Origin of the sequence: Azospirillum tabaci (assembly GCF_014596085.1) — a bacterium.
In the GTDB taxonomy this organism is placed as follows: domain Bacteria; phylum Pseudomonadota; class Alphaproteobacteria; order Azospirillales; family Azospirillaceae; genus Azospirillum; species Azospirillum tabaci.
In genome coordinates this window covers 1-56,770 of record NZ_JACCJY010000005.1, presented here as the reverse complement: position 1 = coordinate 56,770, position 56,770 = coordinate 1, and the positions used below count along the sequence as shown (strand labels likewise).

Annotated in this window: 50 protein-coding genes and 4 tRNA genes (1 of these 54 cut by a window edge); 11 read left to right on the top strand and 43 right to left on the bottom strand. The window is 67.7% G+C overall.

What is annotated here, in order from left to right; all coding sequences use genetic code 11:
• From rplB to H0B54_RS08245, 22 genes are all read right to left on the bottom strand, one after another.
• On the bottom strand, positions 1 to 373 hold the 5' portion of the coding sequence (gene rplB / locus H0B54_RS08350; protein WP_188259947.1) for a 50S ribosomal protein L2. It extends 455 nt beyond the left edge of the window; the window shows 373 of its 828 coding nt (coding positions 1–373); the start codon lies at positions 371 to 373; its stop codon lies beyond the left edge, outside the window.
• Positions 374 to 389: 16 nt separating this feature from the next.
• Entirely contained in the window at positions 390 to 707 is a 318-nt protein-coding gene (locus H0B54_RS08345; RefSeq protein WP_094303029.1) for a 50S ribosomal protein L23, read from the bottom strand.
• Complete coding sequence (gene rplD / locus H0B54_RS08340; protein ID WP_188259946.1) at positions 704 to 1,324, bottom strand: 50S ribosomal protein L4; 621 nt, start codon at positions 1,322 to 1,324, stop codon at positions 704 to 706. The genes H0B54_RS08345 and rplD overlap by 4 nt, the downstream gene beginning before the upstream one ends.
• A 5-nt stretch (positions 1,325 to 1,329) precedes the next feature.
• Positions 1,330 to 2,040 (bottom strand): 50S ribosomal protein L3, encoded by a 711-nt coding sequence (gene rplC / locus H0B54_RS08335; RefSeq protein WP_109070630.1) that lies wholly within the window; start codon positions 2,038 to 2,040, stop codon positions 1,330 to 1,332.
• A gap of 60 nt (positions 2,041 to 2,100) precedes the next feature.
• The gene (gene rpsJ, locus H0B54_RS08330) at positions 2,101 to 2,409 is read right to left on the bottom strand and encodes a 30S ribosomal protein S10 (protein WP_014241039.1); all 309 of its coding nucleotides are present in this window, start codon (positions 2,407 to 2,409) and stop codon (positions 2,101 to 2,103) included.
• Between the two features lie 456 nt (positions 2,410 to 2,865).
• Positions 2,866 to 4,056 carry an elongation factor Tu gene (tuf, locus tag H0B54_RS08325; RefSeq protein ID WP_014241041.1) on the bottom strand — a complete coding sequence of 397 codons (1,191 nt, stop codon included), beginning with the start codon at positions 4,054 to 4,056 and terminating at the stop codon, positions 2,866 to 2,868.
• A 37-nt stretch (positions 4,057 to 4,093) separates the two neighbouring features.
• Positions 4,094 to 6,172 (bottom strand): elongation factor G, encoded by a 2,079-nt coding sequence (fusA, locus tag H0B54_RS08320; RefSeq protein ID WP_188259945.1) that lies wholly within the window; start codon positions 6,170 to 6,172, stop codon positions 4,094 to 4,096.
• A 26-nt stretch (positions 6,173 to 6,198) separates the two neighbouring features.
• Positions 6,199 to 6,669 (bottom strand): 30S ribosomal protein S7, encoded by a 471-nt coding sequence (rpsG, locus tag H0B54_RS08315; RefSeq protein ID WP_014241043.1) that lies wholly within the window; start codon positions 6,667 to 6,669, stop codon positions 6,199 to 6,201.
• A gap of 12 nt (positions 6,670 to 6,681) precedes the next feature.
• The gene (rpsL, locus tag H0B54_RS08310; protein WP_012973201.1) at positions 6,682 to 7,053 is read right to left on the bottom strand and encodes a 30S ribosomal protein S12; all 372 of its coding nucleotides are present in this window, start codon (positions 7,051 to 7,053) and stop codon (positions 6,682 to 6,684) included.
• A 320-nt stretch (positions 7,054 to 7,373) separates the two neighbouring features.
• The gene (locus H0B54_RS08305; RefSeq protein WP_188259944.1) at positions 7,374 to 8,087 is read right to left on the bottom strand and encodes a DJ-1/PfpI family protein; all 714 of its coding nucleotides are present in this window, start codon (positions 8,085 to 8,087) and stop codon (positions 7,374 to 7,376) included.
• A gap of 111 nt (positions 8,088 to 8,198) precedes the next feature.
• Positions 8,199 to 12,368, bottom strand: coding sequence for a DNA-directed RNA polymerase subunit beta' (gene rpoC, locus H0B54_RS08300; RefSeq protein WP_188259943.1), 4,170 nt, complete (start codon positions 12,366 to 12,368; stop codon positions 8,199 to 8,201).
• A gap of 100 nt (positions 12,369 to 12,468) precedes the next feature.
• Positions 12,469 to 16,662 (bottom strand): DNA-directed RNA polymerase subunit beta, encoded by a 4,194-nt coding sequence (gene rpoB, locus H0B54_RS08295; RefSeq protein ID WP_188259942.1) that lies wholly within the window; start codon positions 16,660 to 16,662, stop codon positions 12,469 to 12,471.
• A gap of 233 nt (positions 16,663 to 16,895) precedes the next feature.
• Positions 16,896 to 17,273, bottom strand: coding sequence for a 50S ribosomal protein L7/L12 (gene rplL / locus H0B54_RS08290; RefSeq protein WP_094306329.1), 378 nt, complete (start codon positions 17,271 to 17,273; stop codon positions 16,896 to 16,898).
• 57 nt (positions 17,274 to 17,330) lie between these two features.
• Complete coding sequence (rplJ, locus tag H0B54_RS08285) at positions 17,331 to 17,849, bottom strand: 50S ribosomal protein L10 (RefSeq protein WP_094306330.1); 519 nt, start codon at positions 17,847 to 17,849, stop codon at positions 17,331 to 17,333.
• Positions 17,850 to 18,115: 266 nt separating this feature from the next.
• The gene (gene rplA, locus H0B54_RS08280; protein WP_188259941.1) at positions 18,116 to 18,817 is read right to left on the bottom strand and encodes a 50S ribosomal protein L1; all 702 of its coding nucleotides are present in this window, start codon (positions 18,815 to 18,817) and stop codon (positions 18,116 to 18,118) included.
• A gap of 4 nt (positions 18,818 to 18,821) precedes the next feature.
• Positions 18,822 to 19,256, bottom strand: coding sequence for a 50S ribosomal protein L11 (gene rplK, locus H0B54_RS08275; RefSeq protein ID WP_188259940.1), 435 nt, complete (start codon positions 19,254 to 19,256; stop codon positions 18,822 to 18,824).
• A gap of 134 nt (positions 19,257 to 19,390) precedes the next feature.
• Positions 19,391 to 19,921 (bottom strand): transcription termination/antitermination protein NusG, encoded by a 531-nt coding sequence (gene nusG, locus H0B54_RS08270; RefSeq protein ID WP_038526785.1) that lies wholly within the window; start codon positions 19,919 to 19,921, stop codon positions 19,391 to 19,393.
• 5 nt (positions 19,922 to 19,926) lie between these two features.
• On the bottom strand, positions 19,927 to 20,124 hold the full coding sequence (gene secE / locus H0B54_RS08265; RefSeq protein ID WP_035675069.1) for a preprotein translocase subunit SecE: 198 nt from the start codon (positions 20,122 to 20,124) through the stop codon (positions 19,927 to 19,929).
• Positions 20,125 to 20,193: 69 nt separating this feature from the next.
• Positions 20,194 to 20,269, bottom strand: a tRNA-Trp gene (locus H0B54_RS08260).
• A gap of 153 nt (positions 20,270 to 20,422) precedes the next feature.
• On the bottom strand, positions 20,423 to 21,613 hold the full coding sequence (gene tuf, locus H0B54_RS08255) for an elongation factor Tu (protein WP_014241041.1): 1,191 nt from the start codon (positions 21,611 to 21,613) through the stop codon (positions 20,423 to 20,425).
• An 81-nt stretch (positions 21,614 to 21,694) separates the two neighbouring features.
• Positions 21,695 to 21,768 (bottom strand) — tRNA-Gly (locus tag H0B54_RS08250).
• 64 nt (positions 21,769 to 21,832) lie between these two features.
• Positions 21,833 to 21,918 (bottom strand) — tRNA-Tyr (locus tag H0B54_RS08245).
• A gap of 144 nt (positions 21,919 to 22,062) precedes the next feature.
• On the opposite strand from H0B54_RS08245, the gene rlmB reads away from it, so the two are divergent.
• From rlmB to H0B54_RS08225, 4 genes are all read left to right on the top strand, one after another.
• Complete coding sequence (rlmB, locus tag H0B54_RS08240) at positions 22,063 to 22,917, top strand: 23S rRNA (guanosine(2251)-2'-O)-methyltransferase RlmB (protein ID WP_188259939.1); 855 nt, start codon at positions 22,063 to 22,065, stop codon at positions 22,915 to 22,917.
• Positions 22,918 to 23,008: 91 nt separating this feature from the next.
• Positions 23,009 to 23,084, top strand: a tRNA-Thr gene (locus tag H0B54_RS08235).
• Between the two features lie 38 nt (positions 23,085 to 23,122).
• Positions 23,123 to 23,581, top strand: a complete 459-nt coding sequence (locus tag H0B54_RS08230; protein ID WP_188259938.1) for a hemerythrin family protein — start codon at positions 23,123 to 23,125, stop codon at positions 23,579 to 23,581.
• 90 nt (positions 23,582 to 23,671) lie between these two features.
• Entirely contained in the window at positions 23,672 to 23,944 is a 273-nt protein-coding gene (locus H0B54_RS08225) for a hypothetical protein (RefSeq protein ID WP_188259937.1), read from the top strand.
• 166 nt (positions 23,945 to 24,110) lie between these two features.
• Here H0B54_RS08225 and H0B54_RS08220 read toward each other — a convergent pair whose 3' ends face one another.
• Both H0B54_RS08220 and H0B54_RS08215 read right to left on the bottom strand, forming a co-directional pair.
• Positions 24,111 to 24,683 (bottom strand): polysaccharide biosynthesis/export family protein, encoded by a 573-nt coding sequence (locus tag H0B54_RS08220; protein ID WP_094306334.1) that lies wholly within the window; start codon positions 24,681 to 24,683, stop codon positions 24,111 to 24,113.
• Positions 24,684 to 24,913: 230 nt separating this feature from the next.
• Positions 24,914 to 26,218 carry an outer membrane beta-barrel protein gene (locus tag H0B54_RS08215; RefSeq protein WP_188259936.1) on the bottom strand — a complete coding sequence of 435 codons (1,305 nt, stop codon included), beginning with the start codon at positions 26,216 to 26,218 and terminating at the stop codon, positions 24,914 to 24,916.
• A gap of 865 nt (positions 26,219 to 27,083) precedes the next feature.
• On the opposite strand from H0B54_RS08215, the gene H0B54_RS08210 reads away from it, so the two are divergent.
• The 5 genes from H0B54_RS08210 to H0B54_RS08190 all read left to right on the top strand — a co-directional run bounded on the left by H0B54_RS08210 (position 27,084) and on the right by H0B54_RS08190 (position 32,408).
• Positions 27,084 to 27,524, top strand: coding sequence for a MarR family winged helix-turn-helix transcriptional regulator (locus H0B54_RS08210; protein ID WP_188259935.1), 441 nt, complete (start codon positions 27,084 to 27,086; stop codon positions 27,522 to 27,524).
• Positions 27,525 to 27,712: 188 nt separating this feature from the next.
• The gene (locus H0B54_RS08205; protein WP_094306337.1) at positions 27,713 to 28,942 is read left to right on the top strand and encodes an ABC transporter substrate-binding protein; all 1,230 of its coding nucleotides are present in this window, start codon (positions 27,713 to 27,715) and stop codon (positions 28,940 to 28,942) included.
• 168 nt (positions 28,943 to 29,110) lie between these two features.
• Entirely contained in the window at positions 29,111 to 30,952 is a 1,842-nt protein-coding gene (locus H0B54_RS08200) for an ABC transporter permease (protein WP_188259934.1), read from the top strand.
• Positions 30,949 to 31,695: an ABC transporter ATP-binding protein gene (locus H0B54_RS08195; protein ID WP_188259933.1), complete on the top strand. Its 747-nt coding sequence runs from the start codon at positions 30,949 to 30,951 to the stop codon at positions 31,693 to 31,695. The genes H0B54_RS08200 and H0B54_RS08195 overlap by 4 nt, the downstream gene beginning before the upstream one ends.
• A complete protein-coding gene (locus tag H0B54_RS08190; protein WP_188259932.1) occupies positions 31,692 to 32,408 on the top strand; it encodes an ATP-binding cassette domain-containing protein in 717 nt (238 codons plus the stop codon). Before H0B54_RS08195 ends, H0B54_RS08190 begins: the two co-directional genes overlap by 4 nt.
• A 49-nt stretch (positions 32,409 to 32,457) precedes the next feature.
• Here the strand turns inward: H0B54_RS08190 and H0B54_RS08185 are convergent, their stop codons facing one another.
• Positions 32,458 to 32,703 carry a hypothetical protein gene (locus H0B54_RS08185; RefSeq protein WP_094306341.1) on the bottom strand — a complete coding sequence of 82 codons (246 nt, stop codon included), beginning with the start codon at positions 32,701 to 32,703 and terminating at the stop codon, positions 32,458 to 32,460.
• Positions 32,704 to 32,794: 91 nt separating this feature from the next.
• A complete protein-coding gene (gene otsB, locus H0B54_RS08180) occupies positions 32,795 to 33,619 on the bottom strand; it encodes a trehalose-phosphatase (RefSeq protein ID WP_188259931.1) in 825 nt (274 codons plus the stop codon).
• 494 nt (positions 33,620 to 34,113) lie between these two features.
• Here otsB and nagA point away from each other — a divergent pair, with 494 nt between their 5' ends.
• Positions 34,114 to 35,286, top strand: coding sequence for an N-acetylglucosamine-6-phosphate deacetylase (nagA, locus tag H0B54_RS08175; protein ID WP_211109263.1), 1,173 nt, complete (start codon positions 34,114 to 34,116; stop codon positions 35,284 to 35,286).
• 245 nt (positions 35,287 to 35,531) lie between these two features.
• Here the strand turns inward: nagA and H0B54_RS08170 are convergent, their stop codons facing one another.
• Positions 35,532 to 35,861, bottom strand: coding sequence for a hypothetical protein (locus H0B54_RS08170; RefSeq protein WP_188259930.1), 330 nt, complete (start codon positions 35,859 to 35,861; stop codon positions 35,532 to 35,534).
• 72 nt (positions 35,862 to 35,933) lie between these two features.
• On the bottom strand, positions 35,934 to 36,848 hold the full coding sequence (locus H0B54_RS08165) for an ROK family protein (protein ID WP_246472409.1): 915 nt from the start codon (positions 36,846 to 36,848) through the stop codon (positions 35,934 to 35,936).
• A gap of 203 nt (positions 36,849 to 37,051) precedes the next feature.
• On the opposite strand from H0B54_RS08165, the gene H0B54_RS30190 reads away from it, so the two are divergent.
• Positions 37,052 to 39,532: an ankyrin repeat domain-containing protein gene (locus tag H0B54_RS30190; protein ID WP_188259929.1), complete on the top strand. Its 2,481-nt coding sequence runs from the start codon at positions 37,052 to 37,054 to the stop codon at positions 39,530 to 39,532.
• A 42-nt stretch (positions 39,533 to 39,574) separates the two neighbouring features.
• Here H0B54_RS30190 and H0B54_RS08155 read toward each other — a convergent pair whose 3' ends face one another.
• The 15 genes from H0B54_RS08155 to H0B54_RS08085 form a co-directional block, all read right to left on the bottom strand.
• The gene (locus tag H0B54_RS08155) at positions 39,575 to 40,975 is read right to left on the bottom strand and encodes a dipeptidase (protein ID WP_188259928.1); all 1,401 of its coding nucleotides are present in this window, start codon (positions 40,973 to 40,975) and stop codon (positions 39,575 to 39,577) included.
• Positions 40,976 to 41,159: 184 nt separating this feature from the next.
• Positions 41,160 to 41,855: an urea ABC transporter ATP-binding subunit UrtE gene (urtE, locus tag H0B54_RS08150; protein WP_094306347.1), complete on the bottom strand. Its 696-nt coding sequence runs from the start codon at positions 41,853 to 41,855 to the stop codon at positions 41,160 to 41,162.
• A gap of 174 nt (positions 41,856 to 42,029) precedes the next feature.
• Positions 42,030 to 42,776 (bottom strand): urea ABC transporter ATP-binding protein UrtD, encoded by a 747-nt coding sequence (gene urtD, locus H0B54_RS08145; RefSeq protein ID WP_188259927.1) that lies wholly within the window; start codon positions 42,774 to 42,776, stop codon positions 42,030 to 42,032.
• Positions 42,777 to 42,781: 5 nt separating this feature from the next.
• A complete protein-coding gene (gene urtC / locus H0B54_RS08140) occupies positions 42,782 to 43,921 on the bottom strand; it encodes an urea ABC transporter permease subunit UrtC (RefSeq protein ID WP_188259926.1) in 1,140 nt (379 codons plus the stop codon).
• A 4-nt stretch (positions 43,922 to 43,925) separates the two neighbouring features.
• Positions 43,926 to 45,557, bottom strand: coding sequence for an urea ABC transporter permease subunit UrtB (urtB, locus tag H0B54_RS08135; protein ID WP_188259925.1), 1,632 nt, complete (start codon positions 45,555 to 45,557; stop codon positions 43,926 to 43,928).
• A 174-nt stretch (positions 45,558 to 45,731) separates the two neighbouring features.
• A complete protein-coding gene (urtA, locus tag H0B54_RS08130; protein ID WP_188259924.1) occupies positions 45,732 to 47,051 on the bottom strand; it encodes an urea ABC transporter substrate-binding protein in 1,320 nt (439 codons plus the stop codon).
• A 213-nt stretch (positions 47,052 to 47,264) separates the two neighbouring features.
• The gene (locus H0B54_RS08125) at positions 47,265 to 48,143 is read right to left on the bottom strand and encodes a sugar phosphate isomerase/epimerase family protein (RefSeq protein ID WP_246472408.1); all 879 of its coding nucleotides are present in this window, start codon (positions 48,141 to 48,143) and stop codon (positions 47,265 to 47,267) included.
• A 163-nt stretch (positions 48,144 to 48,306) separates the two neighbouring features.
• The gene (locus tag H0B54_RS08120) at positions 48,307 to 49,479 is read right to left on the bottom strand and encodes a dihydrodipicolinate synthase family protein (protein WP_188259923.1); all 1,173 of its coding nucleotides are present in this window, start codon (positions 49,477 to 49,479) and stop codon (positions 48,307 to 48,309) included.
• Positions 49,480 to 49,495: 16 nt separating this feature from the next.
• Positions 49,496 to 50,647 (bottom strand): Gfo/Idh/MocA family protein, encoded by a 1,152-nt coding sequence (locus H0B54_RS08115; RefSeq protein ID WP_035675142.1) that lies wholly within the window; start codon positions 50,645 to 50,647, stop codon positions 49,496 to 49,498.
• Positions 50,648 to 50,667: 20 nt separating this feature from the next.
• Positions 50,668 to 51,960: an enolase-like domain-containing protein gene (locus H0B54_RS08110; RefSeq protein ID WP_188259922.1), complete on the bottom strand. Its 1,293-nt coding sequence runs from the start codon at positions 51,958 to 51,960 to the stop codon at positions 50,668 to 50,670.
• A gap of 248 nt (positions 51,961 to 52,208) precedes the next feature.
• Positions 52,209 to 53,033, bottom strand: coding sequence for an ABC transporter ATP-binding protein (locus tag H0B54_RS08105; RefSeq protein WP_014241100.1), 825 nt, complete (start codon positions 53,031 to 53,033; stop codon positions 52,209 to 52,211).
• A gap of 26 nt (positions 53,034 to 53,059) precedes the next feature.
• Positions 53,060 to 54,058, bottom strand: coding sequence for an ABC transporter substrate-binding protein (locus H0B54_RS08100; protein WP_188259921.1), 999 nt, complete (start codon positions 54,056 to 54,058; stop codon positions 53,060 to 53,062).
• Positions 54,059 to 54,122: 64 nt separating this feature from the next.
• Positions 54,123 to 54,995: an ABC transporter permease gene (locus H0B54_RS08095; RefSeq protein WP_211109262.1), complete on the bottom strand. Its 873-nt coding sequence runs from the start codon at positions 54,993 to 54,995 to the stop codon at positions 54,123 to 54,125.
• 185 nt (positions 54,996 to 55,180) lie between these two features.
• On the bottom strand, positions 55,181 to 55,882 hold the full coding sequence (locus H0B54_RS08090) for a TetR/AcrR family transcriptional regulator (RefSeq protein WP_188259920.1): 702 nt from the start codon (positions 55,880 to 55,882) through the stop codon (positions 55,181 to 55,183).
• 257 nt (positions 55,883 to 56,139) lie between these two features.
• On the bottom strand, positions 56,140 to 56,770 hold a 631-nt coding region (locus H0B54_RS08085), incomplete at its 5' end, for an MORN repeat-containing protein (protein ID WP_425490022.1).

Sequence of the window (56,770 nt, the reverse complement as noted above, 5' to 3'; positions counted from 1 at the left end):
TCACATCCACCTTCTCGCCGGCCACCACCGTGTCGCCCACCTTCAGGCGCTGCGGCGCCAGGATGTAGGACAGGGTGCCGTCCTCATACTTGATGAGGGCGATGAAGGCCGTGCGGTTCGGATCGTACTCCAGGCGCTCAACCGTCGCCGGGACGTCGAACTTGCGACGCTTGAAGTCCACCAGACGGTAGACGCGCTTGTGACCGCCACCCATCCGGCGCGCGGTGATGCGGCCGGTGTTGTTGCGGCCGCCGGACTTGGTCAGGCCCTCGGTGAGGGTCTTGACCGGCTTGCCCTTCCACAGCTCCGAGCGGTCGACGATGACCAGCTGGCGGAGCGACGGCGTAATTGGGCGATATTGCTTCAGAGCCATCGGATCACACTCCCGCTCAGATGCCCGTGGTCACGTCGATCTTGTTCCCCTCGGCGAGGGTCACGACGGCCTTCTTGAAGTCCGAGCGACGGCCGATGGTCCCGCGGAAGCGCTTGGTCTTGCCCTTGGAAACAAGGGTGTTGACCGCCGTCACCTTCACGTTGAACAGCCCCTCGACAGCCGCCTTGATCTCCGGCTTGGTCGCCGACAGCGGCACGCGGAACGTCACCTGATTGTGCTCCGACGCCATCGTCGACTTCTCGGTGATCACCGGAGCCAGGATGAGGTCGTACATCCGCTCCTGGCTCACCGCAGGTTTCGACTGCTTGCTCATTTCAGGCGAGCCTCCAGCTGCTCGACCGCGTTGCGGGTCAGGACCAGCGTATCGCGGCGAAGAATGTCGTAGACGTTGGCGCCCTGCTCCGGCAGCACGTCGATCAGCGGGATGTTGCGCGAGGCCCGAGCGAAGTTCTCGTTCAGGTTGGCGCCATCGATGATCAGAGCCGAGGTCAGGCCGAGCGAAGCAAGACGGACAGCCAGTTCCTTGGTCTTGTGGGTCTCGGCCGAAGCGGCGTCGAGGACCAGGAGCTTGCCTTCCGCGGCCTTGGTGGACAGCGCGGTCTTCAGCGCGAGCTTGCGGACCTTCTTGGTCAGGTCGTGCTCGTGGGAGCGGACGACCGGGCCGAAGATGGTCGCGCCACCACGGAACTGGGCGGAGCGCATGGAGCCCTGACGGGCGCGGCCGGTGCCCTTCTGGCGGTACGGCTTCTTGCCGGTGCCGGAGATCTCGCTGATCGTCTTGGTCTTGTGCGTACCGGCGCGGCGCTTGGCCAGCTGCCAGTTGACCATACGGGCCAGGATGTCCGTGCGCGACGGAAGGCCGAAGATCTCGTCAGCCAGCTCGATCTCGCCGACGGTCTCGTTGTTCAGGTTCTTAATGGTCGCCTTCATGGCCATCACTCCTGCGGCTCGGCGGCGGCTTCAGCGGCCGGCGCAGCCTTGATCCCGGCGGGGAACGGCAGACCTTCCGGAGCCTTCTTCTTCACCGCGTCGCGGATGCGGAGCCAAGCTCCCTCGGCGCCCGGAACGGCACCCTTGAGGAAGATCAGACCGCGGTCCTCATCGACCGACACGACCTTCAGGTTCAGAACCGTGACCTTCTCGTCGCCGAGATGACCGGCCATCTTCTTGTTCTTGAAGACCTTGCCGGGGTCCTGGCGGTTACCCGTCGAACCGTGCGAGCGGTGCGACACCGACACGCCGTGCGTCGCGCGCAGACCACCGAAGTTCCAGCGCTTCATCGGACCGGCGAAGCCCTTACCGATGGAAGTGCCGGTGACGTCGACGAACTGGCCCGGGACGAAATGCGCAGCCGAGAGCTCGGCGCCGACCTCGATCAGCGCGTCGGCATCGACGCGGAACTCGACCAGCTTGCGCTTGGGCTCGACGCGCGCCTTGGCGAAATGCCCGCGCTGCGGCTTCGTGACGTTCTTCACCTTGATGGCGCCTGCGCCGAGCTGGACGGCGGTGTAGCCATCCTTGTCCTCGGTGCGAACGGCGACGACCTGGCAGCTGTCGACTTTCAGCACAGTCACCGGCACGTGCTGCCCGTCGTCCGTGAAGACGCGGGTCATGCCGACTTTCTGCGCGATCAAACCGGATCGCATTGTTCTTTATCTCCTGACCAGGGACATCCTCAGAGGGAGAGGTCCCTCAACAGCAACGAATTAGAGCTTGATCTCGACGTCCACACCGGCAGCGAGGTCGAGCTTCATCAGCGCGTCCACCGTCTGCGGCGTCGGATCGACGATGTCGAGCAGACGCTTGTGGGTGCGGATTTCGAACTGCTCGCGCGACTTCTTGTCGACGTGCGGCGAGCGGTTCACCGTAAACTTCTCGATCTGCGTCGGCAGCGGGATCGGGCCCCGCACCCGAGCACCGGTCCGCTTGGCGGTGTTGACGATCTCGCTGGTCGACTGGTCGAGCACGCGATGATCGAACGCCTTCAAGCGGATGCGGATGTTCTGGCTGTCCATGTCCAAACGTCCCTTGCACCTCGTTTCGGTGGCGCGACTGCGCCACCGGCACCCCAAAATCTGTCCCCCGGGGACCCGCGGCGGCAGGCGAACCTGCGCCGGCTCACCGAAGCGGTGGGCGGCGGTTCGTCTGTCCGATCTGACGGCCGATACGAAAAAGAACATCCCCCGCATCGCAATGCGGATGGATGTTCCTGGCAGCAACCGGTGCAAGTGGAACTTGCGGTGCCGTTCGTGATCGGGCTGCGTCTAGGCCGGACGTGCCTACTACCAACCCAAATTCCAGAGGGCGTAACGTGTATGCCCTAGGCGCCCCGGTGTCAACCCACATTTTCCCCCTTGTGACAGGAGGATGACGGGATCGGACCGGTTCGGCGCGTCACGCCGCATTTTCGCGGTTCGGCTATGCAAAAAGGGGCCGACCCGCAGGCCGGCCCCTCTTCACAGAACGCGATCTTACTTGATGATCGAGGCGACGACGCCGGCGCCGACGGTGCGGCCACCCTCGCGGATGGCGAAGCGCAGGCCCTCGTCCATGGCGATCGGAGCGATCAGCTCGACTTCCATGGAGATGTTGTCGCCCGGCATCACCATCTCGGTGCCTTCCGGCAGCTTCACCATGCCCGTCACGTCGGTCGTGCGGAAGTAGAACTGCGGACGGTAGTTGGTGAAGAACGGCGTGTGACGGCCACCCTCTTCCTTTGTCAGGATGTAGGCCTCGGCCTTGAAGGTGGTGTGCGGCGTGATGCTGCCCGGCTTGGCCAGAACCTGGCCGCGCTCGACGTCCTCACGCTTGGTGCCGCGCAGCAGCGCGCCGATGTTGTCGCCGGCCTCACCCGAGTCGAGCAGCTTGCGGAACATCTCGACGCCGGTCACGGTGGTCTTGACCGTCGTCTTCAGACCGACGATCTCGACTTCCTCGCCGACCTTGACGATGCCGCGCTCGACGCGGCCGGTCACCACGGTGCCGCGGCCCGAGATCGAGAACACGTCCTCGATCGGCATCAGGAACGGACGGTCCTTCGGACGCTCCGGCTGCGGGATGTACTGGTCGACCTCGGCCATCAGCTTGAGGATCGCGTCACGGCCGATCTCCGGCGAACGGTCCTCCAGCGCGCACAGCGCCGAGCCCTTGACGATCGGAATGTCGTCGCCCGGGAACTGGTAGGAGGACAGCAGCTCGCGCACCTCCATCTCGACCAGCTCGAGCAGCTCCGGATCGTCGACCATGTCGACCTTGTTCATGAACACCACCAGCGCCGGCACGCCGACCTGGCGGGCCAGCAGGATGTGCTCGCGGGTCTGCGGCATCGGGCCGTCGGCGGCCGACACGACCAGGATCGCGCCGTCCATCTGCGCGGCGCCCGTGATCATGTTCTTCACGTAGTCGGCGTGGCCCGGGCAATCGACGTGGGCGTAGTGGCGGTTGGTCGTCTCGTACTCGACGTGCGCGGTCGAGATCGTGATGCCACGCGCCTTCTCTTCCGGCGCCTTGTCGATCTGGTCGTAGGCGGTGAAGGTCGCGCCGCCGCTCTCGGCCAGCACCTTCGTGATCGCCGCCGTCAGCGACGTCTTGCCGTGGTCGACGTGGCCGATCGTGCCAATGTTGCAGTGCGGCTTGTTCCGCTCGAACTTTGCCTTCGCCATGGTGTGTGCTCTCCGTCTCTTTGTCGTTCCAGCGGTTTCAGGCCATCCTGGCGCGGATGGTCTCCGCAATGGTCTGCGGCACCGGCTCGTGGTGGTCGAACTGCATCGTGTACTGCGCGCGCCCCTGACTCATCGAGCGCAGGGTGTTCACATAGCCGAACATCGACGCCAGCGGAACCATCGCCAGGATCGAACGGGCGTTGCCCCGCTGGTCCATGGCGGTGATCTGGCCGCGGCGGCTGTTCAGGTCCCCGATGATGTCGCCCATGTAGTCTTCGGGCGTCACCACCTCAACCCTCATGATCGGCTCCAGAAGCATCGGGCCGGCCTTCTGCATGCCCTCGCGGAAGGCCGCGCGGGTCGCGATCTCGAAGGCGAGCACCGAGGAGTCGACGTCGTGGAAGGCGCCGTCGACCAGCGCGACCTTGAGGTCGATCACCGGGAAGCCGGCGACCACCCCGGTGTGCAGCGAGGCGTCGAGCCCCTTCTGCACACCCGGAATGAACTCCTTGGGGACGGCCCCGCCAACGACCTTGTTCTGGAAGACGAAACCGCTGCCGGCAGGCTGCGGCTCGAAGACCAGCTTGACGCGGGCGAACTGGCCGGTCCCTCCGGTCTGCTTCTTGTGGGTGTAGTCGATCTCGGCGGCCTTGGAGATGGTCTCGCGGTACGCCACCTGCGGCGCACCGACGTTCGCATCCACCTTGAACTCCCGCTTCATGCGGTCGACGATGATTTCCAGATGCAGCTCGCCCATGCCCTTGATGATCGTCTGACCGCTTTCATGGTCGACGGCCACGCGGAAGGACGGATCCTCCTGGGCGAGGCGGGACAGCGCCATGCTCATCTTTTCCTGGTCGGCCTTGGACTTCGGCTCGACGGCCACCTCGATGACCGGTTCCGGAAATTCCATCCGCTCCAGGACGATGGGCTTGGCAGGATCGCACAGCGTGTCGCCGGTCGTCGTGCTCTTCAGCGCGGTGAAGGCGACAATGTCGCCGGCATAGGCCTCGTCGATCTCCTCCCGGCTGTTGGCGTGCATCAGCAGCATGCGGCCGATGCGCTCCTTCTCGTCCTTGCCGGGATTCATCACGGTGGTGCCGGAGGCGACCGTGCCGGAATAGACGCGCACGAAGGTGAGGGACCCGACGAAGGGGTCGTTCATGATCTTGAAGGCGAGCGCGGAGAAGGGAGCGGCGTCGTCCGGTGCGCGCTCATCCGTCTCGGGGCTGCCGACGCGGTGTCCACGGACCGCCCCGACGTCGACGGGGGCCGGCAAATAGTCCACCACGGCGTCCAGCATCGGCTGGATGCCCTTGTTCTTGAAGGCCGAGCCGCAGAGGACCGGCACGAAGCGCAGCCCGACGGTGCCCTTGCGGATGCAGGCCCTGAGCGTGTCCTCGGACGGTTCCTGCCCGGACTCGAGATAGGCCTCCATGGCCGCGTCGTCGAGTTCCAGGACGGCGTCGAGCAGCGCCTGGCGATGACGCGCCGCTTCGTCCTTCAGGGCGTCCGGAATGTCGGTGTGATAGAATTCGGCGCCCAGCGTCTCTTCTTTCCAGACGATGGCGCGCATGGCGACCAGATCGACGACGCCGACAAAGCTGGCTTCGGATCCGATCGGAAGCTGGAGGACGAGCGGGAAGGCTCCCAGCCGTTCCCTCATCATGTCGACGCAGCGGAAGAAGTCCGCGCCGGTGCGATCCAGCTTGTTGACGAAACACATGCGGGGCACGCCGTACTTGTCGGCCTGCCGCCACACGGTCTCGGACTGGGGCTCCACCCCCGCAACGGAATCGAATACCGCAACCGCACCGTCGAGCACGCGCAGGGAGCGTTCGACTTCGATCGTGAAGTCGACGTGGCCCGGCGTGTCGATGATGTTGATGCGATGATCGCGCCAGAAGCAGGTCGTGGCCGCGGAGGTGATGGTGATGCCCCGTTCCTGTTCCTGCTCCATCCAATCCATCACCGCGGTGCCCTCGTGCACCTCGCCGATTTTGTACGACTTTCCAGTGTAGTACAAAATCCGCTCGGTGGTCGTGGTCTTCCCGGCATCGATGTGAGCCATGATGCCGATGTTGCGGTAGCGGTTCAGAGGATGGGAACGGGGCATGACAAGCACCTGGGCCGGTGGGTGCCTTACCAGCGGTAGTGCGAGAACGCCTTGTTGGCTTCCGCCATACGATGGGTGTCCTCGCGCTTCTTCACGGCGGTGCCACGCTGGTTGGCGGCATCCAGCAGCTCACCCGACAGACGCTCGGTCATGGTGTTTTCCGAGCGGGCGCGGGCGGCGCCGATGAGCCAACGGATGGCCAGGGCCTGGGCGCGGTCCGTGCGGACCTCGACCGGAACCTGGTAGGTGGCGCCACCGACGCGACGCGAGCGCACTTCGAGGTGCGGCTTCACGTTCAGCAGGGCGTCGTGGAAGACCTGAACGGGCTCGTTCTTGGTCTTGGCCTCGATGCGGCTGAGCGCGCCGTAAACGATGCGCTCGGCGGCGGACTTCTTGCCGTCCAGCATCAGGCAGTTCATGAACTTGGTCAGGACGCGGTCGCCATACTTGGCGTCCGGCAGGACCTCACGCTTCTCGGCGCGACGACGACGGGACATCGTGAATACTCCTTACTTCGGACGCTTCGCGCCGTACTTCGAACGACGCTGCTTACGGTCCTTCACGCCCTGGGTATCGAGCGTGCCGCGGATGATGTGGTAGCGAACGCCGGGAAGATCCTTCACACGGCCGCCGCGGATCATAACCACCGAGTGTTCCTGGAGGTTATGGCCTTCACCGGGGATGTAGGAGGTCACTTCGAAGCCGTTCGTCAGGCGAACGCGGGCGACCTTACGCAGAGCCGAGTTCGGCTTCTTCGGCGTGGTCGTATAGACGCGGGTGCAGACGCCACGCTTCTGCGGGCACGCCTCCATCGCGGGAACCTTATTGCGCGCGGCCAAGGGCTCGCGCGGCTTACGGATCAACTGGTTGATCGTCGGCATATCTGCCCTTCATCCCTTCAGGTCACTCGGCCGGCGGAGCCGGGCCGATTGGAAAAACGCCCGGCGTTGACCGGACGATGCAAAAGCCCGCCTGCGAAGCCTGGAGGGCTTCGAGCGGGCCCAATGGTCGAACGCCGTCGGATGGGTCCGCAAGGACCCGGTCGTTCAGCTATGTCGCTTGGGTTCAGCCGGATGCCAGGCGGGATGGACGAAAGACCTTCCCGAGGCTCCTTTTGAAGTTCGCGGACTATATGGGTCTGCCGGGGACCCGTCAAGCGCGCAGATGACCGTTCGTCATGCGCTTCGACGACGTTTCTGTGTCAGCCGGAGCGAGCCGACCGGCGGCGGCGCAACGCCTCCGCGCCCGCCGTCACGGCGGCGGCCCGCGCCTCCAGCATCGGGCGCATCCGGGCGAGAAGATCGGTCGTCACACCCTCCCCTGCTCCGTCCGGCGACCCCGCATCGAAGGGCGGGTGGGGATCGTATTCGATGGACAGTTGGACGAGCCTCGCGGTCTCTTCGCCGAACAGGTCGGCGACGATCCGCAACGCCACATCGATTCCCGCGGTCACGCCGCCACCGGTGAACAGAGCGCCGTCCACCACCACGCGCTCCGCCACCGGCGTGGCGCCGAAGGCGGCGAGGAAATCGCGGGAGGCCCAATGCGTGCCGGCCCGCTTCCCCTCCAACAACCCGGCGGCGCCAAGGACCAGCGAGCCGGTGCAGATCCCGGAGAGATAGCGGGTGCTCGACGCCCGCTCCTCCAGGAAGGCCAAGACCTCCCCGTCGGTCAGCAGCGCGTTGATCCCGCCGCCTCCCGGCACCAGGAGAAGGTCGAGCGGCGGTGCCTCGGCGAGGGTGGTGGTGGGAAGGATCGTTAGGCCTGTGTCGGAGCGCACCGGATCGAGCGTCTTCCAAAGCAGATGCACTTGGGCGCCGGGCACACGAGCCAGCACCTCGTAAGGGCCGGTAAGATCGAGCTGCGTGACGTTGGGAAACAGCAGGAGGCCGAAGCTGGGCGCTTTTTCGGTCATCGTGGTGGCTCCTGTACGCGGAGTGGACGATGTTAGTCCCACTTGGACAAACGAGAAAGGGGCGCGTCCCCTGCGGAACGCGCCCCCTGCCCTACCCTATGCGCCGAAGCGTCAGGCCGCGGTGCTCTCGCCCGGATGCGGCAGGGCCGGAGCCTCGCCCTCGCCATCCTCGCCCAGCGCCATCGCGCGATCCCGCTCGGCGGCGATCTGCTTCAGGCGGTTGACGACGGAGCCCGTGCCCGCCGGGATCAGACGGCCGACGATCACGTTCTCCTTCAGGCCTTCCAGGTTGTCGGTCTTGCCCGACACCGCCGCCTCCGTGAGGACGCGGGTGGTTTCCTGGAACGACGCGGCGGAGATGAAGGACCGGGTCTGCAGCGACGCCTTGGTGATGCCCTGCAGGACCGGATGGCCGGCGGCCGGCTTCAGCCCCTCGGCGACGGTCTTCTCGTTCTCCTCGTCGAACTCCTGGCGGTCGACCTGCTCGCCCACCAGGAAGGTGGTCTCGCCGGCGTCGGTGATCTCGACCTTCTGCAGCATCTGGCGAACGATCACCTCGATGTGCTTGTCGTTGATCTTCACGCCCTGCAGTCGATAGACGTCCTGGATCTCGTTGATGAGGTAGTTGGCCAGAGCTTCCACGCCCATCACCGACAGGATGTCGTGCGGCACCGGGTTGCCGTCCATCAGCAGGTCGCCGCGCTGGACATAGTCACCCTCCTGCACGGAGATGTGCTTGCCCTTCGGGATCAGATACTCGCGCTCGTCCCCCGTCTCGTCGTTGCGGACGACGATGCGGCGCTTGGTCTTGTAGTCCTTGCCGAACTCCACGCGGCCGTCGAGGTCCGAGATGATCGCGAAGTCCTTCGGACGGCGCGCCTCGAACAGCTCGGCCACGCGCGGCAGACCGCCCGTGATGTCGCGGGTCTTGGACGACTCGCGCGGGATACGCGCCAGCACGTCGCCGGCCCGGACGTGGGCGCCGTTCTCGACCGAGAGAATGGCGTCCACCGACATGAAGTAGCGGGCCTCCAGACCGTTGGCGAGCGTGATGATCTCGCCCCGCTCGTCGCGCAGCGTGATGCGCGGCTTCAGATCCGCACCGCGCGGCTGCTGGCGCCAGTCCACCACGACCTTCGACGAGATGCCGGTCGCCTCGTCCATCACCTCGCGCATGGAGATGCCTTCCACGAGGTCCACGTAGTGGGCGGTACCCTCGCGCTCGGTGATGATCGGCAGGGTGTAGGGGTCCCACTCGGCCAGCTTCTGGCCGCGCTCGACCTTCACGCCCTCGTCGGCCAGCAGCTTCGCACCGTACGGGACGCGGTGACGCGCCCGCTCGCGGCCCTGCTCGTCGAGCAGGATCACCTCGGTGTTGCGGCCCATGACCACCGGGATGTTGGAGGAGTTGATGACGACGTTGCGGTTGTTGATCCGCACCGTGGCATCGAACGCCGCCTCCACCTGACTCTGCTCCGCGCCGCGCTGCGCCGCGCCACCGATGTGGAACGTGCGCATGGTGAGCTGCGTGCCCGGCTCGCCGATCGACTGGGCGGCGATGACGCCGACCGCCTCGCCGACGTTCACCAGCGTGCCGCGGGCCAGATCGCGGCCGTAGCACTTGGCGCAGACGCCGTCCTTGGTCTCGCAGGTCAGGACCGAGCGGATCATGACGCTGTCGATTCCCGAACGCTCGATGCGGTCAACCGTGGCCTCGTCGATCAGGCCGGCGTTCGGCACGATCAGTTCGCCGTTGAGCGGGTCGATCAGGTCGCCGACCACCGTGCGGCCGAGGATGCGGTCGCCCAGCGGGGAGATGACCTCGCCGCCGTCGATCACCGCCTTGACGGTGATGCCCTTGTCGGTGCCGCAATCGGTCTCGACGATGATGGCATCCTGGGCCACGTCGACGAGACGACGGGTCAGGTAACCGGAGTTCGCCGTCTTCAAGGCGGTGTCGGCCAGACCCTTGCGGGCGCCGTGGGTGGAGTTGAAGTACTCCAGCACGGTCAGGCCTTCCTTGAAGTTCGAGATGATCGGCGTCTCGATGATCTCGCCCGACGGCTTGGCCATGAGGCCGCGCATACCCGCCAGCTGGCGGATCTGGGCGGCCGAGCCACGCGCACCGGAGTGGGCCATCATGTAGACCGAGTTGACCGGCTTGCCCGGCTTGGTGTCGGAGATGACCTTCATCATCTCCGTCGCCACCTTTTCGGTGCATTCCGACCAGACGTCGACGACCTTGTTGTACTTCTCGCCCTGGGTGATCAGGCCGTCGAGATACTGCTGCTCGAACTCCTTCACCCGCTCCTTGCTGTCGTTGACCAGCTTCTTCTTCGCCTCGGGGATGACCATGTCATCCTTGCCGAAGGAGATGCCGGCGCGGCAGGCGTGGCCGAAGCCGAGCTTCATCAGGCGGTCGGCGAAGATCACCGTCTCCTTCTGACCGCAGTGGCGGTAGACGGCGTCGATGACGTTGCCGACGTCCTTCTTGGTCAGCAGGCGGTTGATCAGCGCGAAGGGCACCGCCGGGTTGCGCGGCAGGATCTCGGACAGCAGCATGCGGCCCGGAGTCGTCTCCACGATGGAGATCTTCTCGTCACCGTTCTCGTCCACGCCCTTGTAGCGCGCCTTCACCTTGGCGTGCAGCGTCACGACCTTGGCGTCCAGCGCCTGCTCGATCTCGCCGACGTTGGCGAAGGTCATGCCCTCGCCCTTCTCGCCCGGCCGGTCCATCGTGATGTAGTAGAGACCCAGCACGATGTCCTGCGACGGCACGATGATCGGCTTGCCGTTGGCGGGCGACAGGATGTTGTTGGTCGACATCATCAGGACGCGCGCTTCCAACTGGGCCTCGAGGCTCAGCGGGACGTGCACGGCCATCTGGTCGCCGTCGAAGTCCGCGTTGAAGGCGGTGCAGACCAGCGGGTGGAGCTGGATCGCCTTGCCTTCGATCAGCGTCGGCTCGAAGGCCTGGATGCCCAGGCGGTGCAGCGTCGGCGCGCGGTTCAGCATCACCGGATGCTCGCGGATGACCTCCTCAAGGATGTCCCACACCTCGGGACGCTCCTTCTCGACCATCCGCTTGGCGGCCTTGATGGTCGAGGCGAGGCCGTACAGCTCCAGCTTCGCGTAGATGAAGGGCTTGAACAGCTCAAGCGCCATCTTCTTCGGCAGGCCGCACTGGTGCAGCTTCAGCTCCGGACCGACCACGATGACCGAACGGCCCGAGTAGTCGACGCGCTTGCCGAGCAGGTTCTGACGGAAGCGGCCCTGCTTGCCCTTCAGCATGTCGGACAGCGACTTCAACGGACGCTTATTGGCGCCGGTGATGACGCGGCCGCGGCGGCCGTTGTCGAACAGCGCGTCGACGGCCTCCTGCAGCATGCGCTTCTCGTTGCGGACGATGATGTCCGGCGCCTTCAGCTCGATCAGCCGCTTCAGACGGTTGTTGCGGTTGATGACGCGGCGGTACAGGTCGTTCAGGTCAGACGTCGCGAAGCGGCCGCCGTCCAGCGGGACGAGCGGGCGCAGCTCCGGCGGGATCACCGGAATCACTTCCAGGATCATCCATTCCGGACGCGACTGCGACGACAGGAAGGCGTCGATCAGCTTCAGCCGCTTCACGAGCTTCTTGCGCTTGGCCTCGGACGAGGTGTCCCGCAGCTCCTCGCGGCAGGTCTTCTTCTCCTCCTCCATGTCGAGCGCCGACAGCATGATGCGCAGCGCCTCGGCACCGATGGAGGCGGTGAAGGCGTCCTCGCCGTACTCGTCCTGGGCGGAGACAAACTCCTCCTCGCTGAGAAGCTGGTGGAGCTTCAGCGGGGTCAGGCCCGGCTCGATGACGACGTAGTTCTCGAAATAGAGGATGCGCTCCAGATCCTTCAGCGTCATGTCGAGCAGCAGACCGATGCGGCTCGGCAGGGACTTCAGGAACCAGATGTGGGCGACCGGCGAGGCGAGTTCGATGTGGCCCATGCGCTCGCGCCGGACCTTCGACAGCGTCACCTCGACGCCGCACTTCTCGCAGATGATGCCACGGTACTTCATGCGCTTGTACTTGCCGCACAAGCACTCGTAGTCCTTGATCGGGCCGAAGATGCGGGCGCAGAACAGGCCGTCGCGCTCGGGCTTGAAAGTGCGATAGTTGATGGTTTCCGGCTTCTTGATCTCGCCGAACGACCAGGACCGGATGCGCTCGGGGCTCGCGATCTGAATGCGGATCTGATCGAAGCTCTGGGGACCCTGGACCTGGCCGAAAATGTTCATCAACTCGTTCATGACCGTCTCCCGCTGGCAGCGCCGCGTTGTCGGTTAAGGGCAGTTCCCGCCGGAAGGGGCCAACATGGCCCCTCCTCCGGCGGGTTCAAGTCTCTTTGGCTCAGTACGACCGCTGGTTCAGCTCGACGTTCAGGCCCAGGGAGCGCAGCTCCTTGACCAGAACGTTGAAGGACTCAGGGATGCCCGCCTCGAAGTTGTCGTCACCGCGGACGATCGCCTCGTAGACCTTGGTGCGGCCGGACACGTCGTCCGACTTGACCGTGAGCATCTCCTGCAGCGTGTAGGCGGCGCCGTAGGCTTCGAGCGCCCACACCTCCATCTCACCGAACCGCTGTCCGCCGAACTGGGCCTTACCGCCCAGCGGCTGCTGGGTGACCAGCGAGTAGGGACCGATCGAGCGCGCGTGGATCTTGTCGTCCACGAGGTGGTGCAGCTTCAGCATGTAGATGTAGCCGACGGTCACCTTGCGGTCGAAAGCCTCGCCGGTGCGCCCGTCGATCAGGGTGACCTGACCGGAGCGGTCCAGACCCGCCTTCTCGAGCTGCTGGCAGATGTCCTCCTCGCGCGCGCCGTCGAAGACCGGCGTGGCGAAGGGAACGCCCTTGCGCAGGTTGCCACCCAGCTCCAGCAGCTCGCCTTCGGTCATGTCGGCGATCTGGTCATCGTAGACCTTCTGGCCGTAGGCTTCCTTCAGCGTGATGCGCAGCCCGTCCATGGTCTGGGCGGCGTCGCCGCGGCCCTTCATGGCGAGGCGGTACTGGTCGATGGCGCGGCCGATCTGCTTGCCCAGGCCGGCCGAGGCCCAGCCCAGGTGCGTCTCCAGGATCTGACCGATGTTCATGCGCGACGGCACGCCCAGCGGGTTCAGCACCAGATCGACCGGCTGGCCGTCCTCCAGGTAGGGCATGTCCTCCTGCGGCAGGATGCGGGAAACCACACCCTTGTTGCCGTGGCGGCCGGCCATCTTGTCGCCCGGCTGCAGCTTGCGCTTCACCGCGACGAAGACCTTGACCATCTTCATCACGCCCGGCGGCAGTTCGTCGCCGCGCTGCAGCTTCTCGACCTTGTTCTCGAAGCGGTTCTGCAGCGCCTGGATCGAGTCGTCGAAGACCTTGCCCAGGCTCTCCACCGTCTCCATCACCTGCTCGTCGGCGATGGAGATCTGACGCCACTGACCCTTGGTCAGGTTCGCCAGCTCGGCGTCGGTGAGGACCGTGCCGGCCTTCATGCCCTTCGGACCGGACTGCGCGGTCTGGCCGAGGATGACCTCCTTCAAGCGGGTGTAGAAGCTGCGCTCCAGGATCGCGCGCTCGTCGTCGCGGTCCTTGGCCAGCTTCTCGATCTCGGCGCGCTCGATCGCCAGGGCGCGCTCGTCCTTGTCGACGCCGCGGCGGCTGAAGACGCGGACCTCGACGATCGTCCCGGCGACGCCCGGCGGCAGGCGCAGCGAGGTGTCGCGGACATCGGACGCCTTCTCGCCGAAGATGGCGCGCAGCAGCTTCTCTTCCGGAGTCATCGGGCTTTCGCCCTTCGGCGTCACTTTGCCGACCAGGATGTCGCCCGGACGGACCTCGGCGCCGATGTAGACGATGCCGGCCTCGTCGAGGTTCTTGAGGGCTTCCTCACCGACGTTCGGAATGTCGCGGGTGATTTCCTCCTGGCCCAGCTTGGTGTCGCGGGCCATGACCTCGAACTCCTCGATGTGGATCGAGGTGAAGACGTCGTCCTTGACGATGCGCTCGTTGATGAGGATCGAGTCCTCGAAGTTGTAGCCGTTCCACGGCATGAAGGCGACGAGCACGTTGCGGCCCAGCGCCAGCTCGCCCAGCTCCGTCGAGGGGCCGTCGGCGATGATGTCGCCGGCCGCCACGCGGTCACCCACCTTCACCAGCGGACGCTGGGTGATGCAGGTGTTCTGGTTGGAACGCTGGAACTTCAGCAGGTTGTAGATGTCCACGCCCGGCGCCGTGGCGTCGGACGAGTCGGTCGCCCGGACCACGATGCGGGTCGCGTCGATCTGGTCGACGATGCCCTTGCGCTTGGCGACGATGGTCACGCCGCTGTCGCGGGCCACCGTGGCCTCCATGCCCGTGCCGACCAGCGGCGCGTCGGCCTTGACCAGCGGCACCGCCTGACGCTGCATGTTCGAGCCCATCAGCGCGCGGTTCGCGTCGTCGTTCTCGAGGAACGGGATCAGCGCCGCGGCGACGGAGACGAGCTGCTTCGGCGACACGTCGATCAGGTCGATGGCCTCCGGACGGAACATCAGGTATTCGCCACCCTGCCGGCACGACACGAGGTCAGCGGCGAAGCGGTTGTCCGCGTCCAGCTCGGCGTTCGCCTGGGCGACGACGTAGCGGCCCTCCTCCATGGCGGAGAGGTAGACCACCTCGTCGGTGACGCGCCCGTCCTGAACCTTGCGGTACGGGCTCTCGATGAAGCCGTACTGGTTCACGCGGGCGTAGGTCGCCAGCGAGTTGATCAGACCGATGTTCGGACCTTCGGGCGTCTCAATCGGGCAGATGCGGCCGTAATGCGTCGGGTGCACGTCGCGCACCTCGAAGCCGGCGCGCTCGCGGGTCAGACCGCCCGGGCCGAGGGCCGAGAGACGACGCTTGTGCGTGATCTCGGACAGCGGGTTGGTCTGGTCCATGAACTGCGAGAGCTGCGAGGAGCCGAAGAACTCGCGCACCGCCGCCGCCGCCGGCTTGGCGTTGATCAGGTCGTGCGGCATGACCGTGTCGATCTCGACCGAGCTCATGCGCTCGCGGATCGCGCGCTCCATGCGCAGCAGGCCGACGCGGTACTGGTTCTCCATCAGCTCGCCGACCGAGCGGACGCGGCGGTTGCCGAGATGGTCGATGTCGTCGATCTCGCCGCGGCCGTCCTTCAGGTTCACCAGAACCTTGAGGATCGACATGATGTCCTGCTTGCGCAGGACGCGGACGCTGTCGTCGGTCTGGAAGTTCAGGCGCGCGTTCATCTTGACGCGGCCCACCGCCGACAGGTCGTAACGCTCGCTGTCGAAGAACAGGCCGGCGAACAGCGCCTCGGCCGACTCCAGGGTCGGCGGCTCGCCCGGACGCATGACGCGGTAGATGTCGATCAGCGCGTCCTCGCGGGACGCGTTGCGGTCGGCGGCCATCGTGTTGCGGATGTAGGCGCCGACGTTGAGATGGTCGATCGCCAGCACCGGCAGCTCGTCGACGCCGGCCTTCTCCAGCTTGTCGAGGTCGCTGGCCGACAATTCGTCACCGGCTTCGAACAGGACTTCGCCGGTCCGCTCGTTGATGATGTCGACGGCGAGGTAGCGGCCGGTCAGCTCCTCGGTGGAGACGAGCTGCTCGGTGAGACCGCCCTCGACCAGCTTCTTGATCAGGCGCGGCGTCATCTTGGTGCCGGCCTCGGCGACGACTTGGCCGGAAGTCGCGTCCACGAGGTCGGAGGCGACCTTCACGCCTTTCATGCGGTCGGCGTTGAAGGGGGTCTTCCAGCCGCCCGACGCGCGGGTGTAGGTGATCGTCTCGTAGAAGAAATTGAGGATCTCTTCCTTCGACATGCCCTGCGCCTCGTAGGGCAGCAGGTCCTTCTTCTGGGCCTTCCGCTCGGCGCGCAGCGCCTCGGTCTCCGCGCCGTCCAGGGCGAACAGCAGCGTGGTGGCCGGCAGCTTGCGGCGGCGGTCGATGCGCACGTAGACGAGGTCCTTGGCGTCGAACTCGAAGTCGAGCCAGGAGCCGCGGTACGGGATCACGCGGGCGGCGAAGAGATACTTGCCCGACGAGTGGGTCTTGCCCTTGTCGTGGTCGAAGAAGACGCCCGGGCTGCGATGCATCTGGGAGACGATGACGCGCTCGGTGCCGTTGATGATGAAGGTGCCGTTGGCCGTCATCAGGGGCATGTCGCCCATGTAGACGTCCTGCTCCTTGATGTCGCGGATCGAGCGCAGGCCCGTGTCCTCTTCCACGTCGAAGACGGAGAGGCGCAGGGTCACCTTCAGCGGGGCGGCGAAGGTCATGCCGCGCTGCTGGCACTCTTCGACGTCATACTTCGGCTGCTCAAGCTCGTACTTCACGAAGTCGAGGACGGCGCGGTCGGAGAAGTCCTTGATCGGGAACACCGACCGGAACACCTCCTGCAGACCCAGGTTGGCCCGCTTCTCCGGCGGGACGTCCATTTGCAGGAAGTGATCGTAGGAGCTGCGCTGCACCTCGATGAGGTTGGGCATCTGGGTGACTTCCGGGATGCGCCCGAAGCTCTTCCGAACACGCTTTCGACCCGTAAAGGATTTGGCCATGGATGTCCCCAAACGTCAGAATCGTGAGTACGCTCGACCAGAAGCACGCGAACCAGAGTGCTCGCCGCGACGCGGCGATGATCGCGCGGCCCGCCCCTTATGCAGGGACGGAAAGAGCCGGACCGGGAAGCCCGGTCCGGTGGAAGGCAGAAAACGCCGTGCGGCGGCGGGCCCCCTCGGGGACCAGCCGCCGTCCGGCGTGGATATGTCTTATCCGTCGCAGCAAGACGGTCTTACTTAATATCGACCTTCGCGCCGGCCTCTTCAAGCTGCTTCTTGATCTTGGCGGCCTCGTCCTTCGACACGCCTTCCTTGACCGGCTTCGGAGCGCCTTCGACCAGGTCCTTGGCTTCCTTCAGGCCCAGGCCGGTGATGGCGCGGACTTCCTTGATCACGTTGATCTTCTTGTCGCCGGCGTCGGCGAGGATCACGTTGAACTCGGTCTGCTCCTCGACCGGGGCAGCGGCGGCGGCCGGGCCGGCGGCGGCGGCAACGGCCACCGGAGCGGCGGCGGAAACGCCCCACTTCTCTTCCAGCAGCTTCGACAGCTCGGCGGCCTCGATGACGGTCAGGGCCGAGAGATCGTCGACCAGCTTCTGCAGATCAGCCATTTTAATGCTCCAACAACTCGATGTTCTGGGATGGGTAGAGAGTTAGACGGATGCGGCTCAGGCCGCCTCGTCCTTCTTCGCGTAGGCCGCCAGCACGCGGGCGACCTGGCCGCCCGGAGCCTGGAGAACGCCGGCGATGCGGGTCGCCGGGGTCTGGATCATGCCCACGAGCTTGGCGCGCAGTTCGTCCAGCGACGGGAGCGTGGCGAGAGCCTTCACTCCCTCCGCGTCGAGGACCTGGTTGCCGAGAGCGGCACCGACGATCTTCAGCTTCTCGTTGGACTTGGCGTAGTCGGCCACCACCTTGGCGGCGGCCACCGGGTCCTTCGAGTAGGCGATCGCGGTCGGCCCCTTGAAGAGACCGTCCAGACCTTCGAACTGCGTGCCCTGAAGGGCGCGACGGGCGAGCCGGTTCTTCGTCACCTTGAAGCCCGCGCCCGCGGCCCGCATCTTGCCACGCAGGTCGGTGACTTCCGCCACCGTCAGGCCCAGATGGTGGGTGACCACCACCAGGCCCGTGTCCTGGAGCTTCGACTGCAGGTCCGCGATCGTCGCTTCTTTTTGTGTACGATCCACGGATCGCCTCCTTGCACAGAGGTTTACGAGAGGCCCCTTCCCTTGCGGTCGGGAGCCCCGGCGAACCTGTCCCAGAAGTTCGAGCCGTTCCTGAACCGCGGGCAAGCCCGCGTGGTTAACGGTTCAACTCCTGTCTGCTCTGGCGGGTTTAAGCCCTTGCCTCTGGAGAGGCGCCGGCACCAGCGGTCTTGGACAGGGTGGGCGCCCCCGCAGGGACACCCGATCGCCGCCGGTCCCGAGGGAGCCGGCGGCGAAACTCAGGTCACTCAGGCCGTGGCGGCCAGAGTGGACAGATCCAGCTTCAGGCCCGGCCCCATGGTCGAGGACAGCGAGACCTTCAGCAGGTACTGGCCCTTGGCACCGGTCGGCTTGGCGCGGGTGATGGCATCCACGAAGGCGCGGATGTTCTGCACCAGGGCCTCTTCCGAGAAGCTGGCCTTGCCGACGCCGGCGTGCACGATGCCGGTCTTCTCGGCGCGGAACTCCACGGCGCCGGCCTTGGCGGCCTTGACGGCGCCGGCCACGTCGGGGGTCACGGTGCCGAGCTTCGGGTTCGGCATCAGGCCGCGCGGGCCGAGGACCTTACCGAGCTTGCCGACGACGCCCATCATGTCCGGAGACGCGATGCAGCGATCGAAGTCGATGTTGCCGGCCAGGATCTTCTCGGCCAGATCGTCGGCGCCGACGATGTCCGCGCCGGCGGCCAGGGCGTCGTCCGCCTTGGTGCCCTTGGCGAACACGGCGACGCGCACGGTCTTGCCGGTACCGTTCGGCAGGTTCACCACGCCGCGGACCATCTGGTCGGCGTGACGCGGGTCGATGCCCAGGTTCATGGCGATTTCGATGGTCTCATCGAACTTCGCCTTGGGCAGGCCCTTCAGCAGGGAGACGGCGCCTTCCAGCGAGTAGAGCGCCTCGCGGTCGACCTTCTTGTAGGAATCGGTCAGACGCTTGCCGAGCTTCGCCATGGGATCAGCCCTCCACCACTTCGAGGCCCATCGAACGGGCGGAACCGGCGATCATGCTCGCGGCCGCGTCGACGTCGTGGGCGTTCAGGTCCTTCATCTTCTTCTCGGCGATGTCACGAATCTGGGTCTTCGTGATCTTGCCGGCGAAAGCGCCCTTGCCGGTGGTCTGCGAACCCTTGTCGATGCCAGCGGCCTTCTTCAGGAAGTAGCTGACCGGCGGGGTCTTCGTGACGAAGGTGAAGGTGCGGTCGCCGTAGGCGGTGATGACCACCGGGATCGGCATACCGACTTCCAGGTCCTGCGTCTTGGCGTTGAACGCCTTGCAGAACTCCATGATGTTCAGGCCGCGCTGACCGAGCGCCGGGCCGATGGGCGGCGACGGATTCGCCTTGCCGGCCGGAACCTGCAGCTTGATGAAGCCGACGATTTTCTTTGCCATGTCACAACCTCCAGATACGACGCCACGATACGCTGTCCGGCGTCGCGGGGCTTTGCGGTGCGGCTATGGCGGGCCTTCCGCAGCAGAAAGGAACACATGACTTTTGATCATGTGTTCCAGGAAACTCGATTGTCTCAGACCTTCTCGACCTGGGTGTATTCCAGTTCGACCGGCGTGGAGCGGCCGAAGATCGACACCGCCACCTTGAGGCGGGCCTTCTCCTCGTCGACTTCCTCGACGATGCCGTTGAAGGAGGTGAAGGGGCCGTCGCTCACACGAACCTGCTCGCCCACCTCGAAGGTGATCGAGGGCTTGGGGCGCTCAAAGCCTTCCTGCACCTGATGGATGATCCGCTCGGCTTCGCGCTGGCTGATCGGCTGCGGTTTGCCGCCACCACCCAGGAACCCGGTGACCTTCGGCGTGTTCTTCACGAGATGCCAGGACTCGTCCGTCAAATCCATCTTGATGAGGACGTAGCCGGGGAAGAACTTCCGCTCGGTGTTGATCTTGGAACCCCGGCGCACCTCGACCACTTCCTCGGTCGGCACCAGGATTTCTTCGAACTTGTCTTCCAGACCTTTCTGAGCCGCCTTCTCGCGGATGGCCTGGGAAACCTTCTTCTCGAAGCCCGAATAGACGTGAACGACGTACCAGCGCGCGGCCATGGCGATCAGGCTCCCAGCCCAAGGATCATACGGACGGCGAAGGCCAGCACCTGATCCACGACGAGGAAGAACAGCGAAGCCAGCACCACCATGACGAACACCATGGCGGTCGTCACGCCGGTTTCCTTGCGCGTCGGCCAGGTGACCTTGGCCACCTCGCGGCGGACGTCGCGCGCGAATTCTGCGGGGTTCACTTTAGCCATCGTAGACCGTGCGGGCTCCGGTGCGACGTGTAGGGCGCGGTCAGCGGCCCGTTCTGGTTCGGTACGGCGTGGCAGGAGTGGAGGGGCTCGAACCCCCAGCCCCCGGTTTTGGAGACCGGTGCTCTACCAATTGAGCTACACTCCTATCGCCGCAGGCTCTACCCCCGGCGGGGAGCGGAGCTTATAGCGCATAGCCGCGTGGCTTGCTAGCCTTTTTATCGGCCGGCATGCCGAAATCGACAGGGATCAACCCCGCCGCCGAACCACGGGGGAACGGCGGCGGGATCGACTCCTCAACTTACTTGATGATCGAGGCAACGACGCCGGCGCCGACGGTGCGGCCACCCTCGCGGATGGCGAAGCGCAGGCCCTCGTCCATGGCGATCGGAGCGATCAGCTCGACTTCCATGGAGATGTTGTCGCCCGGCATCACCATCTCGGTGCCTTCCGGCAGCTTCACCATGCCCGTCACGTCGGTCGTGCGGAAGTAGAACTGCGGACGGTAGTTGGTGAAGAACGGCGTGTGACGGCCACCCTCTTCCTTTGTCAGGATGTAGGCCTCGGCCTTGAAGGTGGTGTGCGGCGTGATGCTGCCCGGCTTGGCCAGAACCTGGCCGCGCTCGACGTCCTCACGCTTGGTGCCGCGCAGCAGCGCGCCGATGTTGTCGCCGGCCTCACCCGAGTCGAGCAGCTTGCGGAACATCTCGACGCCGGTCACGGTGGTCTTGACCGTCGTCTTCAGACCGACGATCTCGACTTCCTCGCCGACCTTGACGATGCCGCGCTCGACGCGGCCGGTCACCACGGTGCCGCGGCCCGAGATCGAGAACACGTCCTCGATCGGCATCAGGAACGGACGGTCCTTCGGACGCTCCGGCTGCGGGATGTACTGGTCGACCTCGGCCATCAGCTTGAGGATCGCGTCACGGCCGATCTCCGGCGAACGGTCCTCCAGCGCGCACAGCGCCGAGCCCTTGACGATCGGAATGTCGTCGCCCGGGAACTGGTAGGAGGACAGCAGCTCGCGCACCTCCATCTCGACCAGCTCGAGCAGCTCCGGATCGTCGACCATGTCGACCTTGTTCATGAACACCACCAGCGCCGGCACGCCGACCTGGCGGGCCAGCAGGATGTGCTCGCGGGTCTGCGGCATCGGGCCGTCGGCGGCCGACACGACCAGGATCGCGCCGTCCATCTGCGCGGCGCCCGTGATCATGTTCTTCACGTAGTCGGCGTGGCCCGGGCAATCGACGTGGGCGTAGTGGCGGTTGGTCGTCTCGTACTCGACGTGCGCGGTCGAGATCGTGATGCCACGCGCCTTCTCTTCCGGCGCCTTGTCGATCTGGTCGTAGGCGGTGAAGGTCGCGCCGCCGCTCTCGGCCAGCACCTTCGTGATCGCCGCCGTCAGCGACGTCTTGCCGTGGTCGACGTGGCCGATCGTGCCAATGTTGCAGTGCGGCTTGTTCCGCTCAAACTTTGCCTTCGCCATCGCTTTGGTCTTTCGTTCCCGACGTTCCGGACGCACACAATGGCCCGGCCGAGACCGACATTTCCCTTAGCGCGGGGGGATTGGAGCGGGTGAGGGGAATCGAACCCCCGTCGTAAGCTTGGAAGGCTTCTGCTCTACCATTGAGCTACACCCGCCTGCCATGCCCCGCCCGGCGCTATCGACCGGGAACTGCGATCACGGACAAGCCGTGGAATGTAGTGGTGGAAGGGGCTGGATTCGAACCAGCGTACGCGTACGCGGGCAGATTTACAGTCTGCTGCCTTTAACCACTCGGCCACCCTTCCTCAGGCCCGCTGCGGGACATGCCCGCCGCGGAGTTCGGCACTATGAGAATTTTTCAGGCCTTGTCAACACGTCTGAAGCAGTCCAAACCAGAAAACTGTGAATAACCGCGGCGGGCTTAGGCCTGCCCCCTCCAGCCGGACACCATGACCCGTTCGAAGAAGCCATCCGCGCCCCACGGCCAGCCCCCTGCCCCGGCCAAGAACCACTCCCCGTCCCACCGCGAGTCGCGCGGCGACCGCTCTTCCCCCGGGCGCGGCGCGCAGGGCGTCCTGCTCTACGGCCTGCACCCGGTGTCGGCGGCGTGGCTGAACCCGGAGCGTCGCATCCACCGCCTGATCGCGACGGAGGCGGGCCGCGCCGCGCTGGAGCCGGTGCTGGCCCAGGCCAAGGCGCGCGGGCTGCAGCGTCCCGGCCTGATGCCGGCCGACCGCAACGACCTGGACCGCATGCTGCCGCCGGGCGCCGTGCACCAGGGCGTGGCGGTGGACGTCGCCCCCCTGGAGGAGACCGGGATCGAGGATCTCTGTGCGGAGGCCGATTCGGACCCGTCGGCGCTCATCGTCGTCCTCGACCAGGTGACAGACCCGCACAACGTCGGCGCCGTCCTGCGCTCCGCCTCGGCCTTCGGCGCCAAGGCGGTGGTGGTGACGGAGCGCAACGCGCCGGAGACCACCGGCGTCCTCGCCAAGAGCGCCTCGGGAGCGCTGGAGTCGGTGCCGCTGGTGCGGGTCACCAACCTCGCCCGCGCGCTGGCCGACCTCCAGCAAGCCGGCTTCTGGACCGTCGGCCTCGCCGAGTCGGGGCAGAGCACGCTCGCGCAATGCAACCTGACGGGCCGCACCGCTCTGGTGCTGGGGGCCGAGGGCGCGGGGTTGCGCCGCCTGACCATGGAGCGCTGCGACATCATCGCCCGCCTGCCGACGCAGGGGCCCGTGGGCAGCCTGAACGTCTCAAACGCTGCCGCCGTCGCCCTCTACGAGGTCGCCCGGCTGCGCTGACGCGTCGCCGAACGCGCCGCGCAGGTGAGGCTTGCCGCAAACCGCGCGGGACGCTAGTGTAAGCGCCCGCCGCGGTCTGGCCGTGCGGCACGCCGGTTTAGCTCAGTTGGTAGAGCAGCGGTTTTGTAAACCGAAGGTCGCGGGTTCGAGCCCTGCAACCGGCACCAGCTTTTCCTCCCGCCAGACCAACGCCCGGCTTCGTCCCATGACGCGCGCCCACGACGGCTGCTCCCTGATCCCGACCGGTTCCGGCGTCATCGACGCGGAGCACGGCGCCATTCTCGACCTCCTGTCGGCAATGACCGGGGGCGCTCTGTTTGGGTTGGTGGAACTGACCGCGCTCCGGCGCGAGGTGGCGGAGCATTTCGCAACGGAGGCGGCGGAGATGGTCGTCCTGGGCGCGGAGCGGCGGGAACGGCACGAGCACGCCCACCGCAGCTACCTCGCCAGCATCGACGCCTTGGTGGACACCGCGAAGCGCGGCGATCCGGTGACCGACGACGACGCGAATCGGCTGATGCTGTGGTTCATCGTCCATTCCAACACCGCCGACACCGATCTGGTGGAAACCGCCCGGCGCGCCGGCGACGAGCCGCCGATGATTTCCATGGACGAATGGCTCGACAGCCTGGACGAGACCGACCGGGACGCCCTGCGCTCCTGAGGCGACCATGCCGCCTCATCCGGGGAACCCTGCATCCGAGCACCGGTTGGAGAAGGGACGATCCTTCCCGCAACCGACCCAGGCATCTTTATGGAAAACTCCGACACCCCCAACGCCGGGGCGCAGCGCTTGCGCGACGCCATCGACAAGGGCCTGACCGGCGACAAGATCCCCGCCGCCGACCCCGCCGCGGCCCCGCTGGGCACCGACGACGAGGCCGCGGGTACCCGACCGCCTCCCGCCGCCAGCGCTCACGTTCCCGCCACTCCCGAGGCCCGCGCACCGTCGGGTCATTCCAAGGGCGCCGACGCCTTCCGCAGAGGCGACCTTCCCTTCGGCGACGGTACCCGCGACGACGGGTGACCGCCGTGGCGAGAGAAAGCTGCCGCGCAAAAAAAATGTCCCTCTTCCTGGCGGGAAGAGGGACATCGTCATGGCGTCGAATGGTGTTGGGGCGCCTGCCCCAGTTTTCCGAAACAAATGGGCCGTCCGATGGACCGTCTGGCGGGTGTTCGGAGTCGGTCGTCGATCAGAAATAGCGCTCCGGCACGCGCAGCACGTCGTCGGGCATCACCGGGGTGGTGATCGGAGCGCGGCGCAGCTCCTTCTTGGGATCGGCACCGCGCGTGATCAGGACGTAGTCCTCCTTGGCGCGGTAGGTGTAGCCGCCGGCCATCGCCACCGCGGACAGGGCGGTCATGCCGTTGACGTACTGGTACTGGCCGGGGTTGCGGACCTCGCCCAGGATGAAGAAGGGCCGGTGGTTCAGCACCTCCACGCTGACCTTGGCGTCGCGCACGTAGCCCTGCGACAGGCGCTTGGAAATGTCGGTCTCCAGTTCGCGCGGGGTATGGCCGCGGGCCGTCACCTCGCCGATCAGCGGCATGGCGACCTTGCCCGAACCGTCGACGCGGAACTCGCCGGAGAGCTGCTCCTCGCCAAAGACGATGACGCGCAGCGCGTCGCCGGCCCCCAGGCGGTAATCCGTCATCTGGGCGACGCCGGGCGGTTCGAGAGGGGCATCCTGGCCACCGGCGCAGCCGACCATCGCGGCGGCGACCACGGTCATTCCGAGCGCGCGGAACACGTTACGTCGATTCATCCCTTACCCTTCCATGGCTCGTGAGGACATCGGGCCAGCCGTCCGCGGACGGAACGGCCGAACCCTGAGCGGTCACGGAGGGAGACTAGCAACTCGCACGCGCTTGGGAAAAAGTGGAGAGGAAGTAACGCCAACGGAGGAAAAGGATTCGCGTCACCGTATAGGCGGAAATGCAAAAGGGGCGTCCATCGGCGGATGGACGCCCCTTCCGTATCCCTTGAACGACCCGATTACATCTGAGCGCCGACGCGCAGATAGACCAGATTGTCGGAGTAATCGAAACCACTGAGGTTCGAGTTACGCTTTTCGTAAGTATAACCGCCATTCACGAAGACATAGCGGCTGAGCTGGTAGCTGGCGCCGGCGCCCAGCGTGTAGACGTCGTCGGTGCGGTCCACGCCGTTGAAGTCGTCCTGGCGCCATTGGACGCGGGCGTTCAGCAGCAGGGTGCGCAGAAGCTCGTGATCCACGCCGATGGCGGCGACGGTGCGGTTGTAGCTCGACGCGACCTGGCTGCCGCGGGCGTAGGTCGATTCCCGGACCTGACGGCTGAGCGAACCGGTGACCGAGGTGAGCTGGGTCACCGACCAGTTCAGCCGGCCGCCTACGGCCAGACCGCCGAAGTCCTTCAGCGTCGGATCGTCGTAGGTCCGGCTCAGATAGCCGGCATAGATCTCGCCGTTGATCAGGCCGGTCAGGTCGGTGGACAGGCCGCCGACGACCTCGTAGCCGTCCGAGTCGCGGTTGACGCCGCCGAAGTCCTGGCTCAGCCGATAATTAGTCCAGTTGTAGGAGCCCTGGACGAAGGCCTCGTAGCCCTGGATGAACTCGTAGCCGACGCGGGCGGTGCCCGTGTAGCTCCAGCGGTCGCGGTCCTCCTGCGACTCCGTCCGCCCGTTGCTCAGCTCGGCGTCCTGGTAGGAGGTGTACTGGGCGCCGCCGGTCAGGCGGACGCGCACGCGGTTGAAGCGCTGGTTGAACGACGCCTCGCCGCCGTGGGTGAAGTAGTTCACCGGCTCCGCAAAGCGCGGCACCACGGTGCCGGTGGCCAGCGACACGTCGAAGTTCGGGTCGGACCGCCCCTCGTGGTCGCGGCGGCTGAACAGCAGGCCGCTGACCGACGAGTCGCGGGTGATGTCGTAGCGGCCGTCCACCTGCGCCCGGTAATCGGCGTAGTTCTCCGACGAGTAATCGAAGAAGCGGCCGATGTTGCCGGAGGCCGAGAAGTTCAGGGCATGGTTGTTGAAATCCGAACGCACGTCGACGCGCGGCTGGGTGACCCAGATGAAGTCGTCGCGGGTGTTGTTCTCGGTCGCGAAGACGTTGCTTTCATAGGTCAGGCCGGTCTCGATGCGCGGCAGGATACGGAACGATCCGGCGCGGATGCCGAGCTGTTCGACCTCCGGACGGCGGCGCTCCAGCACGGTTTCACCGGGCTGCAGTTCCTGGGCGCTCACCGGTGTGGCCGCGGGCAGCGCCGTCAGCACGGTGGACGCGAGCGCGAGGGCGAGGAAGGACAGGGAGCTGGGCTTCATGGGTCACCGCGCAAGGCTGAAATCAGTGGCTCGTATCGGGCGGCCGAATGGCCTTGGAATGTGCATTCGCCGCTCCGGGAGAAGCGGACAGTCGCTGCAAAGACAACTCATGGCGTGATGTCCATGCAACAGTGAAGCCGTTCAGCCGTGGTTTTTGCCCGCGCCTGTGTTGTTGGCGCAACAAGACTTGCGTCGGACGGGCGCACTATTGCCATACGCCCGCGTCATTAGAGCTAAGGTCATACGACCACCAAGCGCACGCGCCACGCCCTCGGGAACCAGCCATCGTTGGCAACCGTTCACCCAAGGCGGCCCGGAGCCGCGCCAACCGGATTTTCGAGGAAGCCCCGAGCATGACCAAACCCCTGACCACTCCCCCGCCGCCCAAATCGCCCCGCCACCCTGTCGACGACGTCGTGATGCCGCCCTACACACCCGGGAGTGTTCCGCCGCCGGACGGCGACCTTCCGAAGTCGGACCGCGAAAGGACTCCGCCGCCGAACACTTACCCGCCGAAACAAAATCCATAATTGATTTATGGGCAACCCACCGACACGACCACAACACACCCGCATATGCAGATTGCGCCCCAGTCCCCCGGAAAGATTCCTGAAACGCGCGACTCATCTTCGTTCGCGAGTGCTTTGCATGTTAAATAGTAAAGGGCCTTAGACTGTGGCTCTATGCCGCAGCAGCGAGCGTTGCCTATTGCGACTTCCATCCCTAGGCTTCAAAGCGAAGCCTGCTGCATTTGGCGCAAGCCTGGGAACATTCCCAGGGATCGGTGCCGAACCTGTCGCACGGTGTTCAGCCGACACCCGCCGCGACCGGAAACGGTCCGGCTCCGCAACGCTCGTGTGCGCCCATGGATCACATCGCCCATCCTCCGACCGACGATTACCTGCTGACCGGGCAGGTGCACTATCGCCTTCGCCGGGCCCATCAGCGCGCGTCCTCCATCTTCATGGACATGATCGGCGGCTCCCAGCTCACCCCCACCCAGTGGGGCGCCCTGGTCACGCTGCGGACCGAAGGGTCGCTGTCGCAGAACCAGCTCGGCCGGCTGACCTACATGGATCCGGCGACCACCCAGGGGGTGATCCTGCGCCTTGTGGAGCGCAAGCTGGTGGAGCGCCAGCCGGACCCGCAGGACCGGCGCCGCACCAGCGTCAGCCTGACCCGCGCCGGCCATTCGCTGGTCAGCACGCTGCTGGAGAACGCCACCCGGGCGCATCACCGCACGTTGGACCCGCTGACCCCGGAAGAGCAGGCGACGTTCCTCATGCTTCTCTCCCGCCTGATGTGAGGCCGGCGCGTCCGGCACCGGCACGCGGAAAACCGGCCTGATGAGAACCGGCCTGAAGAGAACCGGCCTGGTGCGGCGCAACGGAACGGTGACTTTTGCGGTGGGTTTGCTATGAACGCAGACATTGCGTTCACGCTGCCGTTCCATGCGTTCACGCAGCCGCCAACCGCGCCGGGATACCGCCGACCATGAACCGCCGCCATCTCCTGCTTGCGCCGGGCGCCGCCGCCCTCGCCGCCGCCTTTTGGATCGCCGCGCCGATGCCCGCCGCCCAGGCGCAATCGGGCGGACAGCCGATTCGCGTCGGCGAGATCAACAGCTACACCGGCCTGCCGGCCTTCACGATCCCCTACCGCCAGGGCTGGCAGCTCGCAGTCGAGGAGGTGAACGCGGCGGGCGGCCTGCTCGGCGGGCGCAAGCTGGAGGTCGTCTCCCGCGACGACGCCGGCAAGCCGGACGACGCCGTGCGCGTCGCGCAGGAGCTGCTGTCGAACGAGAAGGTCGAGCTGCTGGCCGGCACCTACTTCTCCCACGTCGGGCTGGCCGTGGCCGACTTCGCCGCGCGCAACAGGGTGCCCTTCGTGGCGGCGGAGCCGCTGACCGACGCCATCACCTGGACCAAGGGCAACCGCTACACCTTCCGCCTGCGCCCCAGCACCTACATGCAGGCGGCCATGCTGGTGGAGGAGGCGGCGAAGCTGCCGGCCAAGCGCTGGGCCACCGTCGCCCCCAACTACGAATACGGCCAGTCGGCGGTGCAGTGGTTCCGCCAGCTCCTGTCGGAAAAACGCCCGGACGTGGAGTTCGTGACCGAGCAGTGGCCCGCCCAGGGCAAGCTGGAGGCCGGACCGACCGTGCAGGCTCTCGCCGCGGCGAAGCCCGACGCCATCTTCAACGTCACCTTCGGCGCCGACCTCGCCAAGTTCGTGCGCGAGGGCGAGGGCCGCGGCCTGTTCCGCAACCGCACCGTCGTCAGCCTGCTGACCGGCGAGCCGGAATATCTCGACCCGATGAAGGACGAGGCGCCGGAAGGCTGGATCGTCACCGGCTACCCGCAGGAGCAGATCGACACGCCGGAGCACAAGGCCTTCCGCGAGGCCTATCTGAAGCGCTTCAACGAGCCGCCGCGCCAGGGCTCGGTCGTCGGCTACGCCACCTTCAAGGCCATCGCCGCCGCCGTTGAGAAGGCCGGTTCCACCGATCCGGAGAAGGTCGTGGACGCGCTGTCGGGGCTGGCCCTGTCCAGCCCCTTCGGCCCGATCGCCTTCCGCGCGCTCGACCATCAGGCGACGATGGGCGCCTATGTCGGCAAGACCACGGTGAAGAACGGCCAGGGCGTGATGACCGGCTGGCGCTATGCCGACGGCGCGGACTATCTGCCGTCCGACGAGGCCGTCCGCAAGATGCGCCCAGAGTAAGGGGCGGAGTAAGGGCGTCTTGCCCCCACCCTTCCCACGGCTGCGCCGCGGGCCCCTTCCCTCCCCCGCTTCGCAGGAGAGGGAGATTTAGTCCCCTCCCTCGCCGAAGGCGGGGAGGGTTAGGGAGGGGGCAAGCCCTCGCTTCCGCTGAACCCGCCGAAAGAGCCGATGTCCTTCTACCTCGTGCAATTCCTCAGCGGCCTCGCCACGGCGGCGACGCTGTTCCTGGTGTCGTCCGGGCTGACCATCGTGTTCGGCGTGACGCGGATCGTGAATTTCGCGCACGGCTCCTTCTACATGCTGGGCGCCTACCTCGGCTGGTCGCTGGTGGAGCGCTGGGGCAGCACGCCGCTGGGCTTCTGGGGTGCGGTGGCCGTCGCCGCGCTGGCGGTCGGGTTGCTCGGCGCGCTGATGGAGGTGGGGCTGTTGCGCCGCCTCTACCGCTCGCCGGAACTGTTCCAGCTTCTCGCCACCTTCGGCGTGGTGCTGGTGGTGCAGGACGCCGCCTCCTGGATCTGGGGATCGGAGGATCTGCTGGGCCGGCGGGCGCCGGGCCTGCGCGGCTCCGTGGACATCCTCGACCAGCCCTTCCCGCTCTACGACCTCGTGCTGATCGGGCTGGGGCCGCTGGTGCTGGGCCTGCTCTGGCTGCTGTTCAACCGCACGCGCTGGGGCACGCTGGTCCGCGCGGCGACACAGGACCGCGACATGGCCTCGGCGCTTGGCGTCGATCCGGCGCGGCTGTTCACCGGGGTGCTGTTCCTGGGATCGGCGCTGGCCGGGCTCGGCGGCGCGCTTCAGGTGCCGCGCGAGGCGGTGAACCTGCACATGGACATGGCCATCGTGGTCGAGGCGTTCGTCGTCGTCGTGGTCGGCGGCATGGGCAGCCTGACCGGCGCCTTCGTCGCCTCCCTGCTGATCGGGCAGCTGCAGGCCTTCGGCATCCTGGTCTTCCCGCAGATCACGCTGGTCCTGGTCTTCCTGTTCATGGCGGTGGTGCTGGTCATCCGCCCGTACGGCCTGCTCGGCCGCGCGGAGGACGCGCCGCCCACCGCCGCCAGCCCCGGCCCGCCGCTGATCGCCGCGGCCGGCGCCGTGCGCTGGGCACCCGCCCTGCTGCTCGCCCTGCTGGCGGCGGTGCCGCTGGTCGCCGGCGACTACGCGCTGATCGTGCTGACCGAGGTGGTGATCCTGGCGCTGCTGGCGGCCAGCCTGCATCTGCTGATCGGGTTGGGCGGCCTCGTCTCCTTCGGGCACGCCGCCTATTTCGGGCTTGGAGCGTACGGCGCGGCCCTGCTGGTCAAGCATCTGGCCGCCCCCATGCCGCTGGCGTTGGCCGCCGCCCCGCTGGTCGCCGGGCTGGGGGCGCTGGCCGCGGGCTGGTTCTGCGTGCGGCGGTCGGGGCTGTATTTCGCCATGCTCACCCTGGCCTTCGCGCAGATCGTCTGGTCGGTGACCTTCCAGTGGTACGGCTTCACCGGAGGCGACAACGGCATCCTCGGCGTCTGGCCGGCGGACTGGGCGGCGGGCAAGGCGGCCTATTTCTGGCTGACGTTGGCGCTGGCCGGCGGCGCGCTGCTTCTGCTGCGCCGCGCCGCCTTCGCGCCCTTCGGCTACACGCTGCGCGCCGGGCGCGATTCCGCGCTGCGCGCCGAATCGGTCGGCATCGACGTGCGCCGGCACCAGTGGCTGAGCTTCGCCCTAGCCGGGTCCGCCGCCGGGCTGGCCGGCGGACTCTACGCCTTTTCCAAGGGCAGCGTCTTCCCCACCCTGATGGCCGTTCCGGTGTCGGTGGACGCGCTGGTCATGGTGCTGATGGGCGGCATCCAGACGCTGAGCGGCCCGGTGGTGGGTGCGGCGCTGTTCCACCTGCTGGAGACCGAGGCGATGAGCCGGACCGACTGGTGGCGGCTGGTCCTGGGCACCATCATCCTGGTGCTGGTTCTCGCCTTCCCCAAGGGCGTCGCCGGCTTCGTCCGCGACCTGTGGACCCGCGGGAGGGACGCATGAGCCGCCGCCTCGCCGTGGAGAATCTCCAGCGCGCCTTCGGCGGCGTACAGGCCGTGCGTGGCGTGTCCTTCGCGCTGGACGCCGGGGAGGTGCTGGCGCTGATCGGCCCGAACGGTGCCGGCAAGACGACCTGCTTCAACCTGCTGAACGGCCAGCTGCGGCCCGACGCGGGGACGGTGCGGCTCGACGGGGTGGACATCGTCGGCCTGCCGCCGCGCCGCATCTGGCGGATGGGCGTCGGCCGCACCTTCCAGATCACCGCCACCTTCGCCTCGATGACGGTGCGCGAGAACGTGCAGATGGTCCTGCTGTCCGTCCACAAGCGCCTGTTCGGGCTGTGGACCCCGGCGGCGGCCGGGTTCCGGGACGAGGCGATGGCCCTGCTGGAGCGCGTCGGCATGGGCGCCCAGGCGGAGCGGCCCTGCGGCGTGCTGGCCTATGGCGACCTCAAGCGCGTCGAACTCGCCATGGCGCTGGCCGGCGCCCCGAAGCTGCTGCTGATGGACGAGCCAACCGCCGGCATGGCCCCCGGCGAGCGGCAGGAGCTGATGGCCCTGACCTCCTCCCTCGTCCGCGAGCGCGGCCTCGCCATTCTGTTCACGGAGCATGACATGGACGTCGTTTTCGGCCACGCCACGCGGATCATCGTGCTCGACCGCGGCCAGTTGATCGCCGAAGGCACGCCCGACGCCGTGCGCGCCGACCCGCGCGTGCAGGCCGTCTATCTGGGAGGCGCCGCGTGACCGCCCAACCCCTTCTGAGCGTTCGCGGCCTTCAGGCCTGGTATGGGCGCGCCCACATCCTGACCGGCGTCGATCTGGCGGTGGGCCGGGGCGAGGTGGTCGCCCTGATGGGCCGCAACGGCGCCGGCAAGACGACGACCATGAGGGCGATCATGGGCCTGCTCGACCGGCGTTCCGGCGCGGTGGCCTTCGACGGGCGCGACGTCTCCGCCCTGCCGCCGCACCGCATCGCGCGCCTCGGCCTCGGCTATGTGCCGGAGGACCGGCGTGTCTTCACCGACCTGACGGTGGAGGAGAATTTGGAGGTCGGCCGCCAGCCGCCCCGCGATGGCGCCCCACACTGGACGCCGGAGCGGCTCTATGGCCTTTTCCCCAACCTTGCCGAGATGCGGGGGCGCCGCGGCGGGCGGATGAGCGGCGGCGAGCAGCAGATGCTGACGCTCGCCCGCACGCTGATGGGCAACCCGTCGCTCCTGCTGCTCGACGAGCCGTCGGAGGGGCTGGCCCCGCGCATCGTGCAGCAGATGGCCGACGCCCTGCGCGCGCTGAAGGCGGAAGGGCTGTCGATCCTCCTGTCCGAACAGAATCTCGCCTTCGCCGCCGCGGTCGCCGACCGGGCGAGCGTCATCGAAAAGGGGCAGATCCGCTTCGAAGGCCCGATGCGGACATTGCTGGAGGACGAGGCGGTGCGCCGGGCCTATCTGGCGGTGTAAGGCTGGCTGTGTGAGGCTGGCTGTGTGAGGCTGGCGGCGTGAGGGCGGATCACACCAGCATGTCGAGGACGCGCTTGGTGTTCTCCTGCGCGGCCTGCATGACCTTGACGTTGGCGGCGAAGTCGGTCTGGGCGGCGGACAGGCTGACGACCACCGCCGGGTCGAGATTGCCGGCGGCGAGCTGCGCGCCCGCCTCGTCGGCGCGGGACTGGGCGCCTTGAAGCCCCGCCAGGGCGGAGGCCTCGGCGTCGGGCAGGGACGGCATCCGCGGTGCGCCGAGCGCGCTGATGTCCATGGTGGGGACCCTCGATTGACCTGTGGCCCACCCTACCCCTTTTTCGGAGGAAAAGCGACGGGGACCGGCCGATGGAGACCGGCCGGTTCGCTCAGCCCTCCGCCAGCCAGACGGCCAGACGGTCGAGAAAGGCGCCGGCCTCGGCCGGGTCCTTCAGGCTCCATCCGGCGGCGCTGGGGGCCGGCGGGTCCATGACGCGGATGCCGGCACCCTTCCCCTCGCCGCGCGCCGCCAAGGCGCGGAAGGCGTCCTCGTCCGTCTCGTCGTCGCCAAGGTAGAGCGGCAGCGTCTCCGGCCCCGCCAGCCCCAGGGTGTCGAGCAGCGAAAGCACCGCTTTGCCCTTGTCCCAGGGCACATTGGGCCGCAGCTCGTGGATTTCCTTGCCGCCGGTGACGCGCAGCTTCGGGAAGGACGCCGCAACACCCTGCACCGTGTCCCCCACCGACGCCTTGCGGTCCGGGGCGACCCGCCGGGTGTGGATGGCGATGGCGAAGCGTTTGCGTTCCACCAGCGCGCCCTCGACGCCGCCAAGGCGCCGCTGCAGTTCCGTTTCGGCCTCGTCGAGGTCGCCCAGATACTCTTCGCCGATCTGGGTGCGCAGGCCGGGGCCGCGGATGTCGAAGCCGTGGCTGCCGGCGTAGATCAGGTCGTCGATTCCGACATGGCGGGCCACATCGTCCAGGTCGCGCCCGCTGACCACCGCCACCGGGCACAGCCCGGCCAGCCGCCGGATCACCGCGCGCACGGAGTCGTCGAGGACCGCCAGGTCGGGGCGCTCCACGATGGGCGTCAGGGTCCCGTCATAGTCGAGGAAAACGGCAGGCCGCCGGTCGCCCAACATCGCCGCGAAGGCATCGAACCGGATGAGCGCCGACGGCTTGCCTTCGGTGGAAGCGGAGGACGGTTGATCGGTCACGGGCGGCTCTCCTTCGTCGTCAGCGGGCGCTGTCGCGCCGGCGCACGATCGGAACAACGGGAAAGCGCGCCACAAGGTCCTGATGCCGGGTCCCGATGCTGTTAACCAGCAACGTTATCGCACCTGACACTGTTGTGACTCTCCGGTCACAGCAGGGCCACAAAAAGCAACGGCCCCGCATGGGGCCATTGCTTCGGGGTTTGCACCCACCTGAGATCTTTGTTAATTTTGCAGTGCAGCAAGAGATTGCTGCTTCGCCCTTCTTGGGCGTTTCCTCCCTAAACTCAGGCCGCTGTTCGTCAGCGGCCTTTTTTCTGCCAGAAACCTGTCCCCTCTGGCAATCCCTAACAAACACATACCCCAACAAATCCGGCGCCATAATCCTTATAAAATGAAGGGCTTTGACGCCGCGACGGCCTCTTGCGCCACAGGCCCCGCCGGGTTTTCCTGTCGGCCCACCGCCGACCGTCCGACGCAACCCATCGGGTGCCGAATTGAGCCACGCACACAGCCCCGCCGGCAACCGGCCGCTGAAAGCGCTCGTCAACGCCACGCTCCACACCGGAGACTCGGCGCTGGCGGGCGCCGCCCTGCTGATCGACGGCCCGGTCATCGCCGCCATCGTCCCGCCCGAGGCGATCCCGCCGGAGGCCGAGGTGACGGATCTGGGCGGCGGCATCCTCGCCCCCGGCTTCATCGACCTCCAGGTGAATGGCGGCGGTGGCGCGTTGTTCAACGACACGCCCGACGTGCCGACGCTGCGCCGCATCGCCGAGGCGCACCGCCGGTTCGGCACCACCGGCCTGCTGCCCACCCTCATCACCGACTCGGCCGAGAAGCGCGCCGCCGCCGTGGCCGCCGTGCGCGCCGCGATGGCGGAGGGGGTGCCGGGCGTGCTCGGCATTCATCTGGAAGGCCCGCACATCGCGCCGGAACGCCGCGGCGTCCATGACGCGCGTTTCATCGCGCCCCCCGACGCGGGGGATCTCGCCCTGCTCGGCGGCCTCTCCGGCCTGCCGGCCCTGGTCACGCTGGCCCCGGAAGCGGTTCCACCGGAGCAGATCCGCCGGCTGGCCGCCGCCGGACTGCGCGTCGCCGCCGGCCACAGCGCCGCCACCTGGGCGCAGGCCAAGGCCGGCTTCGCCGCCGGCATCACCGGGGTGACTCATCTGTTCAACGCCATGAGCCCGCTCGGCTCCCGCGAGCCCGGCATGGTCGGAGCGGCGCTGGAGGAGGACGGGGTGTGGTGCGGGATCATCGTGGACGGGCACCATGTCCATGACGCCTCCGTCCGTCTGGCCTGGAAGGCGAAGGCGTGCGGCCGGCTGTTCCTGGTGACCGACGCGATGCCTCCGGTCGGCACTCCTGGCAACTTCCAACTCTACGGCGAGGAGATCCGGGTGGAGGACGGGCGCTGCGTCACCGCCGATGGCACGCTGGCCGGCTCCGCCCTGGATATGGCGACGGCGGTGCGCAACGCCGTGGAGCGGGTCGGCATCCCGCTGGACGAGGCGCTGCGCATGGCCTCCGCCTATCCGGCCGATTTCATGGGCATGGCGGGACGGCGCGGCCGCCTCCGGCCCGGTCTGGCCGCCGACCTCGTGCATCTCGACGAGCGGTTGCGGGTGCGGGCGACCTGGATCAGCGGCAAAATGGCCGTTCCGTGAAACACCCCCTGCACGCGCGCGCAAATCTGTCGTATAGAGGCGCCAGAATTTCGACCCTCATACGCAGCATCGAGGAGACTTACCCATGGACATCGCCCTGATGGTTCTGGCCGTCGTGTTCTTCTTCTGGCAGACCGTTTCCGAGTGATCGGGGTCCGGGCATCCGGACAGACGAAAGGGCGGCTCCCCGGCGGAGCCGCCCTTTCGCGTTTCTGGCCCGCTCGCTCAGGCGCCAGCCGGAACCCTCAATCGGCCAGCGCGCCGCCATGGATCTGCGGGTGTTCCAGTCGCGCATGGGCGGAGGCGACGAGCCTCAACGTCTCCATGATCGTTCCGATCGCCTCGTTCAGGTCGGCCCGCCCGGCGGGTATGGGCATTCCCGACAGGACCAATTCCAGGTCGTCGGCGGCGTCCTGCAGAAGGACGCAGGCCTCTTCCAACTGACGTCTGGCCGTTACGCCGTTCGCAGGATGCGACGGCGCCGCCTTCTGCATATTGCGATAGGCATTTTGATTTGCACTTTGCAGTGAAGACCCGCGCCGTCCCTTCTGAAATCCCGTTATGAAGCCGAACATGGGCCTTCTCCCTTCCGTGTCGGAGGGTATAGAGCAAAAGCCGCGCCAATTTCGAAGCATCGGCCGAAGGGATCACCCCTTGGGCCAAAGCCACGCCGCGCCGCGCATACCGCTTTCGGCGCCATGGCGCGCCCGGAGGAAGCGGGTGCGAGGGGCTGGACTCAGCGCCCAGCTTCCCCACTGGGCGGGCACGGCCTCGTACAGCCCCGGCAGGTCCGACAGGCCGCCGCCGACCACCACCGCGTCGGGGTCGAGCAGATTGATGACGGCGGCCAGCGCACGGGCCAGCGCGTCGGCATGGCGATCCAGAGTCGCCCGCGCCTGCGTGTCGCCGGAACGGGCGCGGGCGGCGATCTCCGGCGGGGTCAGCGCCTCCCCCGTCCGCCAATGGTGCAGACGGGCCAGACCTGCGCCGCACAGCAGCGTCTCGATGCAACCCTCCCGCCCGCAGCCACAGGGCAGCGGCGGCCCGTCCTCAACCGTCCGCCAGGGCAGTGGGTTGTGCCCCCACTCGCCGGCCAGGGCGTTGGCACCGGCCAGGATGCGCCGCTCCGCGACAATCCCGCCGCCGACCCCGGTGCCCAGGATGATCCCGAAGACCAGCGGCGCTCCGGCGGCGGCTCCGTCCACCGCCTCCGACAGGACGAAGGCGTTGGCGTCGTTGGCGATCCGCACCGGACGGTCGAGCGTCCGCGACAGGTCGGCGGCGAAGGGCCGCCCGTCCAGCCAGGACAGGTTGACCGCGCGCACGGTGCCCGCGGCGGTGTCGACGATGCCGGGCAGGCACAGGCCGACCGTGGCGTCCCGGCAACCCGCTTGAGCCTCCAGCGCCGCCACGGCGCCGGCCAGCGCCGCCAGCGTGTCGGCGTAGCCGCGCGGCGTGTCGGCACGGTGCCGCGCCCGCTCCGTCCCATCCGGAGCCAGAAGGGTGGCGGCGATCTTGGTGCCGCCCAGATCGACGCCGATTCGCATCGGACCCATGCCCATGACGGACTCCCAGCGCGGGTGGACAGTGAAGGGGGTGGAAAAGCAGCCCCCCTATAGCGCAGCGCTCCGCCCGAATCAGCCATCCCGACGCGCGCCTTCTCCATAAGAGGTGGCGGTCCCGTCCCTTTGCACCGTCGCAGGACGGCGGCGGACCACTAGAGTCAGGAGTGTCACGTCTCATCAATTGGATTGCGCGCGCCCCCATGGACCGTTCCGCTCCGAAAGCCACGCCATCCTCGAATCGCTCTGCGGCGAAGGCGAAGCCCCAACCCCAGGCCGCCGGCCTGCGCCCCGACCAGACGGAGGTCTTCGACGGCCTTCTCCTGGCCCTGCTGGCGCGCAAGCGGCTGCTGGTGCTGGTCGGCGAGGCCGGGTCCGGACGGGCCGCGGTCTTCCACCAGCTCGTCGAGCAGGTCGGCTCCGACGGCGCGCTGGTGCTTCCGGTCGCCGCCAGCGCCGGGGCGCAGGTCGAGGATCTGGTGTCCGCCGCCGGTGACGCCGCCCTGCCCTCCGACAGCGACGACCGCGATTTCGACACGCTGATCGAGGAATTGGAGGAGCGGCTGGACCTCGCCGGTACTGGCCTTCTGGCGGTGGAGAACGCGGGCGTCCTGGCCGCCCCGACGCTGGCCGACCTGATCGACCTCACCCGCTCCGAGACGCCGAGCGGGCGCTTCCTCCAGGTCCTTCTCTGCGGCACGCCGGAGATGGAGCGGACCTTGGCCCGCCCCGGATTGGCCGAGGCGGTGCGCGAGCTTGGCGTGATCTACCGCATGACGCCCGGCGCCGGTCCGTCCGTCACGCCCACCGCCGCCATCCCTTCTGCTGGCCCCGCCGCCGGGCCGGTGACCGCCCCGCCGCGTGCCGCGGCGCCGCCGCGCCGGGCGGCGGAGCGTGACGCCAACGACTGGCCCGCCAACGATTGGGACGCGCCGGACGGCTGGACGATCCCGGAGGCCGGTGGTCCGGTCGCCGATCTTCCGGTCAAGCGCCCGCGCCGCCGCGCCGCGCTGGCCGGAGCGGCGATCACCACCCTGATTCTGCTGGGCGCCGCCGGGGCCGGCGTGACGCTGGCGGTTCCCGGCGCCACGCCCGAACGGGCGCTCGATTACGCCCGGCAGGGCTGGCAGGACCTCCGCAGCTTCGTGACGGAGCGGGTGCACAATCCTTTTGCCGACGAGCCCAGCCTGGGCAGCCGCGGCCCCGACACGCTGGCGCTTGCCCGGCCGCAGAACCCCTATCTCGCGTCCCTCCCCGCCGAGGCGGGGGTGCCGGTCGCCGGACCGTCGCCGACCAAGGCCGACGCCCCGCCGCCCGCCGCCCGCACCGTTAGCCAGCCGGCTTTCCAGCCCTCGGCGCCGGCCCAGCCTCCGGCCCAGGCGGCCACCGCAACGGCGTCCCCGCCGACGACCGTCGCCAAGCTCGATCCGGCGCCGCTGGCGAAGCCGGAGCAGCCGCCCGTTGCTCCGGTTGCCCAGATGCCGAAACCGCCGGTGCCGGCCGCCGCCGATCCGCTGGCCGCCGATCCGCTGGCCGTTGAGCACGCCCCGCCGCTCAAACCGCGGGCGACGGAGTACCGCACGGAGCAGAGCGAAGGCCCGACCGGCTCCGCCACCCTGCCGCCGTTGGTCGACGAACCGGCGCCCCAGATGGCGGCGCCGGCGATGCCCCAGCCCGCGGCTCCGGCGGCGTCCGCGCCCTTCTCCGCCAGCGACAACGGCCTGAACCCGCGCGTCCGCACCCTGGTCGATCAGGCCCGCCGGCAGATCGCCGCCAAGCTCCTGACCACGCCGCCGAACAACAACGCCTACGAGACGGTCTCGCGGCTGCGCGAGATCGCCCCGGCGACGCCGGAGATCCAGGAACTTCTGACGACCATGGAGGAGACCTACCGCCGCTGGGCCTCACTGGCGGAGCGCGACGGCAATTGGGACGAGGCGCGGCGTTTCTACGAGCGCGCCCTGATCGTCGCCCCCAACACCGGCGACCTGCGCGACCGCATCAAGGCGGCCGGCGAAGGGCGCGCGCTTCCCGCCGCGACCGCTTCCGCAGGTGCCGTCTCCGCAGCGCCCGGCACCCCGCCGGCGCCCCCGGCCACCGCCGAGGTCCGGCCCGGTCTGGACAGCCGCGACGGCGCCATCGCCCTGATGCGCCGCACCGACGAACTGAAGCGCGCGCTGGATGGCGGCGCCGACCCGAACAAGCGGGTGGACAACGGCAAGACCCTGCTGATGCTGGCCTCCGAACAGGGGTTGACCGACGCGGTGCGGCTGCTGATCGACCGCCGGGCCAAGACGGAACTGCGCACCGCCGACGGCGCCACCGCGGTGATGTACGCCGCCTGGGGCGGGCATGAGGCGGTGATCCACGCGCTGGCCGCCGCCGGGGCCGAACTCGACGCCACCAACGACGACGGCAAGACCGCGCTGATGGCCGCCGCGGCCCGCGGTCATGACGGTGTCGTGAAGATCCTGGTCGACCGCGGCGTGTCGGTGGACCGGGTGGCCAGCCACGGCTGGTCGGCGCTGATGTACGCCGCCAACAACGGCCACGACCGCGTGGCCCGGATGCTGGTGGAGCGCGGCGCCAACCCGTTCCGCATGGACACCGCCGGCAACTCCGCCCTCACCCTCGGTGCGCTGCAAGGCCACATGCAGGTGGTCGAGGCGCTGAAGCCGCACTGAGATACGCCCCCCGCTCCGGCGAGGAGCGGGGGATGCACGTCTTCACAGCGCCGCGAAGCGCGCCAGCATGGCGGCGTGGGAGCGGATGCCGTTGTGCAGGCACTTCACCTCGAACTTCTCGTTGGGCGAATGGATGCGGTCATCCTCCAGCCCGAAGCCGACGAAGATCGAATCGAAGCCCAGCGCCTGCCGGATGTAGCCGCCGACCGGGATCGACCCGCCGCTGCCGACCAGCGCCGGCTTGTTGGCAAAGACGTCGCCCAGCCCCGCCATGGCGGCGCGCAGATAGGGGCTGTCGGTCGGCACCTGGACGCCCGGCGATTTGCCGAACACCTTGAACTCCCACCGCCCGTCCGCCGGCGTCCGTTCCTCCAGGAAGCTCTTGATCCCGGCCAGGATTTTCTGCGGGTCCTGGGCCGGCACGAGACGGCAGGACAGCTTGGCCGACGCCTTGGACGCGATGACCGTCTTGGAGCCCTCCCCGGTGTAGCCGCCCCAGATGCCGTTGATGTCGCAGGTCGGGCGCGACCACAGCCGCTCCAGCGCGCTGCGCCCGGCCTCGCCAACCGACGTCTTCAGCCCGACACCGGCCAGGAAGGCGCTCTCGTCGAAGCCGAGGTCGCGCCACATCGCCTTCTCCTCGTCCGTGGGCTCGGCCACGTCGTCGTAGAAGCCGGGGAAGCGGACGCGCCCGTCCTCGTCGTGAATTTGGCCGAGGATGCGGGTCAGCGCGTTGATCGGGTTCAGCACCGCGCCGCCGAACATGCCGGAATGCAGGTCGTGGCTCGGCCCGTGCAACGTCGCCTCGACGTAGAGCAGGCCGCGCAACCGCGTGGTGATGGCCGGCGTGTCGATGTTCCAGGCGTTGGTGTCGGTGATGACGCAGACGTCGGCCTTCAGCTCCTCCGCGTTGGCCTTCAGGAAGGGGAGCAGGTTCGGGCTGCCGGTCTCCTCCTCACCCTCCAGCAGGACGGTCACGCGGATCGGCAGGGTGCCGTGCACGGCGTGCCAGGCGCGGAACGCCTCGATGAAGGTCATCACCTGGCCCTTGTCGTCCACGGCGCCGCGGGCGACGATGCGGCGGCCATGCTCCGCCTCGACAATGGCCGGCTCGAAGGGCGGGCTGTTCCACAGCTCCAGCGGCTCCGCCGGCTGCACGTCGTAATGGCCATAATAGAGGATGTGCGGCACATCCTTGCCGCCCGGCCCCGGATGGTGGGCGACGACCGCGGGGTGCCCCGGCGTCTCGCGCACGGAGGCGTCGAAGCCCAGTCCGCTCAGCTCGCGCGCCAGCCAGTCCGCGGCGCGGCGCACGTCGCCCTTGTAGGCCGGGTCGGTGCTGACGCTGGGGATGCGCAGCAGGTCGCAGAGGCGCCCCAGGGAGTCTTCGAAACTGCGGTCAACCTGCTGGAGAACGGGGTCGGCTGACAGGACGCTCGACATTCGGAACTGCCTTCGGTGTGAATGACTGGCACCGATGGTAGCGCATCGCGGGTCCGCGCCAAGCTCCACAAAGCGCAGGGGTGCCATCCTCGCGAAGGCGGCGTTCCCGGTTCCCGCCACGGGAAGCACAGGATGGCGGGACCGCGGCTCCGCCTTCGCGAGGATCCCCCCGGACGGCGGCGCGTCAGACGGTCAGGTACCGCCGGACCTCGCTCTCCTCCAGCCCGTCGCGGCTGCCCGCCAGCATGACCTCGCCGCGCTCCATCACCGCCCAGTCGTCGGCCAGATCGCGGGCGAACTCGAAATACTGCTCGACCAGCAGAATCGCCATGGTGCCCTTGTCGCGCAGGTAGGAAATGGCCCGCCCGATGTCCTTGATGATGCTGGGCTGGATGCCCTCCGTCGGCTCGTCCAGCACCAGCAGCCGGGGCCGCGTCACCAGCGCCCGCCCGATGGCGAGCTGCTGCTGCTGCCCGCCGGACAGGTCGCCGCCGCGCCGGTCCAGCATGGACTTCAGCACGGGAAACAGCTCGAACACCTCATCGGGGATCGAGCGGTCGGCGCGTTTCAGGGGCGCGTAGCCGGTCAGCAGGTTTTCCCGCACCGTCAGCAGCGGGAAGATCTCGCGCCCCTGCGGGACGTAGGCGATGCCGCGTCGCGCCCGTTCCGACGGGGCGAGCTTGGTGATGTCGCCGCCGTCCCAGGCGATGGTGCCGCCGGTCACCGGCTTCAGCCCGACGATGGCGCGCAGCAGCGAGGACTTGCCGACGCCGTTGCGCCCCAGCAGGCAGGTGACCTTCCCCACCTCCGCCGTCAGCGACACGCCGCGCAGCGCCTGCGCCGCGCCGTAATGGAGATCGACAGACCGTACGTCGAGCATGCAACTTCCTCTGATCCAAAACCCCTCTCCCGCCCCGGGAGAGGGAGGGACCCATGCGCAGCATGGGAGGGTGAGGGTGTCGGCAAGAAACAGTGCCTTGATCCTTGCACGACCCTCACCCTCCCGCTGCGCGGGCACCCTCTCCCGGGACGGGAGAGGGATTGTCGTTGGCGGTCACCGGCCCAGATAGACGTCGATGACCTGCTTGTTGGCGCTTACCGAATCCAGCGAGCCTTCGGCCAGGACAGAGCCCTCGTGAAGCACCGTGACCTTCACGCCCAGTTCGCGGACGAAGACCATGTCGTGCTCCACGACGATCACCGAATGCTTGCCGGCGATGTCCTTCAGCAGATGGGCGGTCTGTTCCGTCTCCGCGTCGGTCATGCCGGCCACCGGCTCGTCGACCAGCAGAAGCTTCGGGTCCTGGGCCAACAGCATGCCGATCTCCAGCCACTGCTTCTCGCCGTGCGACAGGCTGCCCGCCGGGCGGTCGCGCCGCGGCGACAGGCGGGTGATGTCGAGGATCTCCTCGATCCGCGCCCGGTCCTCCTTGGTGGCCGAATAGGTCAGCGTCTTCAGCGGGCGGCGCGGCGCCTTCAGCGACAGTTCCAGATTGTCCCAGACCGTGTGCATCTCGAACACGGTGGGGCGCTGGAACTTGCGGCCGATGCCCAGGTTGGCGATGGCCGGCTCGCGCAGGCTGGTCAGGTCGGTGCGGCCCTCGAACAGGATGGTGCCGGTGTCGGGGCGGGTCTTGCCGGTGATGACGTCCATCATGGTCGTCTTGCCGGCGCCGTTCGGCCCGATGATCGCCCGCATCTCGCCCGGCTCGATGACCAGCGACAGGCTGTTCAGCGCCCGGAACCCGTCGAAGCTGACCGACACGCCGTCCAGATACAGCAGGGTGTCTTGCGCGCTCATCTCTCTCAGACTCCCTTCTGGTCCGCCGGCTTGGCGGTGACCGTGGCGCGCGCCGGCAGCCGCTCGCGGAGTTGCGCCGCCAGACCCAGGATGCCCTTGGGCAGGAACAGGGTGACCAGGACGAACAGACCGCCCAGCGCGAACAGCCACAGCTCCGGCAGCGCCGCCGTGAAGTAGCTCTTGCCGAAATTCACCAGCACCGCGCCCAGCACCGGCCCGGCCAGCGTGCCGCGCCCGCCGACGGCGACCCAGATCACCGCCTCGATGCTGCTGGCGGGGGAGAACTCCGACGGGTTGATGATGCCGACCTGCGGCACGTAGAGCGCGCCCGCCACGCCGGCCATGCAGGCCGACAGCGTCCAGGCGAACAGCTTGTAGCGGTCGGTCTCGTAGCCCAGGAAGCGCACCCGGCTCTCCGCGTCGCGAACGGCGATCAGCACCTTGCCCAGCTTGGACGCCACCACGGCCGAGGCCAGGATGTAGCCGATCGCCAGCGCCACCACCGTCGCCACGAACAGCCCGACGCGGGTCGAGGCGGCCTGGATGTCGAAACCCAGGATCTCCTTGAAGTCGGTCAGGCCGTTGTTGCCGCCGAAGCCCATGTCGTTGCGGAAGAAGGCCAGCATCAGCGCGAAGGTCAGCGCCTGCGTGATGATCGACAGATAGACGCCGGTGACGCGCGAGCGGAAGGCGAACCAGCCGAAGGCGAAGGCGAGCAGGCCCGGCACCACCATCACCATGATCGCGGCGAACCAGAACTGGTCGAAGCCATGCCAGTACCAGGGCAGTTCCGTCCAGTTCAGGAAGACCATGAAGTCCGGCAGGTCGGCGTTGCCGTAGACGCCGCGCGAGCCGATCTGCCGCATCAGATACATGCCCATGGCGTAGCCGCCGAGCGTGAAGAAGGCGGCGTGCCCCAGTGACAGGATGCCGACGAAGCCCCAGACGAGGTCGAGCGACAGCGCCAGCAAGGCGAAGCACAGATACTTGCCGAGCAGCGCCACCGTGTGGGTGGAGAGGTGCCAGGGCGAGTCCGGGGCGGTGCCCAGCGCCATGACCGGCACCGCCACGGCCAGAACCGCCAGGACGGTCAGCAGCACGCCGGCCTTCTTGTCCAGGCCCATCAGGAAGAAACGGGTCAGCATCGGATCAGGCCTCCACCGCCCGGCCCTTCAGCGCGAACAGGCCGCGCGGACGCCGTTGGATGAACAGGATGATGAAGATCAGCACCAGGATCTTGCCCAGCACCGCGCCCGCGTAGGGCTCCAGGAACTTGTTGACGCCGCCGAGCGCCAGCGCGCCGACCAGCGTGCCCCACAGGTTGCCGACGCCGCCGAACACCACGACCATGAAGCTGTCGATGATGTAGCCCTGGCCCAGGTTGGGGCTGACGTTGTCGATCTGGCTCAGCGCCACCCCGGCCAGCCCGGCGATGCCGGAGCCGAGGCCGAAGGTCAGCGCGTCCACCCGCGCGGTGCGGATGCCCATGGCGTTGGCCATGCTGCGGTTCTGGGTGACGGCGCGGATGCTCAGCCCGAACCACGTCTTGCGCAGCGCCACCAGCAGCGCGCCGAAGACGAGGAAGGCGAAGACGACGATCCACAGCCGCCCGTAGGTGATGGTCAACCCGCCGAGTTCGAAAGCGCCGGACATCCAGGACGGGGCGCCGACCTCGCGGTTCGTCGGCCCGAAAATGGAGCGCACCGCCTGCTGGAGCGCCAGCGACAGGCCCCAGGTCGCCAGCAGCGTTTCCAGCGGACGCCCATAGAGCCAGCGGATCACGCTGCGTTCGATGGCGACGCCGACCGCGCCGGAGACGAGGAAGGCGACGGGCAGAGCCACCAGGATGGAGAAGTCGAACAGGCCGGGCGCCCACTGGCGGAAAGCCTCCTGGACCAGGAAGGTGGCGTAGGCGCCGATCATCACCATCTCGCCATGCGCCATGTTGATGACGCCCATGACGCCGAAGGTGACGGCCAGCCCGATCGCCGCCAGCAGCAGCACCGAACCGAGCGACAGGCCATACCACAGATTTTGCGCCGCACCCCACAGGGCGAGCCGCTGCTCGACCGACGCGATGGCCTTCGTGGCGGCATCCTTCACCGCGTCGCTGCCCCCGTTGGAGACGCTGTTGGCGGTGCCGTTCAGCAGGGCCAGCGCGTCCTGGTCGCCGCGTTCCTTCAGCACATCGACGGCGGCGATCTTGTCGGCGTCGGAAGCGTCCCCGGCCAGCAGGACGGAGGCCCGCGCCTGGGTCATCGCGCGGCGCACGCGCTCGTCGGTTTCCTTGGCCAGCGCCATGTTCAGTGCGTCCAGCGCGTTGGCGTCGCGGCTCTTGAACACCGCCTCGGCGGCCTGCCGGCGCGTGTTGGCGTCGGGGCTCATCAGGGTGAGCGCACCGAGCGTCGCGCTGATCGTGCGGCGCAGGGCGTTGTTGATGCGGATCTTCTCGACCGCGTTGCGGTCCGCCTCGCCCAGCGCAGCGCCGGTCAGCGGGTCGGTCAGGGCATAGCCGTTCCCGGCGCGCTTGGCGACGACCACGGCACCGTCCGCCTTGCGGATGTGCAAATCGCCGGCCTGGAGGGCCTCGATCACCGGCACGACGGCGGGATCGCCCGTCTCGGCCAGCCCGGCGAGGGCCTTTTCGGTGTCGGCGTAGCTGCCGGCGCCCAGGCCGCGGACCAGCGGTGCCAGATCGGCGGCGCCCAGATTGGCGGAGAAGGCGGACGGTGCGGCCAGCGCCAGAAACGCGGCCAGCAGCCAGCAGAATGCGCGGTGCATCGCGGTTCCTGTGATGTGTCGGAAGCTATTTCAATCAAGGAAAGGGCGTTGCCCCCACCCCGGCCCTCCCCCGCTTCGCAGGGGAGGGAGCATGGTCCCCTCCCCTGCGACAGCGGGGGAGGGTTAGGGAGGGGGCACCACGCAGCCAGTTACCAAGAGGCGTTCAGACGGTCCTCACGACCCCTTGCCACCGCACTTGCCGGTCTTCACGTTGAAGTTGCCGCAGGACAGCGGGGCGCGCCAATCGGAGATCAGGTCCTTGCTGTCCGGCAGGAAGTCCGACCACTCGTCGCCGACCACGAGGCCCGGCGTCTTGGAGACGGTTTCGAACTGGCCGTTCTCCTGCACCTCGCCGATCAGAACCGGCTTGGTGATGTGGTGGTTCGGCAGCATCGCCGAATAGCCGCCCGTCAGGTTCGGGACCGACACGCCGACGAGGCTGTCGATGACCGCGTTGCTGTCGACGGTGCCGGCCTTCTCGACCGCCTTCACCCACATGTTGAAGCCGATGTAGTGGGCTTCCATCGGGTCGTTGGTGACGCGCTTGTCGTTTTTGGTGAATGCCTGCCACTTCTTGATGAAGTCGCTGTTCTCCGCCGTGTCCACCGACATGAAGTAGTTCCAGGCGGCGAGATGCCCGACCAGCGGCTTGGTGTCGATGCCGGCCAGTTCCTCCTCACCCACGGAGAAGGCGACGACGGGGATGTCCTGCGCCTTGACGCCCTGGTTGCCCAGCTCCTTGTAGAAGGGGACGTTGGCGTCGCCGTTGATGGTCGAGACGACGGCGGTCTTCTTGCCGGCCGAGCCGAACTTCTTGATGTCGGCGACGATGTTCTGCCAGTCGGCATGGCCGAACGGGGTGTAGTTGATCATGATGTCCTCGGACTTCACGCCCTTGGACTTCAGATAGGTTTCCAGGATCTTGTTGGTCGTGCGCGGGTAGACGTAGTCGGTGCCGGCCAGCACCCAGCGCTGCACGCCTTCCTTCTCCGCCAGATAGTCGACGGCGGGGATGGCCTGCTGGTTCGGGGCGGCGCCGGTGTAGAAGACGTTGCGCGAGGACTCCTCGCCCTCATACTGCACCGGGTAGAACAGGACGCTGTTCAGCTCCTCGAACACCGGCAGGACGGACTTGCGGCTGACCGAGGTCCAGCAGCCGAACACCGCGGCCACCTTGTCCTTGCTGATCAGCTCGCGCGCCTTCTCGGCGAACAGGGGCCAGTTGGAGGCGGGATCGACGACGACCGGCTCCAGCTTCTTGCCGAGAACGCCGCCCTTCTTGTTCTGCTCTTCGATGAGCATCAGCATGACGTCCTTCAGCGTGGTCTCGCTGATCGCCATGGTGCCCGACAGGGAATGGAGGATGCCGACCTTGATGGTGTCCTGGGCCGACGCCGGGGCGGCGAAGCCCGCGGCGAACGTGACGGCAAGACCCGCGGCCGCCGCAAGGGTGCGACCGGTCTTGAAGCCCGACTGGAACCCCGTCTTCAACATTGTGAATACCCCCCGTTCTTTGGTCTGACGCCCGCCTCAGGCGTCACGGGGGTACCCTTCGCAAATGTGATGCCACGACGTGCCGGCCGTGGGCCAACTCAAGGAATCCGCGGCGCTTTACGGCCCAGTATTCGCTTACGAATTATGCACGTCTCCGCTTAATGCTCAAATTTTGCTCATTTCCGCTGGATTGACTGGTTTTTAGGCGCCGCCTCACACCGAAGACCGATGCCGTTCGACACAGACCGACAGCACCTCATCCAAAGGTCGTGCCCACCAGCGGCGCGAGAATATTTCGACCTCGGAATAGCCTTGGAATCCAACGGCCTCCACCCAACCACGGATCATCGGTATATCAATCATTCCATCGCCCATCATGCCGCGATCCTCCAGCAGGTCGGCGGTCGGCACCAGCCAATCGCACACATGAAAGGCACACAGGCGATTTCGGCCCGCCCGGCGGATCTGCGCCTCCAGTTCCGGGTCCCACCAGACATGGTAGACGTCCAACGCCACGCCCAGCGCTCCGGTTCCCTGCGGGTCCAGCCGGTCGCAGAGGTCGAGCGCGTGGCGCATCGTGTTCACGCAGGCGCGGTCGGCGGCGTACATCGGGTGCAGCGGCTCGATGGCGAGCGGCATCCCGGCACCGCGGGCGTGCTCCAGCAGTTCGGCGATGCCGTCCTCGACCTGGGCGCGGGCCAGCGCGATGTCCTTGGACGGCGGGGAGCCGGGGCGGGAGAATTGTGGCAGTCCGCCGACGACCAGAACGAGGCAGGGGGCGCCCAGCGCCGCCGCCTCGTCCACCGCGCGGCGGTTGTCGTCGCGCACCTCCGCCCGGCGGTCGGGATCGGCGGGGAACATGCCGCCGCGGCAATAGCCGGACAGCTCCAGCCCCAGGTCCTTCACGGCCCGCACGGCGCGGTCCAGCCCCACCGCGGCCACCTGGTCCCGCCAGGGGGAGACGGCGCGGATGCCCTGGCGGGCGCAGGCGTCGAAGATCTGCAGAAGGTCGCCCTGCTTGCGCACCGTGGCCGTGTTGATGGACAGCCAGCGATGATCGCCGGAGAAGTCGCGCATGATCGTGGTCCTCATTTCGAAATGCCCTCTCCCGCCCCGGGAGAGGGTGCCCGCGCAGCGGGTGGGTGAGGGTCGCGCGAGGATCGAGGCGCTGATCCTTGGCGGCACCCTCACCCTTCCCGCGCATCGCGCGGGCCCCTTCCCTCTCCCGAGGCGGGAGAGGGAGTTAACCCTTACCTCACACCGCCTCGATGCCGCGGACGGCCAGGATGTCGGCCATGCGCCACACCGCCTCGTCCGGGTCGCGCAGCAGCCCGGCCTTGTCGGCCAGCCGGAAAATCTCAGCCAGATGCAGGGTGGAGCGCGTGCCCTCCTGCCCGCCGATCATCGTGAAATGGTCCTGGTGGCCGTTTAGGTAGGCCATGAAGACCACACCGGTCTTGTAGAAGCGGGTCGGCGCCTTGAAGATGTGGCGGGACAGCGGGACGGTCGGCTCCAGAATCTCGTGGAAGCGCCCCTCCTCGCCCGCCGCCAACTCGGCGAGTGCCGCCGCCGCCGCCGGGGCGATGGCGTCGAAGATGCCCAGCAGCGCGTCGGAATGGCCCTCCGCGTCGCCGGCGATCAGCTCCGCGTAGTTGAAGTCGTCGCCGGTGTACATGCGCACGCCGGGGGCCAGACGGCGGCGCATGACGATCTCCTTGTCCTTGTCGAGCAGGGAGATCTTCACCCCGTCCACCTTGGCCGCGAAGTCGTTGATGATGCCGACCGCAGTGTCGAGCGCCACCGGGAAGTCGTTGGTTCCCCAATAGCCGGCCAGCGCCGGGTCGAACATGTCGCCCAGCCAGTGGATGATCACCGGGCTGCGCACCTGGGAGAGGATGCGGCCGTAGACGCGGACATAGTCGTCCGGCCCTTTCGCCACGCGGGCCAAGGCGCGCGACGCCATCAGGATCACCCGCCCGCCGAGATCCTCGACCGCGGATACCTGCGTCTCGTAGGCGCGGATCACGTCGTCGAGCGAGCGGGCATCCTCCGGCGCCAGATGGTCGGTGCCCGCCCCGCAGGCGATTAGCGCGTTGCCGCGCGCCTTCGCCGCGGTCAGGGAGCGCCGGATCAGTTCCAGCGAGGCGTTCCAGTCCAGCCCCATGCCGCGCTGCGCGGTGTCCATCGCCTCGGCCACGCCGAAACCCAGGTCCCACAGATGCTCGCGGAAGGCGATGGTGCGGTCCCAGTCGATGGCCGGGGTCAGCCAGGGGTCGTTGTCGGCCAACGGGTCGGCCACCATGTGGGCGGCAGCATAGGCCACGCGGTTCAAGGGCCGGTCGGTGTGGGCGGGGAAGCCCCGCGCCGGAGCGACCTCGTAGCTTTCCAGCGAGCGGTCGGCGCGCGGCAGCTTGATGGTCAGTGCCATGGACAAGGCCCTCCGGTCAGGCGGTCAGCGAGGGAACGTCGACCCAGCGGCGCTCCTTCCAGCTCTTCAGCGCGGCCTCGACGAGCTGCACGCCCTTGGCGCCCTCGATCAGGCCGTGGTTGAAGGGGGCGTCCTCGACGACGTGGCGGATGAAGGATTCCCACTGCGTCTTGAAGCCGTTGTCGGTCGGCTGGTTGTCGGGCACCGGCTGCCACGTCGCGTAGAAGTCCATGGTCTGCTTCTGGTCCGGGTTCCACACCGGGCGCGGCGTGCCCTGGCGCGGCTGGATCACGCAGTCGCTCAAGCCCGCGACGGCCGAGCCGTGGGTGCCGTCCACCTGGAAGGTCACCAGATCGTCGCGGTAGACGCGCGTCGCCCAGGAGGAGTTGATGTGGGCGATGACGCCGCCCTCCAGCTCGAAGGTGGCGTAGGCCGCGTCGTCGGCGGTGGCCTGATAGCGCTTGCCCTGCTCGTCCCAGCGCTCCGGGATGTGGATGGCGCCGAGGCAGGAGACGCTCTTCACCTGACCGAACAGGTTGTCGAGCACGTAGCGCCAGTGGCAGACCATGTCGAGGATGATGCCGCCGCCGTCCTCCTCCCGGTAGTTCCAGGAGGGCCGCTGCGCCGGCTGCCAGTCGCCCTCGAACACCCAGTAGCCGAACTCGCCGCGCACCGAGAGGATCTTTCCGAAGAAGCCGCTGTCGCGCAGCATCTTCAGCTTCTGCAGGCCGGGCAGGAACAGCTTGTCCTGCACGGTGCCGTTCTTCACCCCGGCCTCCTCGGCCAGCCGGACGACGCGCAGCGCCTCCTCCAGGTTGGTGGCGATGGGCTTCTCGCAATAGACGTGCTTGCCGGCGCGGATCGCCGCCTCCAGCAGCGTCGGGCGCATCTGGGTGGTGCCGGCGTCGAAGAAGATCGTGTCGTCGGGGTTCGCCAGGGCCGCGTCCAGATTGTCGGTCCAGCGCTCCACCCCGTGGCGCTGGGCCAGCTCGCGGATCTTCTCGGCGTTGCGCCCGACCAGGATGGGGTCCGGCATGACGCGGGACCCGTCGGACAGCGTGACGCCGCCTTGCGCCCGGATGGCGAGGATCGACCGGATCAGGTGCTGGTTCATGCCCATGCGGCCGGTCACGCCATGCATGATGATACCAAGGCGCTTCGTGCTCATGTCGGGGACTCCCTAGGGGATTATTCGTTTTGCAGAGGGGACAGGCGGTCCCACCGGGGCTGCGCCGCGCTGGCGAAGCCGGGGACGGCCAGGGTTTCGGTCGGCAGGCTGCCGCCCGCCGTGGCGAGGCGGACGATGCCGTCTTGCCGGGTGTAGAAGCCGGGATGCGCGTCGAGGAAGGCGTCGGCCTCCGGCGCTCCGTCGAAGCCGTTTCCGTACTGGTGGCCGTTGCGCTCGGCGTCGGCGATGCCGAGCAGCGCGACCAGAGCCGTGTCCTGCTGCACCGCCAGCCCGGCCTGACAGGTCAGGTCCTCCGCGGCGATGAAGTGCGGCGCGCCCCAGGCGGCGCAGCGCGCCCGGTTCAGGACGGCCTTGTAGAGCCCCTTGCAGGACTTGGACGACACGCCGCTATAGCCGGCGGCGCGGGCGCGCGGAAAGGCGTCGTAGCCGTCGTCGGACTCGTCGATGATGAAGGGGATGCGCCCGGCCACCGCGCCCAGCGGCGCCTCCAGCGCGCGCTCCCGCGCCACCGGCTGTTCGATGTAGAGCAGGCGCTCGCGGAACCCCGCCAGCGCCGGCTCGCGCTCCAGCCCGTCCACGAAGGCGGCGAGGCCCGCGGCGTCCGCGTATTGCTCGTTGCCGTCCAGCGTGGCGCGGTAGTCGCCCGCCACCGCGTCCAGCACGCCGGCGATCGCCGCCAGGCGCGCGAGGTCGGCGGACGGATCGCCGCCCAGCTTGATCTTGAAGCGGCCCAGCCGCTCCCGCGCCAGCAGGACGCGCAGGGCCTCCGGATCGTCGAGCAGCCCGACCGTGTGGCGGAGCGCCACGGACGTCCGCGGCTCCAGCCCGGCGAGGAAGCCGTCCAGGTCGAAACCCGCAAGATCCGGCGTCAGCCGCGCGTCGATCCCGGTGCGGTTGGACCGCATGCCGGTGAAGACATCCGTATCCAGAACCCGCAGCAGCCCGTCCAGCACCGCCTTGTCGATCAGCGCCGGCCCATAGGCTGCGGTCAGGTCGGGCAGCCCGGCGGCGCGGCAGGCGGCCCGCTGAATTTCATAGGCCGCTGCGTGGTGCCCGAAGGCGGTGTCGGCACGGTCCGTCCGGTAGGCGTCGCGGGCGAGGCGCAGGGAGCGGCGCAGGCCGTCCACCGTCTCGTCCGGGCTGCGGTCCGGGCGTTTGTCGAACCACTTCGGCATCATCATCTCGGCGGTGCCGCCCCACGCCTCGCCGACGCCGTCCACATGGACCAGGGCGCGGACGAAGGCCTGGGGGGCCGCCTCCACCGTCACGCTGCCGAAGCGGAAGGGCTTCACGAAGCGGACGGGGCGTTCATAGAGGTCGATGGCGCGGATGGTGAGGAGGGGTGCATTGCCCCCACCCTTCCCGCTTCGCGGGCCCCTTCCCTCCCCCGCTGACGCAGGGGAGGGCGTTGATTCCCCTCCCCTGCGCAGCTCTCGCGCAAACCTATGGTTTGCGCTGACGCGGCAGGCGGACCTTTGGTCCGCCGAGAGCGGGGGAGGGTCAGGGAGGGGGCAAGACTCTTCCATCACCACACGCCCCCTCAGTCCAGATGCCCTTGGGCGTTGAAATGCGCCCGGATGCGCTGGGTCAGCTCGATGAAGACCGGGTGCCCCATGACGTCCAACGAGCGCGGGCGGGGCAGCGGCACCTCGTAGGTCGCGGCGATGGCGCCAGGACGCTCCGACATCACCATCACCCGGTCGGCCAGGAACACCGCCTCGGGGATCGAGTGGGTGATCAGCAGAACCGTCTTGCCCGTCTCGTGCTGGATGCGCTGCAGCTCGACGTTCATCTTCTCCCGCGTCATGGCGTCGAGCGCGCCGAACGGCTCGTCCATCAGCAGGATCTTCGGGTCGTGGACCAGCGCCCGGCACAGCGAGGCGCGCTGCTGCATGCCGCCGGAGAGCTGCCAGGGGTATTTGTTCTCGAACCCCTCCAGCCCGGTCATGCGGATCAGCGCGCGGGCGCGCTCCAGATACTTGTCGCGCGGCAGTCCGCGGACCTCCACCGGCATCATGATGTTGCGCAGCACCGTCCGCCAGGCGAGCAGCACCGGGCTCTGGAACACGATCCCCACGTCGTCGTGCGGCTCGGTCACCGTGGTGCCTTCAATGGTGATGGCGCCCTCGCTGACCGGCAGCAGGCCGGCGACCAGCTTCAGCAGCGTGGACTTGCCGCAGCCGGACGGGCCGACCACCACCAGGAACTCGCCGTCCCGCACGTCAAAGGTTATCGGGCGCAGGGACGGCACCTCCCCGTCGCGGGTGCGGTAGGTCTTGGTCACGCCGTCGATCTGGATCAGGGTCTTCTGCGACAGGCGGGCCGTTTCGGCCGATCCGACGACTTTCAACTGGGGTTGAGCCATGTCCCTGCTCTCCTGTCCGTCCGGCCTCACTGGCCCGCCGCGGCGGGATCGGGGAGGAAGTCGCGGGTGTAGAAGGCCTTCGGGTTCTTCTTCGCCGCCGCGTCCAGCCCGCCGTACTCGACCAGCAGGTCCACGGTCTCGGCCATGTTGGCGTCGCTGACGCGGAAGGGCCGCTGCCCCTTGGTCTCCGCCGTGCGGTAGAGCGGCGTGGTCAGTTCGAAGCCCTCCAGCAGGGTGGCTTCCTGGCCGCCCTTGGGGTTGGCCTTGAGGATGGCGGCCACGGCCTCCTTCGGGTTCTTCTCCGCCCCTTCGACCGCCTTGGTCGTCGCGGCCATGAAGCGCTTCACGAGGTCCGGCTTGTCCTTCAGCGTGTCGGTGTGGGCGATGATGCCGGAGGAGACCATGTTGACGCCGTAGTCGGCGAAGCGGATCGGCGTCACCGACTTGCCGGTGGCGTCCTTGATCTTCATGCTCTGGTCCATGACGTAGCCCAGCAGCAGATCCGCCTGCCCGTTGATGACGGCGTTCAGCTTGGTCTGGGCGTCGCCCGACACGACGCGGAAGTCACTCTCCTTCAGGCCGGTCTTCTTCAGGAACAGCGGCCAGATCTGGGACATGCTGTCGCCCGGCGTCATGGCGACGGTCTTGCCCTTGATGTCCTCCGGCTTGCGGATGTTCTTGTCGGTGAAGCCCATGGCCGACATCGGGCTGGTCTGGAGCAGCACGCCGGGCGAGGTGACCGGGGCGCCCTTCACCGCCGCCTTTATCATGGTCGGCACGTCGACGTAGCCGAAATCGACGGTCTTCGCGGCCACCGCCTGGGTCGTCACCGCCGACCCGCGGCCCTCCTGGATCTCCAGGTCGATGCCCTCGGCCTCGTACAGGCCCTTGTCCTTGCCGTAGTAGAAGGGGGCGTGCTCGCCATACACGTACCAGTTCAGCATCAGCACGACCTTGTCCGCGGCCTGGGCCGGAAGCGTCGTGGCGGTGAGGGCGCAGAGCGCCGCGAAGAGCGTCCGTTTCATCTCGTCTCCTCCCAAAGATTGTCCGGCCGAAGGGTGTCCGGCGTCGCTGTTGTTTTTTTCGGCGTTACGACGTCGCGGTGAAGTTGTGGCGTTGGCTCGCGTGCCAAGGGATGGCGAGCCGTTCGATCACGTCGATGACCCAGAAAAGCACCACCCCGATCAGCGCCAGCACCACCAGGGCCGCGAACATCAGGGGAAGTTCGAAATTGCCGATCGAGCGTTGCAGGACGAAGCCGATGCCGGAATTCGCCCCGACGAACTCGCCCACCACCGCACCCACCACGGCCAGCGTGATCGACACCTTCAGGCCGGCGAAGATGGCCGGCAGGGCGTGCGGCAGGCTGACCATGCGGAAGGTCTGAAGGCGCGTGGCCTTCATGGACTTGGCGAGGTCCATCATGTCGCCGTCCACCGACTTGAAGCCCTGCACCGCCGACACGACGATGGGGAAGAAAGCCAGTAGGAAGGCGGAAATCACCTTGGGCAGCAACCCGAAGCCGAACCACACCACGAACAGCGGCGCGATGGCGACCTTCGGGATCGACTGCGAGAAGACCAGCAGCGGGTAGACGTAGGATTCCACCGTCTTCGACCCGGCGATCAGCATGGCGATGGGAATGCCGAACAGCACCGACAGGGCGAAACCGCCCAAGGTCGCCAGCGTGGTCGGCACCGACGCTGCCAGGAGCTGGTCCCAGTCCGCGGCGAGCGCCAAGGCCACGTCGCCCGGTTTCGGTATCAGATAGGGCGGGATCGCGAAGATCCGCACCGACAGGTCCCACAGGACGGTCAGGACCACCAGGAACAGCACCGGCCGGAACCAGCCGGAATTGAGCAGACGCAGCAGCGTGGCACCCGCCCCGCCCCGTCGCGCCGCCGTTCCCGAAGCGGGACCGCCACGGGACGCAGTCCCGTGAGCCGCCGCATCGACAGCCATCGCTCCTCCTCCCCCGGTCGTTGCGGCGCCGACGTGAGGCGCTCTTTTAACCGGCTGGTTAAAAGTAAGCCCGGCGCGGCAAAGCGGTCAACCCTGCCAAAGGGGTAGGACGGATGGTCAGGTATGCGGATTATTCATGATGAAACCACTGGCAGGAAACCGCCGGCAGGAAACCGCCTGCTGGCTCACGCCCGCAGCGACGACAGAATCAGGTCCACCATATGGTCCAGCCGCTCCGCCTTGGCCTCCTCCGCCAGCAGGTCGCGGCCGAAGATGACCGACAGAGTGTGGACGTTGGACAGGTAGAAGTAGGACTGCCCGGCGATGGAGATGTAGAGCTGCACCGGGTCCACCCCCGCCCGGAAGATCCCGGTGGCGACGCCGCGCGCCAGCACGTCGGCGATCATCTGTACGAAGGGCGAATGCATGGCGTGCACCTTGTCGGAGGTCTTCAGCAACTCCGCCCGGTGCAGGTTCTCGATGTTCAGCAGCGCCATGAACTCGGGATGGTCGAGGAAATACCGCCAAGTGAAGTGGATCAGCCGGGCGATCGCCGCGGGCGGGTCCAGAGTCTCCAGGCTCAGCGTGCGTTCGGTGGCGCGGATGTGTTCGTAGGCGCCTTCCAGCACGGCCAGATACAGGCTCTCCTTGTTGCCGACATGGTAGTAGAGCATGCGCTTGTTGGTGCCGGCGACCTCGGCAATCCGCTCCACGCGCGCGCCGCCCAGCCCATAGCGCGCGAACTCCTCCGTCGCGGCGGCGAGGATGCGCGCGCGGGTGCCCTCCGGGTCGCGGGTGACCTTTGCGGGCTTAGCCGGCTTGGCTGGGGCAGACTTGGCCGGCTTTGATGCGGAAGCGGTCTTCTTCGGGTCGGTCAGCGTGTCCATCCAGGCCGGTCCTCGCATGCGCGGCCGGAGGGCGAGCCGCAATCCGTTCCAATGTGGAGCATATCAGCCGAAACGGAAAGACGCGTTCCCTCTCCCGACAGGCTCATTGCCTATGAAGTCCCCTCTCCCCTCTGGGGAGAAGGTTAGGGTGAGGGGGTTGCCCTTGCATCGAACATTCCGCTAAGCGTAACACCCTCACCGCCTGCTTCGCGGGCACCCTCTCCCCGGAAGGGAGAGGGCTATGAGTCCAAGGGAATTCAACGGCTCAGCAACGTCGCGCCGCGCCAGATGCCGGGCTGCATCGCGCCGGCGGCGTCGATGGCCGCTCCCGGACCGTCCTGGATGCCGCCGCGGAACTGCCCGACATGGCGGGTGCCGCCGCGCATCGACAACTCGCCCGGCCCCGCCGGAAGCCGGTCCACCACGACGCCGCTGAACCGCTCGCCGTTGGAGAAGGCCAGTTCGCCATGGCCGTCCACGCGGCCCTGGCGGACCTCGCCCGCGTAGGAATCGCCGTTGGCGAAGCGGTAGACACCCGGCCCGTTCGGCACGGCGTTCACGAAGGTCCCCTCGAACCGGTCGCCGGACGGGAAGCCCAGAACGCCGTAGCCGGACATTTGATCGTCCTTCCACTCCCCCTCATAGACCTGACCATTGGCGAAGCGGTAGACGCCGACGCCGTTCCGGCTAATCGTGCCCTGAAGGGAGAAGTTTCCCAGTCCGCGGTTCCATGCCCCCTCGTAGACGTCGCCGTTGGGGAAGCGGTGAACCCCGTAGCCCGCCCCCCCGCCGCGGGCCTGACCGGCGGCGCGGCGGGCGGCGGCCTGGGCCTCGCGCGCCTTCGCCTCCGCCCCGCGCCCGGCGGTGGCGGAGCGCGACGCGCGGGAG

Coding starts and splice junctions, on each gene's coding strand:
- H0B54_RS08345 (WP_094303029.1), bottom strand. CDS start 707: ATGAGCAAGCAGTCGAAACCTGCGGTGAGCCAGGAGCGGATGTACGAC.
- rplD (WP_188259946.1), bottom strand. CDS start 1,324: ATGAAGGCGACCATTAAGAACCTGAACAACGAGACCGTCGGCGAGATC.
- rplC (WP_109070630.1), bottom strand. CDS start 2,040: ATGCGATCCGGTTTGATCGCGCAGAAAGTCGGCATGACCCGCGTCTTC.
- rpsJ (WP_014241039.1), bottom strand. CDS start 2,409: ATGGACAGCCAGAACATCCGCATCCGCTTGAAGGCGTTCGATCATCGC.
- tuf (WP_014241041.1), bottom strand. CDS start 4,056: ATGGCGAAGGCAAAGTTCGAGCGGAACAAGCCGCACTGCAACATTGGC.
- fusA (WP_188259945.1), bottom strand. CDS start 6,172: ATGCCCCGTTCCCATCCTCTGAACCGCTACCGCAACATCGGCATCATG.
- rpsG (WP_014241043.1), bottom strand. CDS start 6,669: ATGTCCCGTCGTCGTCGCGCCGAGAAGCGTGAGGTCCTGCCGGACGCC.
- rpsL (WP_012973201.1), bottom strand. CDS start 7,053: ATGCCGACGATCAACCAGTTGATCCGTAAGCCGCGCGAGCCCTTGGCC.
- H0B54_RS08305 (WP_188259944.1), bottom strand. CDS start 8,087: ATGACCGAAAAAGCGCCCAGCTTCGGCCTCCTGCTGTTTCCCAACGTC.
- rpoC (WP_188259943.1), bottom strand. CDS start 12,368: ATGAACGAGTTGATGAACATTTTCGGCCAGGTCCAGGGTCCCCAGAGC.
- rpoB (WP_188259942.1), bottom strand. CDS start 16,662: ATGGCCAAATCCTTTACGGGTCGAAAGCGTGTTCGGAAGAGCTTCGGG.
- rplL (WP_094306329.1), bottom strand. CDS start 17,273: ATGGCTGATCTGCAGAAGCTGGTCGACGATCTCTCGGCCCTGACCGTC.
- rplA (WP_188259941.1), bottom strand. CDS start 18,817: ATGGCGAAGCTCGGCAAGCGTCTGACCGATTCCTACAAGAAGGTCGAC.
- rplK (WP_188259940.1), bottom strand. CDS start 19,256: ATGGCAAAGAAAATCGTCGGCTTCATCAAGCTGCAGGTTCCGGCCGGC.
- nusG (WP_038526785.1), bottom strand. CDS start 19,921: ATGGCCGCGCGCTGGTACGTCGTTCACGTCTATTCGGGCTTCGAGAAG.
- secE (WP_035675069.1), bottom strand. CDS start 20,124: ATGGCTAAAGTGAACCCCGCAGAATTCGCGCGCGACGTCCGCCGCGAG.
- tuf (WP_014241041.1), bottom strand. CDS start 21,613: ATGGCGAAGGCAAAGTTTGAGCGGAACAAGCCGCACTGCAACATTGGC.
- rlmB (WP_188259939.1), top strand. CDS start 22,063: ATGACCCGTTCGAAGAAGCCATCCGCGCCCCACGGCCAGCCCCCTGCC.
- H0B54_RS08230 (WP_188259938.1), top strand. CDS start 23,123: ATGACGCGCGCCCACGACGGCTGCTCCCTGATCCCGACCGGTTCCGGC.
- H0B54_RS08225 (WP_188259937.1), top strand. CDS start 23,672: ATGGAAAACTCCGACACCCCCAACGCCGGGGCGCAGCGCTTGCGCGAC.
- H0B54_RS08220 (WP_094306334.1), bottom strand. CDS start 24,683: ATGAATCGACGTAACGTGTTCCGCGCGCTCGGAATGACCGTGGTCGCC.
- H0B54_RS08215 (WP_188259936.1), bottom strand. CDS start 26,218: ATGAAGCCCAGCTCCCTGTCCTTCCTCGCCCTCGCGCTCGCGTCCACC.
- H0B54_RS08210 (WP_188259935.1), top strand. CDS start 27,084: ATGGATCACATCGCCCATCCTCCGACCGACGATTACCTGCTGACCGGG.
- H0B54_RS08205 (WP_094306337.1), top strand. CDS start 27,713: ATGAACCGCCGCCATCTCCTGCTTGCGCCGGGCGCCGCCGCCCTCGCC.
- H0B54_RS08200 (WP_188259934.1), top strand. CDS start 29,111: ATGTCCTTCTACCTCGTGCAATTCCTCAGCGGCCTCGCCACGGCGGCG.
- H0B54_RS08195 (WP_188259933.1), top strand. CDS start 30,949: ATGAGCCGCCGCCTCGCCGTGGAGAATCTCCAGCGCGCCTTCGGCGGC.
- H0B54_RS08185 (WP_094306341.1), bottom strand. CDS start 32,703: ATGGACATCAGCGCGCTCGGCGCACCGCGGATGCCGTCCCTGCCCGAC.
- H0B54_RS08170 (WP_188259930.1), bottom strand. CDS start 35,861: ATGTTCGGCTTCATAACGGGATTTCAGAAGGGACGGCGCGGGTCTTCA.
- H0B54_RS08165 (WP_246472409.1), bottom strand. CDS start 36,848: ATGGGCATGGGTCCGATGCGAATCGGCGTCGATCTGGGCGGCACCAAG.
- H0B54_RS30190 (WP_188259929.1), top strand. CDS start 37,052: ATGGACCGTTCCGCTCCGAAAGCCACGCCATCCTCGAATCGCTCTGCG.
- H0B54_RS08155 (WP_188259928.1), bottom strand. CDS start 40,975: ATGTCGAGCGTCCTGTCAGCCGACCCCGTTCTCCAGCAGGTTGACCGC.
- urtE (WP_094306347.1), bottom strand. CDS start 41,855: ATGCTCGACGTACGGTCTGTCGATCTCCATTACGGCGCGGCGCAGGCG.
- urtD (WP_188259927.1), bottom strand. CDS start 42,776: ATGAGCGCGCAAGACACCCTGCTGTATCTGGACGGCGTGTCGGTCAGC.
- urtC (WP_188259926.1), bottom strand. CDS start 43,921: ATGCTGACCCGTTTCTTCCTGATGGGCCTGGACAAGAAGGCCGGCGTG.
- urtB (WP_188259925.1), bottom strand. CDS start 45,557: ATGCACCGCGCATTCTGCTGGCTGCTGGCCGCGTTTCTGGCGCTGGCC.
- urtA (WP_188259924.1), bottom strand. CDS start 47,051: ATGTTGAAGACGGGGTTCCAGTCGGGCTTCAAGACCGGTCGCACCCTT.
- H0B54_RS08125 (WP_246472408.1), bottom strand. CDS start 48,143: ATGAGGACCACGATCATGCGCGACTTCTCCGGCGATCATCGCTGGCTG.
- H0B54_RS08120 (WP_188259923.1), bottom strand. CDS start 49,479: ATGGCACTGACCATCAAGCTGCCGCGCGCCGACCGCTCGCTGGAAAGC.
- H0B54_RS08115 (WP_035675142.1), bottom strand. CDS start 50,647: ATGAGCACGAAGCGCCTTGGTATCATCATGCATGGCGTGACCGGCCGC.
- H0B54_RS08105 (WP_014241100.1), bottom strand. CDS start 53,033: ATGGCTCAACCCCAGTTGAAAGTCGTCGGATCGGCCGAAACGGCCCGC.
- H0B54_RS08100 (WP_188259921.1), bottom strand. CDS start 54,058: ATGAAACGGACGCTCTTCGCGGCGCTCTGCGCCCTCACCGCCACGACG.
- H0B54_RS08095 (WP_211109262.1), bottom strand. CDS start 54,995: ATGGCTGTCGATGCGGCGGCTCACGGGACTGCGTCCCGTGGCGGTCCC.
- H0B54_RS08090 (WP_188259920.1), bottom strand. CDS start 55,882: ATGGACACGCTGACCGACCCGAAGAAGACCGCTTCCGCATCAAAGCCG.